Below are 55,646 nucleotides of genomic sequence, written 5' to 3' on the forward strand. Positions count from 1 at the left end.
AGCACCGTCGCGGCGTCACGAGCGTCCGGCGGCTCGTCCACACAGGAGGATCAGATGGACTTCCGGCTCACCGAGGAACAAGAGGCGCTGCGGTCCAGCGTGCGGGACTTCGCGCGTGAGGTGGTCGCCCCGGTCATCGCCGAGCACTACGAGAAGCACACCTTCCCGTACGAGGTGATCCGGCAGATGGGCAAGATGGGCCTGTTCGGCCTGCCCTTCGGCGAGGAGCACGGCGGGATGGGCGGCGACTACTTCGCCCTCTGCCTGGCCCTGGAGGAGCTGGCCCGGGTCGACTCCAGCGTGGCGATCACCCTGGAGGCCGCGGTCTCCCTCGGCGCGATGCCGATCTACCGGTTCGGCAGCGAGGAGCAGAAGGCGACCTGGCTGCCGAAGCTGCTCAGCGGCGAGGCGCTGGCCGGCTTCGGGCTGACCGAGCCGGGCACCGGCTCCGACGCCGGCGGTACCCAGACCCGCGCGGTGCTCGACGAGGCCACGAACGAGTGGGTGATCAACGGCTCGAAGGCGTTCATCACCAACTCCGGGACCGACATCACCGCGCTGGTCACCGTCACGGCGGTCACCGGCACGAAGCCGGACGGCTCGAAGGAGCTGTCGACCATCATCGTGCCGACCGGAACGCCGGGCTTCACCGTGGCGCCGGGCTACTCCAAGGTCGGCTGGACCGCCTCGGACACGCACGAGCTGACCTTCGACGACTGCCGGGTGCCGGCGGCGAACCTGCTCGGGGAGCGGGGTCGGGGCTTCGCCCAGTTCCTGCGCATCCTCGACGAGGGCCGGATCGCCATCGCCGCGCTCGCCGTCGGCCTCGCCCAGGGCTGCGTCGACGAGTCGATCAAGTACGCGAAGGAGCGGCACGCCTTCGGCCAGCCGATCGGCAACTACCAGGCGATCCAGTTCAAGATCGCCGACATGGAGCTGAAGGCGCACACGGCCCGGTTGGCGTACTACGACGCGGCCGCGCGGATGCTGGCCGGTGAGCCGTTCAAGCGGCAGGCGGCGATCGCCAAGCTGCACGCCAGCACGATCGCGGTGGACAACGCCCGGGAGGCGACCCAGATCCACGGCGGCTACGGCTTCATGAACGAGTACCCGGTGGCCCGGTTCTGGCGGGACTCCAAGATCCTGGAGATCGGCGAGGGCACCTCCGAGGTGCAGCGCATGATCATCGCCCGCGACCTGGGCGTCTGACCCGGCCTCCGGCCCCTGCCGCGCCGCCGCACGGCGGGGGCCTGTCGGATTTCGGCGCGTCGGCTGGACGACGCACCGGTGTCGGCCGTCGTAGCCCCTCCGTACCCTTCGTGCCCATGACACCGGCTCATGATCATACTTTGGTGCCGGGTGGTCGTACCCCGCTCGCGGAGCTGTTGCGGGGTCACCGGCTCGCCGTCGGCCTCACCCAGGCCGAGCTGGCCCAGCGGGCCGGGGTCGGCGTGCGGACCGTCCGTGACCTGGAGCGCGGCCGGGCCAGCCGGCCGCAGCGCACCACCGTGGAGCTGCTCGCCGACGCGCTCGGCCTCACCGGCGGACCCCGCGCCACCTTCCTCGCCACCGCCCGTGGGCGGGTCGCCGTCCCGGCCACCGTCCAGGGCCCGCACCGCGCGCTGGTCGCCGGCTCCGCGCCCCGCGACCCCGACCCCTCGGGTACGCCGATCGCGCTCCCGCCCCCGGTCGAGCTGATCGGCCGGGAGCGGGACCTGGCCGACCTCGCCGCGCTGCTCACCACGGACCGGTGGCCGCCGGTGGTGACCCTGGTCGGGCTGGCCGGCGTGGGCAAGACGGCCCTGGCCCTGGCGGTGGCGCACGAGGTCGTCGCGGGCTATCCCGGCGGAGTGGCCGGGGTGCTGGTCGGCGAGGGTTCCGACGCCGCCGACGTGCTGGCCGCGGTGAGCGCCGTGCTCGGCGCGGCCCGCCTGCCCGACCTGGCGGTACGGCTGCGCAACCGGCCGGCGCTGCTGCTGGTGGACGCGGCCGAACGTGCCCCGGACCCGCTGGCCGAGGCGTTGCGGCAGCTCACCGACGCGGTGCCGAGCCTGCGGGTGCTGGTGACCGGGCGGCACCCGGTGGGCGTACCCGGGGAACTGGTCCGCCCGGTGGCGCCCCTGGACGTCCCCCCGGCCGACGTGGTCGACGCCGCCGAGCTGGCCCGCTACCCGGCAGCGGCGCTCTTCGCCGCCCGCCTCGCCCGGGTACGCCCCGAGCCGCCCGACCCGCGGGAGCTGCCCGCGCTGGCCGCCCTGGTCCGCCGGCTCGGCGGCCTGCCGCTCGCGATCGAGCTGATGGCGGCCCGGGGGCGCATCCTCGACCTCGACGAACTGCTCGACCGGTACGGCGACCGCGTCCTCGACCTGGCCAGCCCCGACCTGGGGCGGCGCGGCTGGGAGGCCGCCGCGCCGGCCGGGTCGGACAGCGCGCGGGCAGCGGTGGCGGTGACCCTGCGGGAGGCGGTGGCCACCAGCTACCGCCTGCTCGCCGACTCCGAGCGTGCGGCCGTGCGCCGGCTCTCCGCGTTCGCCAACCGCTGGTCCGTGGAGCTGGCCGAGGAGCTGCTGGCCGACGAGGCCGACCGGGACGGCGCGGTCGTCGTCGACCCGGTGCCGCTGCTGGACCGCCTGGTGGAGCTGGGCCTGCTCAGCGTCCGGGGTGCCGGTCCGTTCCGGTTCCGGCTGCTCGACGCGGTCCGTGACTTCGCCGTCGAGCGGGCCGCCGGCCGGGGCGAGCTGACCGCGATCCGCCGTCGGCACGCCGTCGTGGTGGCCCGGCTGGTGACCCGGACCGCGCCGAACCTGGTCGGGGCGAAGCTGCCCGCCGCGGTACGCCAACTCGACGAGGTGACCAGCGACATCAGCGCCGCCCTGGCCCATGCCGCCACCGACGACCCGCTCACCGCGCTGCGGCTGGCGGCGGCGCTGACCCGCTGGTGGCGGTTGCGGGGGCGGGACGTCTCCGGGCGGCAGTGGCTCCGTCGGCTGCTGGCGGACCCGCGTACCGCCGACGCCGACCCGGTGCTGCGGGCCTGGGCACTGCTCGGGGTGGCCCGGCTCGCCGCCGAGCACGGCGCGGGCGCGCAGGAGCTGCCGGCCGCCCGCGCGGCGCTCGACGTCTTCGCCGCGCACGCGGAGGTGACCGGCGAGCTGGAGGCCCGCACGGTGCTCTGTGCGCTGCTCATCGCCACCGGCGGGTACGACGAGGCACGCGCGCAGGCGCAGGCGGTGCTGGCGCTGGCCACCCGGCACGGCCGGGTACGCGACATGGCGGTCGCCCAGAACAACCTCACCTGGCACGAGATCCGCCGCGGCGACCTGGCCGGTGCCCGGCGGCGGCTGGCCACCGTGGACCGACTGGCCGCCCAGTGCGACGAGCGGCGGCTGCGCCTGCTGGCCCGGGCCAACCTGGCCGAGGTGGCCCGACTCCAGGGCCGGTACGCCGAGGCAGTGGAGCAGGGTCGCCGGGTCGCCGCGGCGCTGGCCGACCTGGGCGACCCGGGACACCGGCGCCGGGTGCTCGGCACGGTCGGCCTGGCGCTGGCCCGGGACGGCCGGCTGGACGAGGCCGCCGACGTGCTGGCCGAGCTACGGGCGGAGGCGCCCCGTTCGCCCGCCGGCGCTGGGCCTCCGTTCGCTGCGGCGCCCGCTGCGCCGGGGTCCGGTCGGGACGCCCAGCCGGGCTCCGGTCGGGACGCCCAGCCGGGCTCCGGTCGGGACGCCCAGCCGAGGTCCGGTCGGGACGCCCAGCCGAGGTCCGGCCCGGCCGGGCAGCTCGGGTCCGGCCCGGCCGGTGGGCCGGAGTTCGGGCAGCCGGTAGGGCCGTGGCTCGGTTGGCCGGCGGGGTCGGGGTCCGGGCGGCCGGGGATGGCGGCGGCGCGGCCCGAGGAGGGGGTCATCGCCCTGATCGAGGGGACGGTGGCACTGCACCGGGGCGACCGGGAACTGGCCGCGGAGTGGTTCGGGGCGGCGGCGAAGGCCGGCGTCGACGGTCAGGACCGCCGGGACGTGGTCGAGGCGTTGGTGGGGTTGGCGGCGAGCACAGGCGACCCGGCGGTGGTGGACCGCCTGGACCGGGCCTGCCGGGAGAGCGGGATCCGCCTGCTGCCGTACGAGGAAGACCTGCTGCACCGGCTCCGTCCGGCCGGTTGAGAGCCGGGCCGCTGCTGCGGCGCGCCGCGCCCCGGGCGGCTCCGTCGGGCCGGCTCCTGCCGGCCCCGGTGCGGCCCGGATGCCCGGGGCGGGGGAGGCGCGAGCGAAGAAGCCCCCTGATGACACCCCTCGCTCAATCGCTCGCGCCGGCACCCCCCAGGTGTTCCCCCCGGCTCGACGAAGGCTAGCCACCGCTGACGTCCGCTTTGCGCGGCTTCCCGGTGTTGTCCCGCCGACGTGACCAGTTCTGCCGGTGGTTCTGCCGGTAGCGCGAGCCGGTGCCACCGGCGCGACGGCCGATCCGACGACGATCACCCGGCCCGGCGGACCGGGCGACACCCGTGGCCGCCGCCGACGCCAGCCGGCGGGTGAGCGCCGGGCTCGGTGCTGCGGCGTCAGGCCGCCGTCTCGTCGGCCGGGACGGTATCGGTGCTGCCCGCGGTCGCTCCCGGGTGGACGGCGTCCCGCACCCGGCGCAGGCCGTCGAGCATCGCCGCCAGCGCCTCGGGTTCGAGCTGGCCGGTGAACCACTGCTCGATGATCCGCAGGTGACCGGGGAGGGTCTCGTCGAGGCGCCTGAGTCCCGACGGGGTGACCACGGCGTACGAGCTGCGCCGGTCGGACGGGCAGGCTCGCCGGAAGAGCAGCCCGTCGCGTTCCATCCGGTCCACCACCCGGGTGACTCCGCTGGTGGACAGGGAGGTCTGTGCCGCCAGGTCGGTCATCCGTAGCTGGTTGCCGGGGGATCGGGCGAGCCGCATCAGCACTTCGAACTCGACCGCGGAGAGGCCGTGCTCCTCGTACTGGGCGGCGAACCGGGCCGACAGCCCGGCGTACGCCTCGACGAGGAGGCCGACGGCGGTGATCCGGGGGTCGTCGAACACGTTCTGATCCACCTGGCCATCCTAACAGTGCTTGACACGGGGAATGTTGCTATGCCTATAGTTGCTCAGTCAGTCGTTGGGCTAGTAAACAATCTCTCCCCCTGGAGGACGCACCATGACCAGCACCGAGTCGGTTACCCGCGCCTGGGAGGGCCTCACCATCCCCACCGCCGGCACCTACCTGCTGGACGCGGCTCACAAGCGGGTCGGGTTCGTCGCCCGGCACATGATGGTCAGCAAGGTACGCGGTGAGTTCGCCGACGCCTCGGCGACCATCACCATCGCCGAGGACCCGATGCAGTCCTCCGTCACCGCCACCATCCAGGCCGCCAGCATCAACACGGCCCAGGCCGACCGGGACGCCCACCTGCGCAGCCCGGAGTTCCTCGAGGCCGAGACCTTCCCGACGCTGGAGTACCGCAGCACCGGTGTGAAGTCCCGCGACGGCAACGAGTTCGTGCTCCTCGGTGAGCTCACCATCAAGGGCGTCACCCGCCAGGTCGAGCTGGACGTCGAGTTCGAGGGCGTCGGCCGCAGCCCGTTCGGCCAGGACATCTTCGGCTTCTCCGCGAGCACCGAGATCGACCGGGAGGACTTCGGTCTGACCTGGAACGTGGCGCTCGAGACCGGCGGCGTGCTGGTCGGCAAGAAGATCAAGATCGAGATCGAGGGCGAGGCCGTCCGCCAGGCCTGATCCTGCGGAATCCTTCCGGCGAGGTCCCTGCTTCCCCTGAGCAGGGACCTCGCCGCGTTTTCAGGTGCGAATTGTCACGGACTATTCGTCACCTGCGCCGGTGCCGGCGGTGGCCGCTGGGTAGAGATGGCCGCAGGGCGTACCGGTGGGGCCACTGGCCCTGGCGACGTGGGCGCTCTTACCGTGGTTGTTCACAACGCGCGGCGGGACGGACACGGTCCCGCGCGCCTCGCGCCGGGAGGGCACATGGGTAGGGACGTCGAGCAGGGCGCCTTCTCCCGGGAGGACCGGGTCCGCTACCGGCAGAAGGTTCGGCGCAGCCTCGACGTCTTCGCGTTGATGCTGGACGACTTCGGCTTCGACGCGGACCGGCCGATGACCGGCCTGGAGATCGAACTCAACCTGATGGACCCGGCGGGTGAGCCGGCGATGCGCAACGAGGAGATCCTGGCCGCCATCGCCGACCCGCTGTTCCAGACCGAACTCGGCCAGTTCAACCTCGAACTGAACGCCGCACCCCGGCTGATCGAGGGCAACGGCTTCACCGAGTACGAGCGTGAACTGCGCAGCAGCCTGACCCGCGCCGACGAGCGGGCGGCGAAGTCCGACGCCCGGATCGTCCTGGTCGGCATCCTGCCCACGCTCACCGAGCGGCACCTGGTCGTGGACAACCTCTCCACCAACGAGCGCTACCGGGTGCTCAACGACCAGATCGTCGGTGCCCGGGGCGAGGACATCGAGCTGGACATCCGGGGCGTCGAACGGCTCCAGACGCACACCGACTCGATCGCCCCCGAGGCGGCCTGCACCAGCCTCCAGTTCCACCTCCAGGTCGCGCCGGACAGCTTCGCCGACTACTGGAACGCCTCCCAGGCGATCGCCGGGGTCCAGGTCGCGATCGGCGCGAACTCCCCCTTCCTGTACGGGCGGCAGCTCTGGGCGGAAACCCGGATCGCCCTCTTCGAGCAGGCCACCGACACCCGCCCCGACGAACTGAAGGCCCAGGGCGTACGACCCCGGGTCTGGTTCGGCGAGCGCTGGATCACCTCGATCTTCGACCTGTTCGAGGAGAACGTCCGGTACTTCCCGCCGCTGCTGCCCATCTGCGAGGACGAGGACCCGGTGGAGGTGCTGCACGCCGGCGGGGTCCCCCGGCTGGCGGAGCTGCGGCTGCACAACGGCACCGTCTACCGCTGGAACCGGCCGGTCTACGACATCATGGACGGCCGCCCCCACCTGCGGGTGGAGAACCGGGTGCTGCCGGCCGGCCCGACCGTGGTGGACATGCTGGCCAACGCCGCCTTCTACTTCGGGCTGGCCCGGGGTCTGGCCGAGTCGGACCGGCCGATCTGGAGCCAGCTCACCTTCAGCTCCGCCGAGGAGAACTTCCACGCCGCCGCCCGGCGCGGCATGGACGCCGTCCTGCACTGGCCCCGCCTCGGGGACGTGCCGGTCGCCAAGCTGGTCCTCGACACGCTGCTGCCGACGGCGGCCACCGGGCTGGACCGGTTCGGCGTCGACCCGGCCGAACGGGACCGGCTGCTCGGCATCATCGAGCAGCGCTGCCGTACCGGCCGCAACGGCGCGGTCTGGCAGACCGAGACGGTCTGGGCGGCCGAGCGGCACCACGGCATGGACCGCGAGGCCGCCCTGCACCACATGGCCCGCCGCTACGCCGAACTCCAACGCACCAACGAACCCGTCCACACCTGGCCCGTCGACTAAGCGCGCGGATCTTTGGGGGCGGGGCGAGGCGGTGGCTGAGGCGGGGGTCAGCGGGGGCGGCGGGAGGAGCGGGTTCGGGGGCCCGCGGGGGGTGCGTCCGGGGTGCCGGTGCTCTCCGCGGTCGAGTCGAGCGGTGCGTTGTCGGACGGCGTGGATTCCGGCCCGGCCTCCCGGGCGGGAGCGGTGGCTCGGCTGCGGCGGGGCGGTCGGGCCCGTCCGGTGGTGCCGGTGGCCGACGAGCCGTCGTCCGGGCGGCTGGTCCCGTCCGGCCGCGTGTCGGTCGTCGCCGGGTACGCGCCGGACAGCGGATCGGCCGACCCTGCTTCGTCCGGGCGGGTGGCGGTCGTGGTCGCGGTGCCGGTCACCGGCCAGGCCGCCGCGCTGGACCCCGGGCCGCCCGTCGTGCTGGAGGCCGGCGGCGTGGTGCCGGACGCTCCCGAGGTGTCGATGGGCTCACCGGCCGACGTGAAGTCACCGTCGGCCGCGTGGCTGCCGCCGAGCGCGCGGTCGTCGAGGTCGCCGGTGCGCTGCCGGGGCACCACCGCGTGGCGGGCGGCGGCGCGCCGTTCGGCGCGCTGGGCGAGTGCCGCCACCAGCACCGAGCCGACCGCGCCGACGACGACCGCGTACGGCGCGACGAAGTGCGCCGAGACCTGGGCGGGGGTGACCTCGGCCAGCCGGGGCACGGCGACGAAGTAGGCGAGCGCGACGAGCAGCGGGCCGGCCGCACCGGACACCGCAGCGCCGAGCCGCGATTCGGCCACCCGGGCGGTACGCCGGGCGGACAGCGCGCCGATCAGCAGCGCCGAACCGGCGGCCAGCAGCAGTCCCGGCCAGTAGACGTAGTCCCGCAGCCAGAAGCGGGCGCTGTCGGTACTGAGCTGCCAGATGCCGAGCTGGGCGGTGGTCAACCCGCGCCCGGCGAGCACCCCGTCCGCGACCGAGACCATGGCGAGCAGCCAGATCCAGCCGACGGTGGCGATCACGTTGGTCGCGACGGCCCGGGTGTGCAGCGCCCAGATCGCGGTCAGCAGCCCGACCAGCACGCCGACGACCGCGTACCCGGCGGCCAGGCTCTGTGGCGAGAAGGTGTCGGGCACGGTCGCCGCCCGGGCCGGTACGGCCACCAGCAGCACCGTGGTCAGCGCGCCCACCGCGCCGGCCACGGCCAGCGTCACCCGGCGCAGCGTGCTGCCGGGTTCGGCGTCGGGTCCCCGCTCCTCCATCCGCTGGGCGCAGACGGCGCCGGCGATGGTGGAGACGGCCGCGATCCAGGTCGCCCAGGCGAGGCTGGCGTACCAGGAGGCGTTGGCGGCGGCGGGCTGGACCGGTGCCCAGTCGATGACCCCCAGCCCGTACGCGAATCCGAGTTGTGCCGCACCCACGCCGGCAGCGACGCCGACCGCGGTGGCGACCGATCCTCCCCAGCCCAGTCTGGCCATGCCGGGGAGCGTAGCGTCCCCTGGTCGGCGCGGCGAGCCGTGTGACGACCGGGACGACGTGCGGTGACGGCTTGGCGTCGCCCGGTACGGTCGCGGGTGACGAGGCGGAGAGTGCGATGAGCGACGGACACACCCTTATGGACACTCCCGAGCCGGGACGGCCGGGCCGTGCCCCGCTGCTGATCGGCGGCGGCCTGGCGTTCGTCCTGCTGGCCACCGTGGGGGCCACCGTCGGCTGGGTGCTGGCGGATCCCGACGAGTCGTCCCCGACGGACCAGCCGGCCGCGGCCGCGTCGAACGTCCCCACCTCCGCACCGGCCCCGACCTCGGCCGTCCCGTCGCCGGCGGAGCGGTCCGCCACGGCCTCGCCGAGCACGCCCCGGACGACCGCACCCGCCGCGTCGAGCAGCGCCCCCACCGGGTACGTGACGGTGCCCGACGTGGTCGGCGACGGCTTCGAGGGGGTGCGCAGCGACCTGCGGGACCGGAAGCTGGGCTGGCGGCTCATCTTCGGCACCGGCTCGGGGGAGAAGGTGGAGCGCCTCGATCCCGCCCCCGGCACCCGGGTGAGCCAGGGCACCACCGTCAAGGTGTACGTCGCCGGCCCCGCACCGGAGGCCGAGGTGCCCGACCTGGACGACTACGACTGCGCCGACGCCGCCGCCACGATCGTCGAACGCGGCTTCTACCCGCGCTACCGCACCGGCCGGGTCGGCAAGGTCCAGTCCCAGGCCCCCGAGCCCGACGCGACCCGCCACTGGAACGACGAGGTCGCCATCTCCTGCGGAGCTGCGGAGGACTAGGCACCGGCGGGACGCTCGCCCCGGTGGCCGGGGCGAGGCCTGGGGTGCGCGGCCGGGTTGCCGGGCCGTGGCCGTCGTGGGTGCCCGGCGGGCCGCCAGGCCAAGGCCGGTGGTGGGAGGCGCGGCCGGATCTTGGTGGGAAGCGCCGGCCGAGGTCGACGTGACCGGGCTGCGGTGGGACACGGGGCCGGGTCGCCGCGCCGATCCCGGCGGGTGGTGACCCCGACCGTTACCGTGGACCGTCGAGGGCCACGACGCCTTCCCGGTGGGAGAGGACGTGCGATGAGCGACCGCCAGGAGCCCGCCGACGACGCGACCCGCCCGCTGCCCGCCGACGACGACCGGACCCGCTCGCTGCCCCGCCCCCAGGACAAAGCCGCGCAGCCACCGGGCCACCCCGGACCGCAGCCCCCGCTCGACGCGACCGCCCGACACGAGCCGCTGGACGAGACGGCCCGCTACGAGCCCCTGGACGCCACTGCCCGGCACGAGCCGGTGGACGCGACCGCCCGGCACGAGCCGGTGGACAGGACCCGGCCGCTGCCGCCGACCGCCGTCCCGGAGCAGACCGCACCGGCCGCGCCGGCCGTCTGGTCGGGGCGGGCCGGGGTGCCGCCGCCGCGTCCGGTCGACTACCGGGAGCCGGCCGAGTGGTACGGCGAGGAGCAGCGTGGACGCCGCTGGTGGATGCCGATCCTGCTGGGCATCCTGGCGCTGCTGCTGCTCGCTGCCCTCGGCACGGGGATCTGGCTGGTGCTGCGGGCGGCCGAGGAGCGGGACCGGGAGCCGACTCTGCCGCCGGCGCCGACGAGCGCGCCGGTGACCACGGCCGCGCCGACGACCGCCGCCCCGACCACCGAGGCGCCCAGCACCCCGGCCACCACCGCGCCGGCCCGGATTCCGGTGCCGCCCCTGGTGGGGCTGCCGCGGGCGTCGGCCGAGCGGATCCTGGACCGGCTCGACCTGTCGTACCGGGTGCGGATTCGGGAGTCCGCGGAGCAGCCGCCCGGCACGGTGATCGAGACCGACCCGGAGGCGGGGGAGCTGGTGGACGCGGACGACGAGGTGACGTTGGTGGTGGCTGCCGCCCCGTCGCCGACCCCGACCGAGCCGGACGAGCCGACCCCCGGGGTCACTCCCACCCGCTGAGCGGTTTCACCACATCCGGCGTCGCGTGCCGACCAGGCCCAGCCCGGCCAGTGAGATGGTCAGTCCGAGCAGGCCGGAGTAAAAGAGCGACTGGCTGAGGGCCTGTCGGGCGTCGGCCGTGCCGGCCAGGGCCGCCTCGCCACCGCCGGCCCCCGGCTGGGACCCGGTGCCGTCGTGCGGATCCGCCGAGGCGTCCGCCCCGCTGTCCGGTGCGGTGCCGTCGTACGGGTGGTCGCCGGGCGCGGCCGGGTCCCCTGGGTAGTCGGACTCGTCCGCGTAGCCGTAGCCGTAGTCGCCGGCGTCGGGAGGCGGTGAGCCCTGCTCGACCACGGTGATCTCGGGAGCGGGAACCGGCTCGGCCAGCCGGGTCGTCGACTCGGCCGGATAGCGCACCACCACCACGAGTGTGGTGACGGCGACCAGCGCCAGCAGCCCGAAGGCATAACCGATACGGGACCTGTGGTGCCGCCGCGCGGCGGGCATATCGACCATGGCCATCCCAGGTTCAGGGTCCGGGACGCGCGGGGTGGTGACTTTGCCGGGGTGGGCGTACCGAGTCTATGGCGACGGCACGCCCCCCGACCGGGTAATGGCGGAGGTCAGCCGACCGCCACCGGGGCGCGGTTGATGGTCCGTCGGGTCCGTACGGTGTGCTGGCGCGGCACGGGCGCCGCCTGGAGCTGCCGGAGACCGGCCTCCTGTACGAAGATCGACCGTCGGTTGACCGCGTCCCCCGCCGCGTTCAACTCGTAACCGTCGAGCCAGAGCCAACCGTCGTAGGTGGGCCAGTCGAGTACCCGGATGACCCGGAACGTGATGGGCCGGATGAACTGGACACTCGCCGCGCGAGTCACGTGCAGTACGTCACCGGAGCGGGGAAGCACATGGGCTCCTGGGGAAGGTATGGCCGGCGGTGTGCCGACCGGAGGTGATCGGGGGAAGCTTTCTGGGCCCCGGTCGCGGGGTCGTGTCTCGTCGACCGGTGGATCGGTGGCGGTGGTCGGGCCGTACCCGCTGGTGGCGGACCGCCACCCGACCATCACCGTGCTGCTCCCGGGTACCGCTCCCGCCGCCGCAGCCGTCGGGCGTGCAGCGGCGGGGTCATCACCCCGGGGCAGGTCTCGTCGTCGCAGCTGGAACGGGGTGCCCGGCCGTCGTCCCGCCGCCGGTGTCGTCGCGGAACCGGGTGAGCGAAGGGAGACGGTGAGTAACCCGAGCCATACGGACAGAGTGCATCAGCGACGTGCGACATGCAAGTTGCACGTCGACTTTTGCCGATACGCGAGCACGACACGTGAACGAGGCGCTTGATGACGCCGACCCCGGACCGGCACACTGGACGCCGGTTTCGCCCGACGCGGCCGGTCGACGACCGGGACCACCCCTGCCGCGAACGATCGCCCGCCGTTCGTCGGTCGCGCCTCGGCGGGTGTCGACGCAGGCGCGAGCCACCGGGAGGTAACCGGGTGAGCGCGAGGAACGGGCAGCACCGCCCGGCGAGCCGCGGAGTGACGCGGTGAGTGAGCGGCGCAGCCCCACCATCCGGCGTCGACGGCTGGGCGCCGAACTGCGCCGCCAGCGCGAGGCGGCGGGGATCACCATCGAGACGGTCGCCGAGCAGCTCGAGTGCTCCGCCTCGAAGATCTCCCGGATCGAGACGGGCCACACCTCGGCCACCCCGCGCGACGTCCGCGACATGCTGCGGATCTACGGCGTGGTGGGCGTCGAGAGCGACGAGCTCGTGCAGATCGCCCGGGAGGCCCGGCAGAAGGGCTGGTGGCACCCGTACAGCACGGTGCTGGTCGGGGCGTACGTCGGCCTGGAGGCGGCGGCCAGCTCGATCCGCGCGTACGAACAGCAGGTGGTCCCGGGCCTGCTGGAGACCGAGGAGTACGCCGGGGCGATGATCCGGGCGGCCCGCCCGGACTTCACCGTCGACCAGGTGCAGCAGCGGGTGCGTGTCCGTCTGGGCCGTCAGTCGTTGTTGACCCAGGACGATCCGGTCGATTTGTGGGTGGTGCTCGATGAGGCGGTGCTGAGCCGGCCGGTGGGCGGCGACGCGGTGATGCGTGGCCAGCTCCAGCGGTTGGTGGAAGTGGCGGAGTTGCCGAACGTGACGCTCCAGGTCCTGCCCTTCGAGGTGGGGGCGCACGCCGGCATGGACGGCACCTTCACCATTCTCAGCTTCCCCGAACCGAGTGATCCCGATGTCGTGTACGCGGAGAACGCCACGGGTGGGCTCTTCCTGGAGAAGAGCGACGAACTGCAGAAGTACAGCTTCATCTTCGATCACATTCGAGCAGCGGCCATTCGCCCGGAGGAATCCATAGCTCACATCGCAAAACTGGCAGAGGAGCCGCTGTGGAAATGGCGACCAAGGAGTTCCCCGTGGACCTGACGTACGCGACATGGTTCAAGAGCTCGAAGAGCGGGCCGAACTGTGACAACTGCGTCGAGGTGGCGTACGTGACCGGGGCGGTCGGCGTTCGGGATTCGAAGGACAAGACAGGGCCCGCCCTGGTCTTCGCTCCGGGAGACTGGCACGCCTTCGTCGCCGGCGCACGGAGCGGCGGGCTCGTCCAGCACTGATCGACGCAACGTGGCGTTGAGACGGGTCGGCCGGGATCTGCCCGGTCGGCCCGTCGCCACTTGCGTCCCGTCTCGTTGAACCCGTCGACACGGCGCTGGTCGACAACCCGCCGCACGGATCGGAAACCGAGCGAGGCAGGCGAGACGGATGACGACGATCGGTTCAGACAACCTCACCAACGGGCCGGGCAAGGCGGAGCGCTTCGGCGGCAAGTACCGCGGCGCGCGCCGGGACACCGTGCTCACCGAGGTCGTGTCCACCGACACCGAGGTTGGCGGGCGGGACGCCGGGTCGGCCGCGCCGGAGCAGGCCGGGCCGCCGCTGACGCTGCCCTCGCTCGACCCGAACCCGTTGACCGAGCCCTCGTTCCCGCCCGCCGGGTGGCCGCTGGAGCAGACCGAGTCGCTGGCTGACCACCCGCTGCTGCGCGGCCTGCTGATGGAGTTGCCACCCAAGGGCAGCGTGCCGCCGCCCGGCTGGCTGGACCGCTGGTTCGAGGCGACCCGGGCGATCCTGGAGCTGCTATACGTGCAGGGGCCGAGCCGCACGCGCTGAGGGCGCCGTCGCCTCCGGTAACGCCCGCTCGGCGAGCCGGCTGTGCCGCAGCGCCAGACGTACCCCCATCCCGATCATCGCGAGACCGCCGAGGGTGACGGCCGGTCCGGCCAGGCGGGGATCGGCAGCGAGGTCCAGCCCCGCGGCCGACAGCACGGGCGGCATCGTGGCCAGGGCGGTGACCTGCACCGGCAGCCCGATCAGCGGATGCGCCCCGGCGGCCCGCAGGCCGTGCGGCGCCGGCGTCTCCGGCGCGGTGGCGAACGCACCGGCGCCGGCCCGGAGCCGGCGCAGCCGCCGCACCGTGCAGACCGCGACGGCGAGCGCCGGGCCGGCGGCCAGGCCGAGACCGGCGGCGGCCCGGTCGACCGGCGTCGCACCGGCACTGGTCAGGCCGACCGCCAGCACCGCTGCCGTCAGGCCGAGGCCGGTCAGGGTCAGGGCCAGCAACCATCCGGTACGCCGGCGGAGTGCGCGGGCGCGGTCCAGCCGGGGCAGTCGGTCCGCCACCACGCCGGCGACCAGCCAGACCGCGGCGATCGGCAGCAGAACGATGAGATGGCCATCCATGTGGTCAGCCTTGTCCAGATCGGCGGTCGGCGAATCCGGGGCCGGCCCCCGGTTCCTCCCCTACCTCACCCGTAGGGGCATCTCGCTGGAGTTATGGACGCTTCGACATGTTTAACTTCAGTGCCCTGTCGATCTACCCTCAACTGGATCGGCAACCATCGATCAACCTTGTTGGCGGGTGGACGGTCGGCTGCCGGTCGGAGGGAGGTAGGGAGATGGGTCTTTCACACCGGTCCGTACTCGTGGGGGTGGCCACGCTCGCGATGGTGGCGACCGCCGCACCCGCCATGGCCGCCGAGCCCGTCGGGGTGATCCGGGAAGCGGGCGGGGCGACCGCCGTACCGGACAGCTACATCGTGGTCCTCAAGGACAGCGCCGTCGGCCGCAGCCAGGTGGGTGACAACGCCCGGCGGCTGGTCGGAAGGCACGGCGGCCAGGTCGCCCGCACCTACACCGCCGCGCTGCGCGGCTTCGAGATCAAGGTCAGCGCGACGGCGGCGGCCCGGATCGCCGCCGACCCCGCAGTGGCGTACGTCGAACAGAACCACACGGTCACCATCTCCGGCACCCAGGCCAACCCGCCCTCCTGGGGCCTGGACCGGATCGACCAGCGCAACCTGCCGTTGAACAGTTCGTACACCTACCCGAACACGGCCTCGAACGTGCGCGCCTACATCATCGACACCGGGGTGCTGTTCGGGCACAACGACTTCGGTGGCCGGGCGGTCTCCGGCTTCGACGCGGTGGACGGCGGCTCCGCCGACGACTGCAACGGGCACGGCACGCACGTCGCGGGCACCGTCGGCGGCTCCTCGTACGGGGTGGCCAAGGGCGCCCAGATCGTCGGCGTCCGGGTGCTGAACTGCCAGGGCAGCGGCACCAACGCCCAGGTCGTGGCGGGCATCGACTGGGTGACCGCGAACGCGGTGAAGCCGGCGGTGGCGAACATGAGCCTCGGTGGCTCCGCCAACAGCTCGATCGACACGGCGGTCACCAACTCCATCAACTCCGGCATCACCTACGCGGTCGCCGCCGGCAACGGCGACATCTTCGGCAACCGGCAGAACGCCTGCAACTACTCCCCGGCCCGGGTCGGCTCGGCGATCACCGTCGGTGCCACCCAGAACAACGACGCCGCCGCGAGCTTCTCCAACTTCGGCACCTGCGTCGACATCCTCGCCCCGGGCGTCAACATCACCTCCGCCTGGTACACCGGCACCAGCGCGACGAACACCATCAGCGGCACCTCGATGGCGTCGCCGCACGTCGCCGGGGCCGCGGCACTCGTCCTCTCGGCCAACCCGGCCTGGAGCCCGCAGCAGGTACGGGACAACCTCGTCAACGAGGCCACCCCGAACGTGGTGACCAACGTGGGCACCGGCACCCCGAACCGGCTGCTCCACGTGGCCAACGGCACCACCCCGCCGCCCACCAACGACTTCTCGGTCTCGGTGTCGCCGACCTCCGGCTCCACCGCGCCCGGCGGTTCGGTGACCGCCACCGTGGCCACCGCCACCACCAACGGCTCCGCGCAGTCGGTCAGCCTCTCCGCCAGCGGCCTGCCGGCCGGTGCGACCGCGTCGTTCAACCCGTCCACGGTCACCTCGGGCGGCTCGTCGACGCTCACCATCGCCACCTCGGCGAGCACTCCGCCCGGCACGTACACCGTCACCGTCACGGGCACCGCCGCGTCGGGCACCCGTACGGCGACGTACTCGCTGACGGTCACCGGCTCGGGTGGCGGTGGCTGCTCCGGCAGCAACGGCACGGACGTCGCGATCCCGGACACCGGCGCCACGGTGTCCAGCTCGATCGTGATCTCCGGGTGTGCCCGCAACGCCTCGTCGGCATCGACCGTCGCGGTGAACATCGTGCACACCTACCGCGGTGACCTGGTCATCGACCTGGTCGCCCCGGACGGCTCCGCGTACCGGCTGAAGAACAGCAGCTACTTCGACGGCGCCGACAACGTCAACGCGACCTACACCGCGAACCTCTCGTCCGAGGCGGCGAACGGCACCTGGCGACTCCAGGTCCGGGACGTCTACTCCGGCGACACCGGCTACCTCAACACCTGGACCCTGACCCTCTGACGCACACCCACCGCGGGGCTCCTTCCCACCGGAAGGGGCCCCGCACCGTGTCCTGCCGGCCCACCGGCTGTGCGACCGCCGTCGGATGGCGGCCGTGCGGGGTCAGACCGCGAAGGTGGCGGGACGCTCGGTGGCCGGTGCCGGTGGCCGCGCCTTCCACAGGCCGGTCTTCTGACCGGCGAGGCGGGCCAGGTACGCGGGGTTGAGGATGACGTACCGGCGCCAGAGCCGCTTCGGCTCCAGGCCGAGCCGCCAGAACCACTCCAGCCCGGCCCGCTGCATCCACGCGGGCGGCTGCTTGAGCAGGCCGGCGTGGTAGTCGAAGGCCGCGCCGACCGCCATCAGCGGCATGTCCAGCAGCGGCCGCATGGCGTACGTGAAGACCTCCTGGCGCGGGCAGCCCAGGCCGACCAGGACCAGCCGGGCACCACTGGCCCGGATCCGGTCGGCGATCTGGACGTCCTCGCCCGGCTGGACCTCGCGGAACTTCGACGGCTCCACCCCGGCGATCTTCAGCGCGGGGAACATCCGCTCCAGCGCCGGGATCAGCCGGGCCAGGGTCTCCTCAGTGGAGCCGTACAGGTAGACCGGCAGCCCCTCCTCGGCGAAGCGGTGCAGCACGTGCAGCGTCAGCGTCGGGCCGTAGACCCGGTCCGACAGGTTCGCGTCGTGCAGCAGGTTGAGCGCCCAGCGCACCGGCTGGCCGTCCGGGGTGACCAGGTCGAAGGAGTTCAGCCGGGCGTTGTGCGCCCGGTCGAGCACGCCGGTCATCACCCCGTGCACGGCCAACGCGGTCAGCGCCATCGGCCGGCGATCACGCGCCGCGGCCACCACCTGCTCGGTCGCCGAGGCGTAGTCGGTCGCGTCGACCAGGACGCCGAGGACGTTGCGCTTGCTCTGTCCGGTCATGCCTGCGGCACCCACTTGTCGACGTTGGCCTCGTAGATCTCCCGCATGATCATCGGCACGTCGTAGACCTGCTTCCACTCCGGGTAGTCGGCCTGGAAGGCTTCGTTCGAGCCGATCCACCACTTGTGGTCGCCGATCCGGTTCGCCTCGACGTACTCGGTGACCATCTCCTGGCCGGTGATCTGCTCGGCCAGCGCGAACGCCTCCCGGTTGGAGGTGTTCGAGTGCCGGCCGCCGCCCAGGTTGTAGACGGCCGCCGAGCGCGGGTTGCGGAAGAACGCCTCGAACGCGGAGACCACGTCCGAGCTGTGGATGGCGTCCCGGACCTGCTTGCCCTGGTAGCCAAAGATCTTGTACGTGCGGCGCTCCATGTTCGCCCGCATCACGTACCCGAGGAAGCCGTGCAGCTCGGTCGCGGAGTGCGCCGGGCCGGTCAGCGTGCCGCCCCGGAAGCAGGCGGTCCGCATGCCGAAGTAGCGGCCGTACTCCTGCACCATCACGTCGGCGGCGACCTTGGAGGCGCCGAAGACCGAGTGCAGGCAGGCGTCGATCGACATGTCCTCGCGGATGCCCTGCTCGTACGGGTGGCCCGGCTCGATCTCCCACCGGGTCTCCTGCTCCACCAGTGGCAGGCTGTTCGGCCGGTCGCCGTAGACCTTGTTGGTCGAGCAGTGGATCACCGGCGCCTCGATGCAGTGCTCGCGCACGTTCTGCAGCACGTTGAGGGTGCCGCCGGCGTTGACGTCGAAGTCGGTGAACGGGTCGCGGACCGCCCAGTCGTGCGAGGGCTGCGCGGCGGTGTGGATCACCACGGCGACGTCGCGGCCGTAGCGGGCGAAGAGCTGCGCCAGCGCGTCCCGATCGCGGATGTCGATGTTGTGGTGCGAGTACGCCGAACCCAGCTCGTCGGCGAGCCGCCGGACGTTCCACGCGGTCGACGCCTCGGCGCCGAAGAACTCCTGCCGCATGTCGTTGTCGATGCCGACCACGTCCAGGCCGAGGCCGGCGAAGTGCCGGACCGCCTCGGACCCGATCAGACCGCCCGATCCGGTCACCAACGCGACACTCACACGCCACTCCTGATCAGTAGGAGGCTCGGAAACCACCGGAGCATAGCGTGACGTACGGCACGCCCCGATACGAGTCGAGGGCTCCGCAGACCTGCGGAGCCCTCGACCATCTGGTGGGGAAGGGGGGAGTTGAACCCCCACGTCCTTTCGGACACACGGACCTGAACCGTGCGCGTCTGCCATTCCGCCACTTCCCCGTGGCTTGACCTCGAACACTGTAGCCGGTGCCGATCCCCCTGTCGCCAGCGGGCCCGGACATCCTACGTGTCCTGCGTCATCGCGTCGACCGGCTACGCTCCGTGGAGCGGTCACCGTTCTCGGCGGACGAAACATTAGCACGCCCGGAGGGCCCCTTCCGAACGGCCCGCCACGAGGCCGCCGAGCGGCGCGCGAGCTGCATGCGCCCCGGCCGGATACCATCATGTCCTCGGGACCCGAGGAGGAGCCGGTGAGCGTGCTGCAACGCTTCGAGAAGCGTCTGGAAGGCCTGGTCGAGGGGGCCTTCGCCAAGGTCTTCAAAGGGGTGGTCCACCCCGTGGAGATCCTCAACGCCATGCAGCGGGAGGCCGAGGCGCACAAGGCCATCCTGGCTGGTGGGCGCACGTTGGTGCCCAACCGCTACGTGATCGATCTCTCGCCGTACGACCACAGTCGGCTGGCGCCGTACGCCGCCGCGCTGGCCCAGGAACTGGCCCAGTCGCAGGCGGAGTTCATCGGCGAGCAGGCGTGGACGGTCTACGGCGACGTGATCGTCGAGATCGAACGCGGCGAGGGGCTGGACACCGGCATGTTCCGGGTCACGGCCGAGGTCTACACCGGTGGCGAGGTCGCCCCGGTCTCCTCGCCCGGTGGCTACGACGCCGGCCCGCCGGCGTACCCGGCGTACGACCAGGGCGGCGGCTACGGCCCGCCGCCGGGACACGGCGGCGGTGGGGCGCGCAACGTCCGGCTGGTCTCCGGCGACGGCCGTACCTACCCGCTCCAGATGGGGTCGACGGTGATCGGTCGCGGCGACCAGGCCAACCTGCGTCTGCCCGACGTCGGCATCTCCCGGCGACACGCCCGGCTGGATTTCGACGGCGGCCAGGTCGTGCTGACCGATCTCGGGTCGACCAACGGCACGATGGTCAACGGCCAGCGCGTCTCCGCGGTCGCCCTCAACCCGGGCGACATGATCCAGCTGGGCACCACCACCCTGACCTTCCGCGTGGACGGCTGACGCGCCTTGCCGGAGCTCGTCATCACCGTCGCCCGGTTCGGGTTCCTCATCCTGCTGTGGATCTTCGTGTTCACGGTGGTCGGCGTGATCCGCCGTGACCTCTTCGCAGGAGCCCGGTCGGGCCGGCTGGTGGCCGCGCCGCGCGCGGTGGGCGCCTCCACCGGGCAGGCGGCGAAACCGGCGAAGGTGAAGCGGGGCAGGGCCGCGCACCAGCTGGTGGTCACCGCCGGCCAGCTCGCCGGCACCCGGATCACCCTCGGCGAAGCGCAGATCACCATCGGGCGGGCCGAGGACTCCACCCTCGTCATCACCGACGACTACGCCTCCGCGCGGCACGCCCGGCTCGTGCCACGCGAAGGGCAGTGGTTCGTGGAGGACCTGGGCTCGACTAACGGCACCTACCTGGATCGCGCTAAGGTCACCGGACCAACCCCCGTCCCCCTCGGCGTGCCGATCCGGATCGGCCGCACTTCTCTCGAATTACGGCCATGACTCTGACCCTGCGCTATGCGGCCCACAGCGACCGCGGTCTGATCCGAGACGGAAACCAGGATTCCGTCTACGCCGGGCCGCGGCTTCTCGCCGTCGCCGACGGCATGGGCGGCATGGCCGCCGGTGACGTCGCCAGCAACATCGTCATCGGTGCCATGGCACCGCTCGACGAGGACGTCCCAGGGGACGCTCTCGTCGATGCGCTGCGCTCGGCCGTCGGCACCGCCAACCAGCAGCTCCGCGACACCGTGGACGCCAATCCGCAGCTGGAGGGGATGGGCACCACGCTCACCGCGACCCTCTTCTCCGGCAGCAAGCTCGGCATGGTCCACATCGGTGACTCGCGGGCCTATCTCCTGCGCAACGGTGAGTTCGCGCAGATCACCAAGGACGACACCTACGTCCAGATGCTCGTGGACGAGGGCCGGATCAGCGCGGAGGAGGCGAGCAGCCACCCCCAGCGCTCGCTGCTCACCCGGGCCCTCGACGGCCGCGACATCGACCCGGAGTACAGCGTCCGTCAGGTGCTGCCCGGTGACCGCTACCTGATCTGCAGCGACGGGCTCTCCGGAGTGGTCAGCGCGGACACCATCGCCGACACCATGCGGGAGTACACCGATCCGCAGCAGTGCGTCGAGCGGCTGGTGCAGCTCGCGCTGCGCGGCGGCGGCCCGGACAACATCACCGTGATCATCGCGGACGCCACCGACCAGGACATCGTCGAGGCGAGCCCGATCGTCGGCGGCGCCGCGGCCCGGGACCGGGGCATGGCCACCTCCGCCGACGTCTCCACCCCGGCGGCCCGCGCCTCGGCGCTCTCCGCGCCGCGTCCCCCGGTGCCGGAGGATCCGGCCGCCAACCGGGACGACGAGCCCGAGCGGGCCCGCCGCCGGCCGCTGCGCACCATGGCGATGCTGACGGCGCTGCTGGTGATCCTGGGCGGCGGTCTCTTCGCCGGCTGGAGCTACACGCAGCGGCAGTACTACGTCGGCGCGACCGAGCAGGGGCAGCTCGCGGTCTTCCGCGGGGTCCCCGGCCAGGTCGCCGGGCTGAACCTGTCCAGCGTGCACTCGGAGAGCCAGGCCAAGCTGGACGATCTCACCCTCGCCGCCCAGGAGCAGGTCAAGCAGGGCATCCAGGCCAAGAGCAGGCCCGACGCGGTCCGCCGACTGGCCGAGCTCACCAGCGAGGACCCGGCCAACCCCAACCTGAAGCCGGTCTGCCCGCCGAGCCCGACCGTGACGCCGAGCGCCTCCAAGGTCGCGGCGACCCGCAGCCCGGCCGCGCCCACCCCGGCCGCCAGCGGCGGCCCGGCCGGCACCGTCACTCCCACGCCGACCACCACGCCCGACGCCCCGGCCTCCGACCCGGTTCCGCCGGTCGTGGACCCGGCGGGCTGCCGGTCGACCGAGTGAATGTCGGCTGAGAGCCCGAGGACCGATCCTTGACCGCAGCGGCAGCACCGGCAGCCTCGCCCGTCACGACGGGCGAGCAGCCCGGCGTACGCCTGGCCCGGTCCCGGCGCAACGCGGAGCTCTCTCTGCTGCTGCTGGCCATGGTGCTGGTGGCGGCGTACGCGGCGATCGTCGAGGCGAACATGCTCGACACCGTCACCGCGGACTTCTGGATGCCGGCGGCGGTGCTGGGCGCGGTCTTCCTCGGCATGCACCTGGTCATCCGCTGGCTGGCGCCGTTCGCCGACCCGGCCCTGCTGCCGGCGGTCGCCCTGCTCAACGGGATCGGGGTCGGCTTCCTGCGCCGGCTCGACCTGGGCAAGGCGGCCCCGGCGGAGCGGGAGACGCTGGCCGTCTTCGCCGGCACCGGCGGTCGCCAGCTCGCCTGGACGCTCGCCTCGGTGGTGCTCGCCGCGGGGCTGCTCGCCCTGATGCGCGACCACCGCTCGGTCTCCCGGTACGCGTACACCCTGGGCCTGGCCGGCATCGTGCTGGTGATGATCCCGGCGGTGCTGCCCAGCCGGTTCTCCGAGATCAACGGAGCCAAGCTCTGGATCATCGTGCCTGGGCTGGGGCAGATCCAGCCGGGTGAGTTCGCCAAACTCGCGCTGCTCGCCTTCTTCGCGTACTACCTGGTCCGCAAGCGCGAGGTGCTCTCGCTGGCCAGCCGCCGGATCCTCGGCATCGACTTCCCCCGCGGCCGGGACCTCGGCCCGGTGGTCGTGGTGTGGCTGATCAGCCTCCTGGTCCTGGTCTTCGAGAAGGACCTCGGCACCTCGCTGCTCTATTTCGGCATGTTCGTGGTGACGCTCTACATCGCCACCGAACGGGTCAGCTGGCTGCTGATCGGTCTGGTGCTCTTCTTCGGCGGCGCCTACCTCGCGTACGTCCTGGGTGGCACCGTCGGCGGGCCGTTCGCCAACTTCTACACCCGGGCCGAGATCTGGCTGGACCCGTTCGCCGAGCCGTACGACCGGGGCTACCAGCTGGTGCAGGGTCTGCTCGGCCTGGGCAGTGGCGGGCTCTTCGGCACCGGCCCGGGCGCGGGCGAGCCGCTGGAGATCCCCGAGGTGCAGAACGACTTCATCTTCGCCGGTATCGGTGAGGAGATCGGCCTGTTCGGGCTCACCGCGCTGCTGGTGACCTACCTGCTGATCGTCGAGCGGGGCCTGCGGGCCGGGCTCGCCGTGCGGGACTCGTTCGGCAAACTGGTCGCCGGCGGTCTGGCCTTCACCCTCGGGCTCCAGGTCTTCGTGATCGTCGGCGGGATCAGCAAGCTCATCCCGCTGACCGGTCAGACCACGCCGTTCCTCTCCGCCGGTGGCTCGTCGCTGATGGCCAACTGGCTGCTCATCGCGGTGCTGCTGCGAATCTCCGACGCGGCCCGCCGCCCGGTGAACCAGGGCTCCGGGTCGGCGGCCCGACCCGGCGGCGGCGCGCCGGAGCAGCTGCACGGTGCTCCCACGGAGGTGATCCGCCCGTGAACGCACCCCTGCGCCGCGTCGGCGTCGTTGTCATGATCCTGTTCGGTCTGCTCTTCGCGAACCTCAACTGGATCCAGGCCTACAAGGCCGACGAGTACCGCAACAGCGACTACAACGGCCGGGTCCAGGTGGCCGAGTACGAGCGCCGGCGCGGCAACATCGAGGCCGGCGGCACCGCCTTCGCCACCAGCAAGGAGACCAGTGGCAAGCTGAAGTACCTGCGCACCTACCCCGGCGGGGCGAAGTACGCGCACGTGCTCGGCTACAAGCCGGTCAACCTGGCGGACACCGGCATCGAGCGGGCGGAGAACGAGTTCCTGGCTGGCACGAGCGACGCGCTGATCGCCAACCGGATCAAGGACATGTTCACCGGCGACGAGACCGGTGGCGGCAACGTGCTGCTCACCATCTCCAAGCGGGCGCAGGACACCGCGTACGAGCAGTTGCGCAACAACAACAACGGGGTGAAGAAGGGCGCGGCGATCGCCATCGACCCGCGTACCGGGGCGGTGCAGGCGCTCGTCTCGATGCCCAGCTTCGACCCGAACCCGCTGGCCGACCACGACACGAACGAGGCCTCCGCCGCGTACAACCGGCTGGAGCAGGACCCGGACGGCCCGCTGAAGAACCGCGCGCTCGCCGAGGTGCTGCCGCCGGGCTCCACCTTCAAGATCGTGGTCGCCGCCGCGGCCCTGGAGAACGGGGTCGGCAAGAACACCCAGATCCCCGCCGGGGCCAGCTGGACCCCGCCCACCTCGGGCGCCCCGATCCGCAACGCCGCCCAGTTCATCTGCCCGGAGGCGCAGGTCAGCCTGATCGAGGCGGTCCGGGAGTCCTGCAACACGGGCTTCGCCCAGCTCGGCGTGAAGCTCGGCGCGGACACCGTCAAGGAGAAGGCCCGCCAGTTCGGCTTCGAGCAGGACGACCTCACCGTCGGCCAGCTCGGTGAGGACGGCCTCGGCGTCGCGCCGAGCCGCACCGGCGCGATGGAGGCCCCCGGCGGCGGCACCGACCCGGCCGCGCTGGCCCAGTCCTCGATCGGGCAGCGCGACGTCAAGATGACCCCGTTGCAGGGCGCGCTGATCGCCGGCGCGGTCGCCAACGGCGGCAGCCAGATGCGGCCGTACCTGGTCCGGCAGCTGCTCGCCCCGGACCGCACCACCAGCTACTACACCGCGAAGCCCCGCCCGCTGCGCCAGCCGGTCGACGGCACGGTCGCCGCCGACCTGCGGGAGATGATGGTCGCCGTCGTGCAGAACGGCAGCGGCACCAAGGCGCAGATCAGCGGCTACACCGTCGGCGGCAAGACCGGTACCGCCCAGTCCGGGCCGCAGACGCCCGACCACGGCTGGTTCATCGGTTTCGCCCTCGACAAGAACGGCACCCCGATCTCCGCGGTCTGCGTGGTGCTGGAGGAGGCGGGCAGCGGCGGCAGCGCCGAGGCGGCCCGGATCGCCGGCCGGATCATGCAGGCGGCGATCGCCGACTCCGGGGGCCGCTGACATGCTCCACCCCGGCGTGCAGCTCGGCAACCGCTACCGCCTCGACGAGCGGATCGCCAGCGGCGGCATGGGCGACGTGTGGCGCGGCACCGACCAGGTGCTGGGCCGTACGGTGGCGGTGAAGAGCCTGTTGCCCGCACTGCTGGACGATCCCGGTTTCGCCGAGCGGTTCCGGGGCGAGGCGCGGACCATGGCGACCATCAACCACCCCGGCGTGGTCGACGTCTACGACTTCGGCAACGACCAGCAGATCGCCTTCCTGATCATGGAGTACGTCGAGGGCGACGCGCTGTCGGCGACGCTCGGCCGGGTCGGCCGGCTCACCCCGGCCCGGACGATGGCGCTGGTCGCCCAGGCGGCCGACGCGCTGCACGCCGCCCACGAGAAGGGCATCGTGCACCGGGACGTGAAGCCGGGCAACCTGCTGGTGCGGCCGAACGGGACGCTGGTGCTGACCGACTTCGGCATCGCCCGCTCCGACCTGGTCGGCCAGCTCACGGCCGCCGGCTCGGTGCTCGGCACCGCCTCGTACATCTCCCCGGAGCAGGCCACCGGCGCGGTCGCCACCCCCGCCTCCGACGTGTACGCCCTCGGCGTGGTCGCGTACCAGTGCCTCGCCGGCCGGCGCCCGTTCGACGGGGACAACCCGCTCGAGATCGCGATGAAGCACGTCCGGGAGACGCCCCGACCGCTGCCTGGTGACATCCCGCCGCAGGTCAAGGCGATCGTGGAGCGGGCCCTGGCGAAGGACCCCGCCGCCCGCTGGCCCAGCGCCGCCGCGCTGGCCTCGGTGGCCCGCCAGGCGAAGCTCGCCCTGTCCCAGCAGGCGCGGGCCGGTGGGCACGCCGGCCCGGTCTCGGCGGCGCCGGCCTCCCCGGCCGCTCCGGTGGCCCGGGCCCAGGTGCCGGCCGCCCGCCAGCAGCACCGGCCGGTCGCGTCGGCCCAGCAGCACCGCCCGCCGGCCACCGGCCAGGCCCGCCCGCCGGTCGCCGCGCGGCAGCCGCAGCCTCCCGTCGCGGCGCAGCGCCCGCCGACCCCGGCCGTGCCGCAGTCCCGGCCGCCGGTCGCGCAGCCGGTGCCGCCTCGCGGGGTCGTGTCGTCGGCTCCGACCCGGTCCGACCGCCCCGTCGGGTACGCCCGGCAGCCGGTCCCGGCTTCTGTTCCACCGCGTCGTTCCAGGTCAGGGATGGTGACCGTGGCCATCCTGCTGGCCGTACTGGTCCTGGTCTGCTCCGGCGTGATTTCCTACAGGGCGCGGCAGGGCGCGCTGACCGGTGATCCCGGCGCATCCGGCCCACGGAGCGTGACGTCCGGCGCGGTGAGCGCGTACGGACGCGACGATCTGGCCCATACGTCGTACCGTCGGGTGGAACGGCTCCGACCGGGTGGCGGCGAGACGACGACGAGCGAAGGACGACGAACGCGATGACAGCGCAGGCCCGCCTGCTCGGTGGCAGGTACCAGGTCGGCGAGCTGCTCGGCTACGGCGGCATGGCGGAGGTCCACCGTGGTCGTGACCTCCGGCTGGGCCGGGACGTCGCGATCAAGATGCTCCGTACCGACCTCGCCCGGGACGCCACCTTCCAGATGCGGTTCCGCCGCGAGGCGCAGAACGCCGCCTCGCTGAACCACCCGGCGATCGTCGCCGTCTACGACACCGGCGAGGAGACCGCGCCGACCGGCGAGACGCTCCCGTTCATCGTCATGGAGTTCGTCAACGGCCGGACGCTGAAGGAGGTCCTCGGGGTCGAGGGGCGCCTCCAGCCGCGCCGGGCGCTGGAGATCTGCGCCGACATGTGCGCCGCGTTGGAGTTCAGCCACCGGCACGGGATCATCCACCGGGACATCAAGCCCGGCAACGTGATGCTCACCCAGACCGGCCAGGTCAAGGTGATGGACTTCGGTATCGCCCGGGCCCTGGCCAGCGGCGCCACCACCATGACCCAGACCAGCGCGGTCATCGGCACCGCGCAGTACCTCTCCCCGGAGCAGGCGCGCGGCGAGGCCGTGGACGCCCGCTCCGACGTCTACGCCGGCGGATGCGTGCTCTTCGAGCTGCTCTGCGGGCATCCGCCGTTCGTCGGGGACAGCCCGGTGAGCGTGGCCTACCAGCACGTACGGGAGGCCCCGCCGACGCCGAGCGACATCAACCCGGACGTCAACCCGGCGGTCGACGCGATCGTGCTCAAGGCGCTGTCGAAGAACCCGCTCAACCGCTACCAGAGCGCCGGCGAGATGCGGGCGGACCTGCTCCGGGCCGCCGCCGGCCGCCCGGTGCTGGCCACCCCGGTCATGCCGCAGGACGAGACGGCGCACCTGGCTCCGGCGGCCGGCGGGTATCCGACGCAGGTCGCCGGCGCGCAGACCCGGCAGCAGGTCCCGGCGCGGGTCGGCGACCCGGGCCGGCGCAAGAGTTCGGCCTGGGTGATCGCCGCGTTCGCCGCGGTCGGGGTGCTGGCGGTGATCGCCCTGGTGGCCGCGCTGCTGCTCAACAACGGCGGCCCGGAGAAGGTCCAGGTGCCGAACCTCGCGGGCAAGGACGAGGCCACCGCCTTCGCCGAGATCCGCAACGCCGGCCTGGTGCCCGTGCTAGGTGAGCAACAATTCGACAGCACCTGCAAGGTGGGTACGGTGGCCGGCCAAAACCCGCCTCCCGGCGGCAGCCTGGAGGAGAACCGCCAGGTGACTGTCAACATCTGTGGCGGGAAGCCGGAGGTGAAGGTTCCCACCGGCCTCGAGGGAAGCAAGCGCGCGAGCGCGGAGTCCAGGCTGAAGGACGAGAAGTTCAGGGTCAAGATTGTCGAGAAGGACAGCGACGAGAGTGAGGACATCGTCCTCTCGGTCTCGCCACCTGAAGGGCAGCAGGTGCCGGAGGGCACTGAGGTGACGTTGACGGTCTCCAGGGGCAACGTCCGGCAGGTGCCGAACGTGGTGGGTCTCAGTCAGGCGGAGGCGACCCGAACCTTGCAAAACGCCGGCTTCAAGGTCGACGTTGATCTTGGCCGCGAGGTGCCGGCGGACGAAGCGGGCAAGGTCCTCAGCCAGGATCCCAAGGGCGAGGCCAAGAAGACTCGGGGCAGCACGGTGACCATCGTGGTCAGCGTCCCCGAGCCCACGCAGGAGCCGACCCCGACCACCCCGACCCCGGGCACCGGGACGCCGACCCCGGGCACCGGCGGCGGTCTGTTCCCCAACGCACCCTCGGCCCGCGACTCCGACCAGTGAGCCGCTTCCGGTAACGACGCAGCAGGCCCGGTCCGCGTGCGGACCGGGCCTTCCTGCTGTCTTGGGTGGCGCTCAGGTGTTGGCGAACGCGGCCCGCCGCCGCGCGTCCACCTCGGCCGCCAGCTCCGGGGCGCGCTCCAGCGCCTCCGGGTGGCCGCAGGCCGCCAGCCAGTTCGCCAGCATCAGGTGACCGCCCTCGGTCAGCACCGACTCCGGGTGGAACTGGACGCCCTCGATCGGCAGCGTCCGGTGGCGCATGGCCATCACGACGCCGGAGCCGGTCCAGCCGGTGACCTCCAGCTCGTCGGGGAGCGTCTCGGGAAGCACGGCGAGCGAGTGGTACCGGGTGGCGGTGAACGGGTCCGGCAGCCCGGCCAGCACGCCCACCGAGTGGTGGCGTACCTCCGAGGTCTTGCCGTGCAGCAGTTCGGGAGCCCGGGTCACGGTGGCGCCGAACGCCTCGCCGATGGCCTGGTGACCGAGGCAGACGCCGAAGATGGGCAGCTTGCCGGCGTACTCCTTGATCACGTCGAGGCAGATGCCGGCGCGGTCCGGGCTGCCCGGTCCGGGCGAGAGCAGCACGCCCGCCGGGTCGAGCCGGCCCACCTCGGCGACGTCGACCTCGTCGTTGCGGCGGACCTCGCAGTCGACGCCGAGCTGACCGAGGTACTGCACCAGGTTGAAGACGAACGAGTCGTAGTTGTCGATGACCAGGACACGCATGGGCTCACTCGTCCGGGGAGGGGGGCGGGGTGTTGTTCTGCTCGGTGTCGTACGGCAGCTCGTGCTCGTCGCCGGCCGGGGCGTCCTGCTCGACGCCGGGCGCACCGGGGTTGCCCGGCACGTCCGTGTCCTGGGTGACCTGCACGTCGTCGAAGGGGGTCACCAGGGGTTCGGCCCAGGGGAAGACCACGTACCAGAGCAGGGCGACGGTCGCGGCGGCGAGCAGCAGCGAACCGGTGATCTTGCCGGCCACGCCGAAGGGCAGCTTGCGCCAGATCCAGGCGTACATCGTCGTCAGCCTCCCAGCGCCGCCGGGCGGCCCTCGGACTTGGGCATGCTGGCCCGGGCGTCCAGCTCGGCGTGGATGATCAGGCGCTCATAGTTGTCGAACTTCGGGTTGCAGGTGGTCAGGGTGAGCAGCTTCTTCGGCTTCTCTCCCGGCGCCAGCTTGATCGGGGCCGGCGCGACCACCTCGACCTGGTCGGGCCGGACGATCCGGCTCTTGATGACCTTGTAGACGTACCAGTTGGTCTTGGTCTCAACGACGATCGTGTCGCCGTCGTCGAGTTCGTCCAGGCTCCAGAAGGTGGCCCGGTTGCGGTGGCCGGCGACGGAAAAGTTCCCCACCTCGCCGGGCATGGCGCTCTTCGGGTAGTGGCCCGGCGCGTACCGGATGTCCTTCTGGGTGACGCCCTCGACCACGACCCAGTTCTTGTCGAGCTTCGGGATGTAGAGGCCCGCGATCGGCTTGCCCTGCACCGGGGGCTTGGGCTTCGCGGTCGGCCCGGCGGACGGCGCGACGGTGGGATCGCCGCTCGGGCCCCACTCCTGCGCCAACTGGCTGCTGAGGTCGCCCTGGTGGGCGTCGACGATGGCCGACTTGCCCCAGATCTCGTACCCGGCGAAGAGAAGCACGACCAGGCCGAAGGTGATCAGCACCTCGCCGGCGGCGCGGATGCCGGTGCGCATCCGGGACGCCAGGGACGGCCGGGTCAGCTCGGAGTAGACGCTCTTGTAGCCCTCGTCGGTCTGGTGCGGGCGGAGCTGGACCACCCGCTCGCCGCGCCGGGGCTGCGGCGGCTCGGCGGGGGCGTCCGCCGGCGTGGCGTCCCGCTCGGGCACGGGGGGCACCGCGCCCATCAGCGCCGTGGAGTCGAGTGCCGGCGGCCGGGTGGGCGCGGGCCGTCCGGCCACCGCCGGGATGAAGGCCGTGGCCGCCGGGTCCGCCGGCCGGTCCAGCCCGTCGCCGGCCGGGCGGGCGCCGGGCAGGTGCGCGGTCGGGCCGCCGGGGCCGCCGCTGGTCGGGCGGGCGTCGGGAGCGGCCGCACGGGCCGGTCCACCATCGAAAGCGGCCGCGCGGGGCAGTCCGGGCCCGCCCGAACCGGCCTCCGGCACGGGTACGCCGGGACGGGCCCCGCCACCCGAGGACGGGTACGGGTGTCCGGCGGCGCGATCGTCGGCGGCGGGCCGGCCGGTGGGTCGGGCCTCCGGCGCAGTGGCCGGACGGTCCGTGGCTCGGGCGGCGATGATCGGCAGGAAGGCGGTCGGCGCCTCGGTGGCGGGCTGCGGCCGTACCCCGGATCGGGGCTGGTGGTCGGCGGCGGCTGCCGGGGCGGGGCCGAACGCGGCCGGGCGCTCCGGTCCGGCGGGCGCGCGGTGACCGGTCGAAGCCGGCTGGGCGGCGGCCTGGCGCTCCGGTCCGGCGGGCGACCGGTGGGCGGTCGGCGCCGGTTGGGCGGCAGCCGGGGCCGACTGTGGCTGCGGAGCGGGGGCGGCCGGGCGGACCTGGGCGTTGCCGGGCCAGGCGGGCGGCGCGGGGCGGCTCGGGCCGTCGGCGGGGCGGGCCGGTGGGCCACCGGAGTACGGGTCGGCCGGGGTGCGGTCGGGTGCCGGGTCGACGGGCGGGCGGCCCTGCCCTCGGTCGGCGTTCGTGCGGTCCCGGGTCGGGTCGGCGGGGGCCGGTCGGAGGGCTGCGCCCGGCGGCGGCCCGGGGTGGGCCGGGGGCCGGTTCGCGGAGGAGCGCGGCGGCAGCACCGGGTCGGGCCAGGCGTTGCGACGGGCCGGCGGGGCCGAGCCGTCGACCTTGGGGATGACCGCGGTCGGGTCGTCGCTCCGGTCGCGGTGACGCGGATCCCTGCCGTCGGAACTCATCGGGGCACCGTCGCCGATCGCAGGGCGGTGGAGTCCTCGAAGGCAGGCACGGTCACGGCGGAGACCGTCTCCTTGTAGCCCAGCTGATAGTGCTCGGCCGCCTGCTTGAACAACCCGACTCCCTGAGAGCCGGCGAGGGCCTGCTGGAGGGCAGCGGGATCGCCGATTGCTACGATCTTGAACGGTGGGGAGTACACCCGGCCGTGCAGCAGCAGGGTGTTACCCACGCAGCGTACCGCGCTGGTGGACAGTACGCGCACGTTCATGATTGACATGGCCTCCGCGCCCCCGGCCCAGAGCGCGTTCACCACCGCCTGCACGTCGCCCTGGTGGACGACGAGGTCGTCGTTGGTCGCGCCCTTGGGCAGGGTCTGGTCGTTGCGCCGGGGCGCGTCGTCGAGCTCGACGGTCACGCCCGGCCCGGAGAGCGCGGTGAACCCGGCCGCCTCCAGGCTGCGCTCGGCCCGGTCGCGCTGCTCCTTCACGGGACCGTCCGTGTCGGCCAGGGTGGCGGTCCGGCTCTCGACCTCGGCGCGCAGCCGGGCCGCCCGCAGCTCGCTGGCCGCCACCTGCTCGCGCCGGTCGGAGATCAGCTGGGTCAGCTCGGGCCGCCGGTCCTCCCGCAGGGCGGTGCCGCCTGCGGTGGTGGCGGTCGTGGTGAAGAGCAGCCCGGCCGCGGCGGCGATCAGCGGCACCCCGATCGACCAGCCTGGTCGCCGCTGCCGTGGACGCCGTGGCAAGAGAGCGGCGACCGCGCGCCGCATCGCCTTCTGCCAGGACGCCGCGCCGGATGTGTACTCCACCGAGCGTTCCTTCCGCCTCGTCTGGTTGATGCCCGCCACGACGGCGACGTGCGCGGATGCCCCGGGGCGGTTTCCCTCTTTCCGGTCACTCCGCGCACCGGCCTGACCCCATTCGTGGCTTGGACGGGCCGTCGGGACTACGCTAGCTGTCGAACATTATTGGCCATGGACCGTCGCCCCCGCGCCCGGTTGTCAGGCCGGACGAGGTCGTCACCCCCTCTGGAGAGCGTCGTGCCCAAGTCTCAGGTCCGCAAGAAGAAGGTGTACACCCCGCCGACGGACGTACGTCCGACGACGACGGCGGCGACGCGCAAGCCTAGCCCGGTGTGGCTGCCGGCCACGGCGGTCGCGCTGATCGTGGGTGGCATCGGCTGGCTGGTCGTCTACTACCTCTCCGAGCAGGAGTTCCCGGTCGCCTCCTGGGGCTACTGGAACCTCGCGGTCGGCTTCGGCGCGATGGTCGGCTCGCTGATCCTGCTCTCCCGCTGGCGCTGAGCCCGCCCGGCGCCTCCGGCGTCGGCCCGGGACGACCACGTCACCTTCGCGGAACCCTGCCCGGCGCTTCGGCGCCGGGCACCCTATGGTGTGCGCAGGGCGGCGTGGCCGGGTGCGACAAGACTCACGTTACTGCTGGGTAACCTTGCGCGTAGGCTGCACTGCATGACCGAGCGGAGCGAGGTCATCGACCGGTCCGGTCGAGGGTGCGGCAGCGGCGAGACGCCGGCTACGCCCTGACACCGGCCCCCGGTCGCCGAGCCGCTCGACAGGCAGCAGACCGGGAGGCCAACTCGATGGGCAGCGTCCAGATCGTCACCACGATCCTCGCGGCCGCCATCACCGCCGTGGCGGTGTGGCTTGCGGTGCGCGCGGTCATGAAGATGTTGGCAGTCATCCGGCTCGGACAACCGGCGCCGGAGCGGTTCACCGACAAGGTCGCCCGCACCAGGACCATGCTGGTGGAGACCGCCGGCCACACCCGCATGCTCAAGTGGGGCGTGGTGGGCGCCGCGCACTGGTTCGTGATGGTCGGCTTCATCGTGCTGTCGCTGCTGGTGCTCGAGGCGTACTTCGAGGTGGTCACCCCGACCGGCGGGCTGCCGATCATCGGGCGCTGGACGGTCTTCGGCCTGGCCACCGAGGTCATCGGCGTGCTGGGCCTGGTCGGCATCCTGGTGCTGATGGCGATCCGGCTGCGCAACCGGCCCACCCGGCCGGGCGGTCGGTCCCGGTTCACCGGCTCGACGATGTGGCAGGGCTACTTCGTCGAGTGGATCGTGCTGCTGGTCCTGATCTTCGGGTTCGTGATCCGGGGCTTCAAGGTCGCCACCGACCACTTCGAGTACCCGCTCTGGGCCACCCCGGTCAGCCACGCCGTCGGGGCGGTGCTGCCCGACTGGCAGGACGGGGCCAGCGTCGCCGCGCTCATCAAGATCGCTATCTCGATGACCTGGCTGATCGTCATCTCGCTCAACGTGACCATGGGTGTCGCCTGGCACCGCTTCCTGGCGTTCCCCAACATCTTCTTCAAGCGCGAGCCGGCCAAGCCCGCCGGCTCCGGCCTCGGCGCGCTGCGCCCGATGACGAGCAACGGCAAGCCGCTCGACTTCGAGGAGGCCGACCCGGAGAAGGACCAGTTCGGTGTCGCCCAGGTCGAGCAGTTCAGCTGGAAGGGCCTGCTGGACTTCAGCACCTGCACCGAGTGCGGCCGCTGCCAGTCGCAGTGCCCGGCCTGGAACACCGGCAAGCCGCTGTCGCCGAAGCTGCTGATCCTGAGCCTGCGCGACCACGCGTACGCGAAGGCGCCGTACCTGCTGGCCGGCGGCGGCAAGGACCTCACCGGCGAGGAGAAGGCCACCGCCGCGCAGCTCGCCCACATGGACGTGCTGGCGCTGGCCGAGGCGGACAAGCCGCTGATCGGCACCGCCGAGGAGGGCGGGGTCATCGACCCCGACGTGCTCTGGTCCTGCACCACCTGCGGCGCCTGCGTCGAGCAGTGCCCGGTCGACATCGAGCACGTCGACCACATCGTCGACATGCGCCGCTACCAGGTGCTGATCGAGTCGAGCTTCCCGTCCGAGGCCGGCGTCATGCTCCGCAACCTGGAGAACAAGGGCAACCCGTGGGGCGCCCCGCAGAACACCCGCGAGGACTGGACCAAGGGCCTCGACTTCGAGGTGCCGCGGGTCGGCGAGGTCGAGGACTTCGAGTACCTGTTCTGGGTCGGCTGCGCCGGCGCGTTCGAGGACCGGGCCAAGAAGACCACCCGGGCGGTCGCCACGCTGCTCAACGAGGCCGGCGTCTCCTTCGCCATCCTCGGCGAGGGCGAGACCTGCTCCGGCGACCCGGCCCGCCGGATCGGCAACGAGTTCGTCTTCCAGATGCTCGCCCAGCAGAACGTCGAGACCCTGAACGAGGCGTTCGAGGGCCGGGAGAAGGCCAAGCGCAAGATCGTGGCCACCTGCCCGCACTGCTTCAACACCCTGGGCAACGAGTACGGCCAGCTCGGTGGCGAGTTCGAGGTCGTGCACCACACGCAGCTGCTGGCGCACCTGGTCTCCACCGGCAAGCTGACCCCGGTGCAGCCGGTGGACGGCGGGGTCACCTACCACGACCCCTGCTACCTGGGCCGGCACAACCGGGTCTTCGCCGCCCCGCGCGAGGTGCTCGGCGACGCCATCCAGGGCGAGCTCACCGAGATGCCGCGCAACAGCGAGCGCTCCTTCTGCTGCGGCGCCGGCGGCGCCCGGATGTGGATGGAGGAGAAGATCGGCAAGCGGATCAACGTGGACCGGGTCGAGGAGGCCATGTCCACCGGGGCGAAGACCGTCGCCGTCGGCTGCCCGTTCTGCTCGACGATGCTCAACGACGGGGTGAACGGCAAGGGCGCCGGCGAGCAGGTCGAGGTCATCGACGTGGCCAGCGTGCTGCTCCGCTCGGTCAAGCCCGAGCAGACCCAGGGCGAGAAGGAGACCGAGCCGGTCGCCGGCTGAGGCGTACCCCCGGATCACCGGGCGCACGACGGCGGCGGCACCCACGAGGTGCCGCCGCCGTCGTCGTCAGGAGGGCGGTGGCCGCCGTGGCGGTGGCCACCGACCGCCCGGCGCGAAGTCGTGCCCCGCGGGCGGCCGTGGAACAATCTCGCTCATCGACGGCCTGTTGCTCGGCGCGCTGTTGCCCCTGGTCGGCTTCGTCCTGCTGACCGCCGGCAACGCGTTCTTCGTCGCGGCCGAGTTCGCCCTGGTCACGGTCGACCGGGCGGAGATCGACCGGCGCGCCGACGCCGGGGACGGCGCGGCGACCACGGTACGCACGGCGCTGCGCGAACTCTCCTTCCAGCTCTCCGGGGCGCAGCTGGGCATCACGCTCACCGCGCTGCTCACCGGCTACCTCGCCGAGCCGGCGCTGGCCCGGCTCGTCGCCCCGCTGCTGCGGCCGGTGGGCGGGGCGGACCGGTTCAGCCCGCTGCTCGCCCTGGCCCTGGCCACGCTGATCTCGATGCTCTTCGGCGAGCTGGTGCCGAAGAACCTCGCCCTGGCCCGGCCGATGCCGGCCGCCCTCGCCACCGCCGGCCCGATGCACCGCTTCTCGCGAACCTTCGGCTGGCTGATCCGGGCGCTGAACGGCTCGGCGAACCGGGTGGTCCGGGCGCTGGGCGTCGAGCCGCAGGAGGAACTGGCCAGCGCCCGCTCCCCGGAGGAGCTGGGGCTGCTGGCGGCCATCTCGGCCCGGGCCGGCGCGCTGCCGCCGGACACCGCCATGCTGCTGCGCCGCACGATCCGGTTCGGCGACAAGCGGGCCGCCGAGGCGATGACCCCGCGGGTCGACGTGGTCGCGCTGCGCGCCACCGCCACCGTGGCCGAGCTGCTCGAGGCGTCCCGGCGGACCGGCCGGACCCGCTTTCCCGTGTACGAGGAGACCCTCGACCTGGTCACCGGCGTCGCCGGCGTGCCGGACGCGCTCGGGGTGCCCCTTGCGCGGCGCGACTCGACCACCGTGGCGGCGGTGGCCCGGGAACCGGTGTACGTGCCGGAGAGCCTGGACCTCGACGGGGTGCTGGCCGCGCTGAAGGACGCGGGCGCCGACCTGGCCATCGTGGTCGACGAGTACGGCGGCACCGACGGCGTGGTGACCACCGAGGACCTGGTGGAGGAGCTGGTCGGGGAGATCGCCGACGAGTTCGACCCGGACGCGGTGGACGACGCCGGTGCGGCCGAGCTGACCGTGCCGGGCGGCGAACGGACCGTCCTGCTCGACGGGGTGCTCCGCGAGGACGAGCTGGCCGAGCAGACCGGCTTCCGGCTGCCCGAGGGCCCGTACGAGACGCTGGCCGGGTTCCTGATGGCCCGGCTGGGTCACATCCCGTTGCCCGGCGAGACGGTCGAGGAGTCCGGGTACGAGTTCACCGTGGTCGAGGTGGAGCGGCATCGGATCGAGCAGGTCCGGGTGCTGCGCCCGGAGGAACCGGACGGCGATGACTGAGCTGCTGGTCGCCGTGGCGTTGCTGCTCGGCAACGCGTTCTTCGTGGGCAGCGAGTTCGCGCTGATCGCGTCCCGCCGTACCGTGGTCGAACCGCTCGCGGCGACCTCCCGGCGGGCCCGCTGGGCGCTGTCGGCGATGAACCAGATCCCGCTGATGATCGCCGGGGCGCAGCTCGGCATCACGGTCTGCTCGCTGGGGCTCGGCGCGATCGCCGAGCCGGCCCTGGCCCACCTGCTGGAACCGGCCTTCCACGCTCTCGGGCTGCCCGGGTCGGCGGTGCACCCGCTGTCGTTCCTGATCGCCCTCGCGGTGGTGGTCTTCCTGCACACCGTGGTCGGCGAGATGGTGCCGAAGAACATCACCCTGGCCGGGCCGGAACCGTCCGCGCTCTGGCTCGGACCGGCCATGCTGGCGTTCTGCCTGGCGACCAAACCGCTGCTGGTCGCGATGAAGTGGGCGGCCCGCAAGGTGCTGTGGCTGTGGCGGGTCGAGGCGACCGAAGCGGTGAAGACCGTGTTCACCGCCGAGGAACTGGCCGGGCTGGTGTCGCAGGCGCGTACCGAGGGACTGCTGGACGCGGAGGAGCACGCCCGCATCACCGGCGCGCTGGCCCTGCACCGGCGGACCGCCGCCGACGCCCTGCAGTCCTGGTCGACGGTGACCACCGTGGCCGAGGACGTCTCCCCGGCGTCGCTGGAGGTGCTGGCCACCCGGACCGGCCGGTCCCGCTTCCCGGTGGTGCAGCGGTCGACCCGCCGGGTGCTCGGCTTCGTGCACGTCAAGGACGTGCTCGGGTACGCCGGGGCGTCCCGCCGGGCCCCGGTGCCGGCCCACGTCTACCGACCGCTGGCGGTGGTGCCGCCGGACCGTACGCTGGCCGACCTGCTGCTGGCGATGCGACGCGAGCGGCGGCACATGGTGCTGGTGAGCGACGGCCGCCGCCCCCTCGGGGTGGTGACATTGGACGACGTATTGACCGCCGTCGTTGGAAAATGAACGAACACCCTTTGTGTGCAACTGGTTGCTCAGCTGTGATTGTCTAATGAGCCGTCTTGAATTCGACCCGCCGCTTCCCTAATGTGGGGCACCGACCGCTGTGGGTCGTCTGCCTCGGTCTTCCCCTCAGCGAGGCGCCCGGCGGTCGGTCGCTAAGGAGTCGGCGCCGGTGGCAACCATGCCCCCTCATCGTCACGCCCAAGGTCGCCCGTCCGGTCTGCGACGGGTCGCCCGCCGCCTGCTCACACTCGTCGCCGCCGTCGTCGTCGGCGCCGGGATGTTCGCCGTGCCGGCGCACGCCGCGCCCACGCCGGAGGAGATCGAGGCGGCGATCGACAAGCAGTGGGAACAGCTCGAGCCGACCATCGAGCAGTACAACAAGGTCCGCGCGCAGCTGAAGGTCAACCGCAAGAAGTCGGCGGAGCTGGAGAAGAAGATCCAGCCGCTGGCCCTGCAGACCGAGCTGGCCATGAACCGGGTCGGTGACCTCGCCTCCCGCTACTACATGACGGGCCCCTCGCAGGACGTCAGTGCGCTGCTGGTCAGCGTGAAGCCGGGCACCCTGACCGAGCAGCTGACCATCCTGGACCGTCTCGCCTCGCAGGAGCGCAAGGAGCTCCAGGTCGTCATCGACGCCCGGAAGAAGTACGACGGCGAGAAGCAGAAGCTCGACGCGCTGATCGCGGCGGAGGTCAAGCAGGAGAAGGAGCTGGCCGCCAAGAAGTCGCAGATCAACGCCGAGATCAAGCGACTGCAGGCGTCGATGCCGAAGACGGTCGTCAAGGTGGCCGGCTGCCCGACCGTCAAGGGCGTGGTGAGCACCGCCGCGCAGACCGCCATCCGGGTGGCCTGCCAGCAGGTCGGTGACCCGTACGTCTGGGGTGCCGACGGTCCGGACTCCTTCGACTGCTCCGGCCTCACCCAGTACGCCTACAAGGCCGCCGGCATCTACCTGACCCACCACACCGGCGCCCAGTGGAACGAGGGCAAGTCCATCCCGCGCTCCGAGGCCCGCCCCGGTGACCTGGTCTTCTTCTTCAGCGACCTGCACCACGTCGGCCTCTATCTCGGCAGCGGGCTGATGGTCCACGCGCCCCGGACCGGCAAGCCGGTCCAGGTGACCAGCATCGACTACATGCCGGTCGCCGGTTTCCGACGACCGAACTGACCCGAGCCGCCGCGAACCCCCGGTCACCCGACCGGGGGTTCCGCGTATCCGGAGGCCACGCGGCATGGCGGGTTGCGGATCGATAACGGTCGTCTACTCTGGTCCTTCGTCGGCCGTCGACAGGTCCGCCCAACCCGGGCGGCAGCGACCGGCACCGCCGAGTCGCCTCCGGGCGAGCCGGGGACCCAGGTACGCCGGGGTGAATCCGCAGCCACTGCGGTAGGGCGCTCCCTTCCCGCCCGAACCCGTCAGCTAACCCGGTAGGCGGTAACGGAAGAAGGAGCCCGGAGCCCGGTGGCACACCATGCCCCGCGGCCACCGTCGTACCGGTCGACCCAGGTCGCCCGGCGGACGGCTGCGCCGCGCCCACGCTGGTCCCGCTTCACCACCATCCTGGCCGCCCTGGCCGGCGCCGCCGTCGTCCTGACCGGTGGCCCCACGGCGGCCCACGCCGACCCCTCGGTCGCCGAGATCGAGCGGCAGATCGACCAGGACTGGAACAGGCTCGAACCGATCATCGAGCAGCACAACGCCGCCCGTCAGGACCTGGCCGCCAAGCGTCGGCAGGCCGACGCGCTGGCCAGGCGGATCGAGCCGCTGCAACTCCAGGTCGACCTCGCGATGAACCAGGTCAGCGGCCTGGCCGCCGAGGCGTACAAGGGAGAGAACGTCTCCGCCGTCAACGCCCTGCTGGGCAGCGCTTCCCCCGCCGAGCTGGTGGACCAGCTCGAACTGCTGGACCGGTTCGCCGAGCGGCAGCAGCGCGACGTTCGGATCGTCAAAGACCTGCGTGACAGGCTGGCCGCGGAGAAGGCACCGCTGGACGAGATGGTCGCCCAGCTGACCCGCACCGAGGCCCAGCTGGCCGCGAAGAAGAAGCAGATCAACGCCGAGATCGACCGGCTGCAGAAGCTGCGGCTCAAGGTCTACGGCAACGGTGGCGGCGGCAAGCTGCGCCCGGCCCCGTGCCCGGCCGGCTACCCCGGCGGCCCGGCCGGGACGGCGGTCAAGTTCGCCTGCGCCCAGATCGGCAAGCCGTACGTCTGGGGCGCCGAGGGCCCCAACTCGTACGACTGCTCCGGGCTGATGCTCGCGGCCTGGGCGAAGGCGGGTGTCTCGCTGCCGCACAACGCACGCCAGCAACGCGGGGTCACCGCCCGGATCGGCCGGGCCGACCTGCGCCCCGGCGACCTGGTCTTCTACTACGCCGACCTGCACCACGTCGGCATGTACGTCGGTGGCGGCTGGGTGGTGCACGCCTCCCAGGCGGGCCAGCCGGTCAAGATGAAGCGGGTCGACAACGGGCCGGTCCACAGCTACGGCCGGCCACGCTGAGCGTTCGCCGGGCTCCCGGGGTGCCGGGGGCCCGGCGCGGCGTCAGCGGGTGGGCCAGGTACGCCAGTGCTGCCAGGAGCGGCTCGGGGTCGGCCCGCGCTGGCCCTGGTAGCGGGACCCGTAGACGGCGGAGCCGTACGGGTGCTCGGCTGGGGACGAGAGCCGGAAGATGCAGAGCTGGCCGATCTTCATCCCGGGCCAGAGCGTGATCGGCAGGTTCGCCACGTTCGACAGCTCCAGCGTCACGTGACCGGAGAAGCCCGGGTCGATGAAGCCGGCGGTGGAGTGGGTGAGCAGGCCGAGCCGGCCCAGGCTGGACTTGCCCTCCAGGCGGCCGGCGAGCTGGTCGCCGAGCGAGATCACCTCCAGCGTGGAGGCGAGCACGAACTCACCCGGGTGCAGCACGAACGGCTCGCCCTCGGGGACCTCCACCATCGAGGTGAGATCGTCCTGCTGGATCGCCGGGTCGATGTGGGTGTACAGGTGGTTGTTGAAGACCCGGAAGAGCTTGTCGAGCCGCACGTCGATGCTGGACGGCTGCACCAGCGTGGGCTCGAAGGGCTCCAGCGCGAGGGTGCCCGCCTTGATCTCGGAGACCAGGTCGCGGTCGGAGAGCAGCATCGGCACACCATATCGAGCGGACCGGGTGACCTGCGTGTCGGACTACGCGTTCGTACACGTGTTCGATAGGATGTCCGTATGGCTTCCTGGTCCGAATTCGCCGCTGACGAGCCCCGACTCGCCGACGGGATCCGCCTTCTCATGCAGCAGTACGGGCCGGGCTTCGGCTACCTGGCCACCGTCCGCGCCGACGGTGGGCCCCGGGTGCACCCTGTCTGCCCGGTGATCACGGACGAGGGTCTGTTCTGCTTCGTCGTCGACTCGCCCAAGCGGCGCGACCTCGAACGCGACGGGCGGTACGCGTTGCACTCGTTCCCGCCGGAGGAGACCGACGACGAGGCGTACGTCGCCGGGCGCGCGCAACCGGTCACCGACCCGGCCCAGGTCGCGCGGGTGGCCCGCCTCGGCCGGGCGGCGCCCCAGGTCGACTGGCGACTCTTCGAGTTCAGCGTCGACGTGGCGATGCTGACCCGCCGCGACCAGGGCGGGCTCGATCAATTCGGCGAGGGCCAGGGCTCCTCCGCCGTCCAGGTCTGGCTCGATCCGGTCGCCGCCCACCGCGGCGGCGACGCCGCCGGCGTACCCGATCGGCGGCCGGCCCGCCGCGGCCGCCACGGGTTCGACACCCGCCGCCCCGCCGCCTGACGTACGAAGACGCCGGTGCCGGCCCCGTCCTGCGACGGAGCCGGCACCGGCGTCTGCTGGGAAGTTACGCCGCGCGGTACGCGTTCCACGCGGTCAGCATGCGGCTCGCCTGACCAGCGGTGAACTGGTACATGCACGAGTCGTAGGTGTAGTCCATGAAGTTGGTGATCGGGTCCACGCCGGCCGTGGTGCAGGTGTCCCGCCCGGTCGGGCACTGGAACGCCGGCGAGGCCTCGGCCGGGGTGTCGCTGACGCTGTCACCCGAGCCGGAGCAACCACCCTGGAAGGTGTGGTAGAGGTTCAGCCAGTGGCCGACCTCGTGGGTGCCGGTGTCGCCCTGGTTGTAGTTGGCGGCGGTGCCGCCGGGCAGCGACTCGCTGAGCACGACCACGCCGTCCATGCTGTTCAGCTTCCGCTGCGGGAAGGTCGCCCAGCCGAGCAGGTCGTCGCTCAGCTCGCCCAGGTAGACGTTGAGCGTGTTCTTGCCGCCCTCGCGCAGCGAGGTCTTCATCGACCGCTCCGCCGTGGAACCCTGCACGATCGGGTACCAGGACGGGTTGGTCACCCGGTTGATCTTCTGAAGCTGGAAGCCGAAGGCCGTGGCCGCGCCACCGGTGGCGCCGCTGTAGGCCTGGTTCAGCACGTTGATCTGCGAGGTGATCATCGAGTCCGGGATGTTGCCGCCGGCGCGGGTGGCGTCGCGCTGGATGACGTGCACCACGACCGGAATGGTGACGGTGGCCAGCGGGGCGGCGGCCTGGGCGCCGGCCCGGAAGCTCGCCCGCTCGCGCAGCGCGGTGGCGAGGTCCGCCTCGCGCTCACGCACCTGCTTGGCGGTCAGTTCGTTGGGCTCGTGCTTGGCGATTCCGCCCTTCTTGATCCGGGCGTCCGAGTGCACGTCGGCCGGCTCGACGCAGGCTTCCGGCGGGGCGGCGGAGAAGGCGGAAGCAGCGGGTACGACGCCCACCGCAGCGGTGCTGAGCAGCAGCGCGAGGGTCGTCGACGCGACGCCGGCGGTACGCCGGGTCAGCAGGTTGGGACGGAGTCCCATGGGCCCACCTCTTTCTGGCGGCGCGACAGGGGGTATGTCGCACCGTGGTCGAGAACGTGGGGGTGACGTTACAACCGATCGACAGATTTGAGAACGAGCATATGTTGCCACTGTGAAACTTTTTGCTTCTCGTCAATACGTAGCGCTCAAGATCGATTACGGGGCAGCGGGGCTTCGGGCGCGCCAGGGGTACCTGGGTGCACGGCGGCGGTCAACTCGGGTACAGTGGTGCCGCCTGCGGGTGTAGTTCAATGGCAGAACATCAGCTTCCCAAGCTGACAGTGCGGGTTCGATTCCCGTCACCCGCTCCACGCGAAAGGCCCTGGTCAGGACGCAAGTCCAAGCCAGGGCCTTCGACGTTGCTGCGGCCGGCAGCGCCCGGCGGGCCATCCACGGGCCACTAGCCACGCTTTTTGCCCGCCTTCTTGCCCTTGGCCTTCGGCTTGGCCGACGTGCCAGTCGCCGCTCTCTTGGCCTTCTTGCGCTCCGCCTTGACCGCGTCGCTCACCGCCTGGGCGATGGCCCGGTCCGCCTCTGATGTGGCGTGTTGGTAGATCATGGCCGCCTGGGACGAGTCGTGGCCCATCCGCGCCATCAGTTCCCGAGTGCTCGCCCCGGTCCTCGCCGCGATCGTGTTGCCGGTATGCCGCAGATCGTGGAAGTGCAGACCCGCCACCCCGAGCTTGCCGATCGCCGCCGGCACCGACACGGCGCGCAGACCAGCACGCGACTTCGGCGGACCGAGGATCAGCCCGAAGCCGCGCACTTCGGTGAACGTCTGCCGAACGCGGATCACCCCAGCGTCAGCGTCGATGTCCTGCCGTTGCAGCGCGGACACCTCACCCCAGCGCAGACACGCGAACGTGGTCACCAAGATCAGGGCGCGGTAGCGCTCGTCCACCAGCTCCGCGAGCTTGAGTACTTGGGCCAGCGTCAGCACGGGCCGCTCCGCCGCCTTCTCCTAATCTGCACCCGGAATCCGGCATGGCGGTCGTGGGGACGGCTCGACTTGAAAGAATGGAGACGCTTGAGCTTGAAAAGGCTTGGGAGAGCTACGGCCATACGATGGGGATCACTCGTAGCGAGCTCGACAGCTACTTATCGGGAAGCGCGGTCGCATGCTGGCTCTTCTTGGTGGACCCGTCTCCCCTGGGGTCTCCGCTTCCGCTGAGCGACTTGAGGAGTAGTCGGAAGTTCCATCCGCCACAGAGCTACCGATATGTAGCGGAGTCTGACCCGACGGCTATTCGCGAGCTGGCGATGCAGGGAGCGTGGCCAAAGGCAGCATCGACGAGGCCACTGCAAATGTCTGGTCCACCACATGCTTGACGGATCCGTCCCAGGACGTGCTTGACGGTTGGCCTAGAGGATCGATCACAAGCTCGGCGGTGTGCTTGACGCAGCGAACGTTTTCACGGCCTGGAGCAGGCGGTCGAGGAAGGTAGACAGGTCCGGGGCGGCTACGTCGAAGCGCGGGTCTTCTGAGGTGTAGATGCCGTCGAGGACGAGGTCGGGTGGGAGTCGGTAGACGGGCGATCCGGCAGGCGTCGCTAGCGCGTACTGCGTGCCGCCGCCATCGCTGGCGAATACGACAACGTCGGCGTCGTGGCGGCCACGTACGTGCCAGAGGTCCCGTGCCTCGTGGGCTTGGGTTACGTGGGAGGCCGTGTGCAGGAAGAATCCGTTGCCGATGTCCGGTAGGTCGACGGCACCGACTGCCGCGTACAGGCTTACGAGGGCAGTGGGGATGGCGGGACGGACAGCAGCGATCAGCGCAGTAGCGGTCGTGTCCGGCTCACTGACGGCATTTCCGCCAGGTGGGTACCCGTAGCGGTCTTCGAAGTCGAGCACCGCAGAGGCGACTGCCTTCCGCAGATCCTCGCGCCAGATCACCAGCCGGTCAGAATCCACGCATCACCTCCGGTCGCAACCGACGAGCCGCGGGCCGACTTCACACGCTCACAGCCAGCGGTGTCAAGCATGTGGTGGGACGCGACTGTCAAGCGTGTCCCGCAATAGGACATCCGGCCGACGGTCACAGACTGCCGAATTGCGCTCTATCAGATCAAGGCGGCCCGCAAGCGGGCCGCGCCCGGCGAGGAGATCCGCTTCAGTGCTTGGCCTTGGTCTGTTACGCGTCAGCCCACCGTGCCTATGCGTGAACACTTGCTCAGAGCATCGCGCTCCCAGTCGCTTCCTACGAGAGCGACGGGGTAGCTGACCTCTCTGCCTTGTTTGTCATCGGTCTCGACTGATAACCCTAGCGGCAGCGGCTCTCGCTGGAGGCGTGCGACCGAGCACTCGAACCACAGCTCGACCGCGAGCTGACCGGTGCTGCCAGGGGGTAACAGCCGGGGCGATCCGATGCTGCGTATCACGACGCCCGGCCTCTCTGCTTGAACCCCACGAACGGTGACCGGCTCGGGGCCGGCGTTGGCCAACGCCAAATACCCGGACAGTTTGACGGATCCCTCGGAGGCCGCGCTTCCAGAGTCGGCCGATTGAGGGAAGGCCACGAGTGCGACCACGGCGTTCCGCTCCCGCTGATCACGCGAGTCTCGCAGTTGACTGACACCGAAACCGCCAAGCACAACGCCGACCACGAAGGCGGCGACGAGCCGCAGGGTCATTTTCTGTCTGACCACGAGGCGGTCATGGGCGGTGGTACCCGACTTCGCCGACTGGTGATTGTGCTCGTCCAGGTCGATCACTGCATGCTCCGCAACATGGGCGTCAGCCTAGGGTCTCTTCAATCAGCAGGTCGCCCGGCCGTAGAGCCGCCCGTACAGCCAAGGCCATCCGCAGACGCAGACCAAGCCCGACAACGACGGACAGGCTGACCAGGCGTGCAAAGCCGGACCAACCACCCCTGATGTTCTTCTAACCGAAAGGCCAGCATGGGCCATCCGTGGGCCAGTAACCGTGGCGCGCAGTGGGCACGAGCGGGCATGAGACGCAACCGGACCGGCCGCCGCCCGCAGGCGTTTCGGGCGTGATAGTCAGCCTTGGGCTGATGAGTTTTGCCATTGCGAGCGCAGCTCAGCCAGCCAGGGGCCGGTGGCGTGCTGCGCGGTGACGGTGATCGTGACGTTGTCACCGTCCTTCACGGACTGCAGCTCGGGTATGCAGAACCCTTGATCGTTCCGCTTGACTTGGCAGCTGGCGTTGGGGCCGTTACCGGAGTAGTCGTAGACCTCTCCGGCGAGCACGCTCACGCCATTGACGGAGACGCGGTAGATGCCGGGCGTCTGCGGGATTACCGTGAAGTCGTAACCCCGATGCCACGGCATGGTGATGCTGAGTGCTTTGTTGGGATCTGCCGGATCGCTGTGGAGGACCTTGGTGCCGGGCTCGCTTGCCATGCCGTCCGGCTGTGGCGGCTTCAGCTTGGTAGGCCGGGGTGGCAGGGGGTACTGGGTGAACGGCACCTTCTCGGCCACGGCGAAGTGCAGGGTGCCCTGCGTCGGGATCGTCGGCAGCCGACGCCCATCGCCCTGGGCGCCGGTGACCGTGTATGTCACCGTTACCGTGTCGCCGACGCTCGCTCCCACCCCACGGGGCTCTGATCCCGCCGGGTCCTGGTGCAGCTCCGAATTGCATCCCATCGAGCTGGAGGCGGGTTCGTCATCGATCGAAATCTCGGCGTCGAGTGTGCGCTTGCCCGATAGGCCGGGGCAGTAGCTGAAGAATTGGACGTCCGTCGAGTTGACCGTCCAGCTGAGCTGCACCTTCTTTGAGCTCACTGGCGCCGTGCCGACGGCAACTACCCGGTAACCGCGGGCGTATTCGGCGAACGGCCCGATCTTGCGGCCCGCCACTGGTTTCGGAAAAGCTGATGCGCTGGCCGGCCCCGCTGACGGGGTCGTCGAACCAGCGGTAGAAGCCGAGGGCTGAGTCGGCTCCCCGCCGAGAATGACGGTGGAGGACCCCACCGCTGCCACCGCTGCCACCGCTGCCACCGCCCCCGCCGCCGCGCGCCTGCGCCGCCGTACGCTGATCTTGCGCTGGACCTCGGCCAGTCGTCCATTCGAGGGCATGCCGTGAGCCGAGCGCTCATCCATCAGGTCCTTGAGGTCGATCACTGGTGCAATGCCTCCAACGTCAGCGACTCGTCCAGTCGCAGCTTCTCCAGTCCCCTTTTGGCCTGGCTCTTGACGGTGCCCACCGAGATGCTCATCGCGTCCGCGATCTGCGCCTCGGTCATGTCTTCGAAGTAGCGCAGCACCAGCACCGCCCGCTGTCGGCGGGGCAGCCTCCCGAGCGCCTGCCACACCTCGTCCCGCTTGTCCACCCGCGAGACATGGTCGACCGCCGCTCGCTCCGGCAGCTGCGACGTCGGCTGCTCAACGCGGCGCCATCTGCGCCGCCACCACGAGGCGTAAACGTTCACGAGGATCCGGCGCACATACGGCTCTGGGTCGCCGTCGATTCGCCCCCACGCGCTCCATGCGCGGACCAGGGCCGTTTGCAGCAGATCCTCTGCCTGCGCCCAGTCATGGGTGAGTAGATAGGCGGTGCGCTGAAGACGGGGTGACCGTGTCGTCACGAACTCAGCGAACGTGTCGCTTGATGCCACCGGCTCTCCTTCGAATGGGGGTCACCGGCTACTACCCGACCGACGCTCCTGAAGGTTGCTCCACCCGCAAACTGCTCGACGGACGCATCGTCCAGGACACGAGTCGCTGACCCGAGCGATCCTGCCTGTACAGCCATCCGTACAGCCAAGCCGGTCGACTGACCCCGACGAGGAGATCCTCCAGGACGGCAGCGTCCGTGTTCTGCCCACCGGTCAGCCGCGGATCAGGGCGACGACCCGGGCGAGTTCGTCCGGGGTCACGCGGGCATCGAGGAGGGTCGCGATGCCGCCGAGGTTCCACTCCCGGATCTGGTGGACGTCTTGACCGGTCGCCCGCAGGTGCTCCTCAACGGCCCAGTACCGGTCGACCCGTTCGGCCAACGCGGCCCGCTCGGCGGCGAGGTCGATGCCGGGCACGGTGAGCGTTCCACCGCATGCGGCGACGTGCCGGGCGAGGTCATCGCCCCACAGCTCCAGCTCCCAGCCCGGCCACAGCTCGGACCATTCCTCGGCCAGCCCGGCCAACGGCCGGATACTCCACAGCCCGGCCCGGCGCCGCGCAACGTCGAGGTGCAACCCCGCCGTCGCAAGCGTCGAGCACGCAGTGACGAGGTCGCGCACGTCAAGCCGGTCCAGCAGGCGCGGGCCGAGGCGCCACGGCGGGCAAGACTCGAACGGCAGGGCGTACGGACGGCACCCGACAGCGTCGGCCACGCTGACGAGGAACTCCACCGGCCCGTCCGGCCGCTCACCGCGGTCCGGGTACAGGCCATCCCACCACGTGCTCTCGTTGCGCACCTGGTCCCGGCTCTCCCCCAGGTACGCCATCAGGTCACCGATCCCGTCGTACGCCCAGCGCACCGTCCACCCGTCCCAGGTGCGCCGGTACCCGTCGAGCAACCCCGCACGGTAGGCGTACCTCCGGTCGAGTGGGAACTGCCCCAGCTCGGTGAAGAGCAGCAGGTGCCGCGCGTCGACGTCGATGAGCACGGCGCCTTCGCACCCCAGGTCGTCGAACCAGAAATCGTGCCGGTAGTCGTCGAGTTGCGCGAGCCAGCGCAGCGTGATGTCAGGCCCGGCAGCGAAGTGGTAGTCGAGCCCGTAGCCGGCGCCACCGCCCTGCGCGAACCGTTCGAATCGGCCGTCCTGAACAAGCACGTAGTTCACCCGACTGCCCATGGCGGCTGATACTAGGGATCCGGGGTGGCTCGGGTCATCCACGGGCCCAAGGCGGTGTCACGAGGGTGAGATCAGGCCACCGGGGATCATGGCGATGACGGGAAACGCCTTTTCCTGATCCGAATTCAACCTCGGTCTTAAAGACAACCGACCGAGTTGACATCCCCTCTGAGACGATGCAGAGGCGGGGCGGCCATATCCTGCCCTGCTGCGACATCTCGATGTTGATAGACAGTTTGCGGTTAGATTGCCAGCCAGGACCGTAGAGGGGCCTGGTGTCCCTCCCTCCCGGATCGCGTCGGCTGTCGGTCCACCAGGGTGTTCCCGGATCTGTGACGGCGGCCATGCGGTCATTACTTGCTTGTGCAAGCAAGTGCTGGCAGGATTCCTCAGGTCGACGGTCGGACGACGCGACCCCAGGGCCGCGCCTCACTCAATCGGCGGCGTGCGCCAACTTGCGCGATACCTCTGGCGTGGGCTGAATCCGCTCGATGAGCCCTTGCTGGAGCAGGCCGTCGTCTGCCCGGCTAATTGCCAGAGCTGGACGGATGGAGGCTCAGCAACTTCATCAAAGCAATCTGTTGATTGCATGACAGGTCCCATCGATCGCGGTTCGCGACGCCGTCCAGCAAGTCGTGTACACGATCCCAAAATCGCCCCGCGCGGAGACACGCATGAAGCGTTCCGGTTCTTTCTCGGTCATAGTTGCCGTACTTTCCGTCGCCAGCCTGCTGTCGGCACTGGTGCAGACGCTGGTCATCCCGCTCATCCCGAGCTTTCCCGCACTTCTGCACGCCTCGCCCACCGATGCGTCGTGGGTCGTCGCCATCACGCTCCTGACCGGTGCGATCATCACTCCGGTCAGCGGGCGCCTCGGTGACCTTTTCGGCAAACGGCGGGCCCTGCTGCTGACGCTCGCCGTGATGACCATCGGCTCGGTCATCTCCGCTCTCACGAGTTCGCTGTGGCTGATGGTGATCGGCCGTGGCCTGCAGGGCTGTGCGATCGGGGTGGTCCCGCTCGCCCTGGGCCTCTTCCGGGACCAACTTCCACCTCATCGAATGGGCGGGGCGATCGCGATCCTGACCGCGACGCTCGGCCTCGGCGGCGCGGCCGGGATCCCCCTGGCCGGCCTGGTCGCCGAGCACTTCGACTGGCACGTGCTGTTCTGGGGAGCGGCTGCGCTGGGCCTGCTCTGTGCCCTCCTGACCGCGCTGTTGGTGCCGGAGTCGCCGCAGCGCACCGAGGGACGCTTCGACGTCCTCGGCACCATCGGGCTGACCGTGGGGCTGATCGGCCTGCTGCTGCCGATCGTCAATGGCGGGCAGTGGGGATGGAGTGACACCCGCACGCTCGGCCTTGGCGCGGCGGCCGTCGCCATCCTGATCGCCTGGGGCTGGCACCAGTTGCGCACTCCCTCTCCCCTTGTCGACCTGCGGCTCTCCGCGCGGCGGCCGGTGCTGATGACCAACCTGGCAACCGTCGCGGTCGGCTTCGCGATCTACACCATGCTCGTCGTGTTTCCGCAGATCTTGCAGGCACCCTCCGCTACGGGCCATGGATTCGGTCAGAGCCTGGTGCAAGCGGGGCTCGTCATCCTGCCGAACGGGGTGGTGGCGCTGCTGCTGACTCCGCTCTCGGCCCGCCTGGTCGCCCGCTACGGGGCCCGGCTGACCATGATGGTGGGAGCGATCGTCATCGCCGCCGGCTATGTTCTCGTCACGCTGCGGATGAACAGCGTCATCGACTTCATCATCGCCTCGGGCATCATCGGAGCCGGTGTCGGCATGTCAGCCACTGCCACGTCGAAGCTGATCACCGATGCGGTCCCGGTGACCGAGACGTCCTCGGCCAACGGAGTGAACATCCTGACGCGCTCGCTCGGAGGCACCGCCGCGAGCGCGGTCACGAGCGTGATCCTGGCACAGAGCACGGTCATGGTCGGCGCGGCGGCGCTGCCCTCGGCAGAGGCGTTTCGGACCACGTTCGTCGCCGCGGCCGCCGCGGCAGTCGTCGGCCTTCTCCTCACGGCGCTGGTCCCGACCCGTACGCCGAGGCACAGCGGCCTGACAGGCCGGTACTCAAGGCCCATGACCGGCCCTGAGACGGGCCTGCTCGCACAGCGATAGCCGACGACTCGATTTTCGCCACCCGCTCCACCGTGAAGGCCCCGGCGAGGACGACAGTCCGAGCCGGGGCCGTCTTCCCAGGTCGCAGGGTTGTGGGAGGAGTGACGGCGGGAGCTTCCCACCACCGACGCCGACCCTCCGGCGCTAGAGACTGATCCAGTAACGCCGCGCGGCACCGAGTTCGGTCTCCCTGATGTCCTCGAGGACCCCGCCGTGGTGCTCGATCGTCTTCGCCGAGGCGACGTTGCCCGCCTCGCAGATGACCAGCACCCGGTCCAGGCCGAGCATCCGGGCCTCGTCGAGCATCCGGCCCAGCGCCCAGGTGGCCAGGCCGCGCCGGCGCGCGGAGGGCCGGATGCCGTAGCCGACATGGCCGGCGACCCGGAGCAGGAAGTCGTTCAGCTCGTGCCGCAGCGCGATCCCGCCGAGCACCCGGCCGTCCTCGACGATCCATCGGTACGTGCAGCGCACCCGCCCGGCATCCAGCGGCTTCGCCGGATCCGCCTCGTCGGTCAAGCGGGCCACCCAGGCCGCGAAGCCGGTGGGCGAGTCGACCTCATCGGAGGGCAACAGTCCGAAGCCGTCCTCGTGGACGCCGGGACCCCACTCGTCGCGCGCCTCCAGCCAGGCGGCGTGCAGGCGGACGGTGGGCGCGACCAGTTCCGGCATGCGGCGACGATAGCGGCCCGGATGCGGGCCTGCCCTGGAGCGGCCGAGCCGACGTGACGGACGCCGGCGGCAAGTGCCGCGGCCACCCTCACGCCGGGCGCCACACGTGCCCACCCGCTGCTACCGTCGGCCGGTGTCGATGTTCCGGGCCCCGCAGGTCGTCCTCTTCAGCGCGGACGTCCCGCGTGCCGCCGCGTTCTACACGCGACTGGGTTTCGCGGAGACGTTCCGGGTGCCGACCGAGGGCGAGCCGATCCATGTCGACCTGGTGCTCGACGGCTACCGGATCGGTATCGCCTCGGTCGCGTCCACCCGGGACGACCACGGGCTCGATCCGGTGCCCGAGGGGCAGCGAGCCGCCGTGGTCCTCTGGACCGACGACAGCGCCGCCGCCTGGTCCCGGTTGACCGCCGATGGCGCTCCCGCCCTCGCCGCGCCCCACACCTGGCTCGACCGCCTTTTGATCGCCTGGACCGCCGACCCGGACGGCAACCCGATCCAGATCGTCCAGCACCTCTGAGCGCTGCCCCGCCGCCAGGCAGCGCCCGCTGGCCGACGTCGGTCAATCCTGCGGGTACCAGCGCAGCTCGACCACGTTGCCGTCCGGGTCGCGGACGTACACCGACGTGGCCGAGCCCCGCGCGCCGAACCGGCCCACCGGTCCCTCCACCACGTCGAGGTCGCCGGAGGCGATCACCTCCGCCCAGTCGAGCGGCGCGACCACCAGGCAGAAGTGGTCGACGTTCGACTCGCCCCGCTGACCGTGCACCAGGTCGATGATCGTCCCGGCGTCGACGCGTACCGAGGGGAAGGGCACCTGGCCGGCCCGCCACTCGTCGACGCGTACCGGGGCCAGGCCGAGTGGTCCGCAGTAGAACGCCAGCGCCCGCTCGACGTCGGCGACGGTGAGCACCAGATGGTCGAAGCCGGTCACCCGCACGCTGGTCACGCCGCCACCTCCCGGGCGTACGCCTGGCGCAGCCAGTCGCCGAACAGGGCCGGGTCGACCTCGTCGGCGGCGCGCAGCTTCACCGACGCCATCGACCGGGCACCCGGCAGCAGCCGGCCGGACGGGTCGTCGACCTCCTGTCCGTGCCACAGCCCGAAGGTCAGGTACGACCCGTACGCCTTGACCAGGCAGATCGGGTCCCGCCCCGGCCGGTCCCCGCGGCCCCAGACCGGGTGGCCGTGCCACATTGCGCCGGTGGCGCCGGGGAGCGCCGCCTCGATGACCGGCCGCAGCTTCGCGCCGATCTCCCGCAGCGGCTCGTCGAGCCCGGTGAGGTAGTCGGTGACGGTGGTCGTGCTCATCGTGCGCTCCTTGGTCAGGGAACCGTTGTGCCTCTCAGCCTGGTCGGAGCGGGGAACGCGACCAAGCCGCGATCGGACTACGATCGTTGAGCCGGATTCAACGATGGGAGCCCGGGTTGCTGGAGCGGCACGAGGTCGAGACCTTCCTGACCCTCGCCGAGGAGCTGCACTTCGGGCGGACCGCCGAGCGGCTGCGGGTCACCACCGGGCGGATCAGCCACGTGGTGAAGAAGCTGGAGCGGCGGATCGGCGCCCCGCTGTTCGAGCGCACCAGCCGGGTCGTCCGCCTCACCCCGATCGGTCGCCGGCTCGCCGACGACCTGCGACCGCACGTCGCCGGGCTGGAGGACGCCGTACGGCGGGCCGTCGAGGCCGGGCGTGGCGTCACCGGTGAGCTGCGGGTGGCCTTCCTCGGCGAGTGGACCGCGCCGGTGCTGCTCCGCGTGGTGAACCTGTTCTGGGAGCGGCACCCCGACTGCGAGGTGCACGTCCACGAGGCTCAGCTCTCCAGTTCCCGGTCCAGCCTGGTGGACGGCTCCATCGACGTGCTCATCGCCTCGTACCCCTTCGACGGCATGGCGAACGGCCCGGCGCTGCTGTCGGAGGCCCGAATGCTGGCGGTGGCGGCCGGGCATCCGCTGGCGGGCGCAAGGTCGGTCTCCCTGGAGGCCCTCGCCGACCACCCGGTGGTGCAGTACCCGGCGGTGACCTCGGCGGAGTTCAAGCGCGACCGCACCCCGGACCGCACGCCGTCCGGCCGTCCGGTGCCGAAGGGCCCGGCGGGTAACACCTTCTCGGAGATGCTGTCGCTGGTGGCGATGGGCCGCGGCGTGCTGCCGGTCGGCGAGCAGACCCGGCGGTACCACCCGCGCCCCGACATCACCTACGTGCCGATTCGCGACGCGCCGCCCATCCAGCGCGGCCCGGTCTGGCTGGAGACCAACACCACCGAGCGGGTACGCGAATTCGTCCGCGCGGCGGCGGACACCGCGCAGCGGCGGTGACTGGCAGGATGCCCGGCATGCGGGTGCTGGCGGAGATCCGGGCGCTGGTCGAGTCGATCGCGCCGCTCGACGAGCTGGAGTCGGCGCACCGCGCGCAGTGCCTGGACTGGCTCGCGGCGACCGACGACGTCTTCCGCCGGGCGAAGCCCCGTACCCCGTCGCCGCACCTGGTCGCGTACTTCCTGTTGCGCGACCCCGCCGACGGCGGCGTCCTCCTGGTCGACCACCGCAAGGCCGGGCGGTGGCTGCCCACCGGCGGTCACGTCGAGCCCGGGGAACACCCGGCGCAGACGGTACGCCGGGAGGTGGTCGAGGAACTGGGCGTGCCGGCGGTCTTCGCGCCGGAGCCCGGTGAGCGCCCGCTCTTCGTCACCGTCACGCCGACGGTCGGCCCGCCCGAGGACCGGCACGTCGACGTCAGCCTCTGGTACGTGCTGGCGGGCCGCCGGGACCAGCCGCTCACCCCCGACCCGGGGGAGTTCCGCGCCGTGCGGTGGTGGACGCCGGCCGAGGTGGCCGCGGCGGACCGGGCCACCCTCGACCCGCACCTGCCCCGGATGATGACCAAGCTGGCGGCGGGCTGACCGGAGGGCTCAGCCGCTGGCGAGCGTCGACACCCGGTCGGCGTCCCGCCGGGGCAGCAGGGCCAGGGCGATCCCGAGCAGCGCGCTCACCGCGCCGACCAGGAAGAACAGCGAGAAGGTCGGCTGGCCCAGCCACTCCCAGAGCGGATGCCACTGGGGGTGCGGCTCGGCCCGGTGGTGGCTCACCACCGACGGCACGGCGAACAGGGTCGGCAGCCACCACAGCAGCAGCGTCGTCCCGAAGAGGACCTTCACCACCGCCCGGGCCGGGTGGGAGGCTTCGGTGCGTCGGCTGGCCCAGCCGAGGACCAGCCAACCGGCCAGCGCGCCGAGCAGCCCGCCGCCGACGGCGGCCGGGAGGACCAGCGGCGGCGTGGTGCGCCGCAGGGCGATCGACAGGTACGGGTACTCGGGCTCCGACCGCGAGTTGACCGTGACCGTGAGAAGGGTGTCCCCCCGGCTGGCGTCGAGGGTGGTGTAGGTGACCGGCACGATGGAGGCGCAGAGCTTGTCGGCGCAGTCGTCGAAGGTCTCCGCCGCCGTCTGGTCGAGGTGCCAGCCGGCTTCCCGGAGCCGACGCTGCGCCACCGCGACCGTCTGCTCGGCCGGGACCGGTGGCGGACCGGCGGCCCACGCGTTGCTGGCGGTCTGCTGGTACTCCCCGCCGTCGCCGAGGAGCAGGTTGTCCAGCGCCTGCAGGGTCAGCGGCTGGGTGTAGTACCCGAAGAACGTCGATGGTGTGGTCACCTCGTCCGGTTCGCGGTCGGGCAGCACGGTCCGGAAGATCGCACCGGTCTCGGCGCGGCCCGGCAGCGGTCGGGCGGTCTCCCAGGCGACCCGGGCGGCCAGCGCCGCGCTGAAGAGTCCGCAGACGACGGCGGCCAGCGCCGCCCAGGCGACGACCGTGCGGCTGGCCGGTCGGCCGAGCCGGCAGCGCATCCCGTTGCGGAGCAGGTCGGCGGCCTCCCGCAGCCGTGGCCTGGTCCGGCCGGGCGGTGCGGTGTCGAGCAGCAGGGCGACCAGCTCCTCGCCGCGCTCCCGGCGGTAGGCGCGCGGGTAGCAGCACAGCAGGCGGCGGTAGCGGCGGGCGAGCGGGTCGCCGGTCGGTGCCATGGCCTTCCCTCCTGGGGCTCGGTCTCGCCTCGGGTGGTGCGGAACGCGCTCCCGCCGGCTGGCGGGAGGCGGAGATGTGGCGGTTCAGGCGGGGCGGAACGCGCGCAGCCGGGCCTCGGCGGCGGTGGCGAGCTGGCGCAGCCGGGTGGCCTCGGCCTTGAGGGCGGCGTGCCCCTCGGAGGTGAGGCGGAAGTAGCGGCGTCGCCGACCGTCCACGGTCTCCTCCCGGTCGGGCTCCACCAGGCCCTCGGCGGTGAGCCGGTCCAGCGCGGTGTAGAGGGTGCCGGGGAGCAGGGTCACCCGTTGCTCGGACAGGGCGGCGACGTCCTGGACGATGCCGTAGCCGTGCCGGGGACCGCCGGCGAGCGCGGTGAGGATCAGGAAGGTCGGTTCACGCATCGCGGCCACGCGGCGGATCATATACAGATGATCGATATATGAACAGACCGTGTCGGGGTGGCCGGGGCCGCGTCGGGCCGTACCCTGGCGATCATGCGGATTGGCATCGTGATCCTTCCCGATCAGCGCTGGTCGGAGTCGCAGCGCCGCTGGCGCCAGGCGGACGAGTGGGGCTTCGACCACGCCTGGACCTACGACCACCTGGGCTGGCGCGACCTGGTCGACGGCCCCTGGTTCGACTCCATGGCCACCCTGACCGCCGCCGCGACGGTGACCTCCCGGATCCGGCTCGGCACGCTGGTCGCCTCGCCGAACTTCCGGCACCCGGCCGCCTTCGCCCGGCAGGTCACCGCCCTCGACGACGTCTCCGCCGGCCGGGTGCTGCTCGGCCTCGGGGCGGGCGGCATCGGCTTCGACTCGGCGGTGCTGGGCGGCGAGACCCTGCCGCCCCGGCAGCGGGTGGACCGCTTCGCCGAGTTCACCGAGCTGCTCGACCTGGTGCTGCGGGAGGACGGCACCACCTGGCGGGGCGACTGGTTCGCCGCGGTGGACGCCCGCAACAACCCGGGCTGCGTGCAGCAGCCCCGGGTGCCGTTCGTGGTGGCCGCGAACGGTCCCCGGTCGATGCGGCTGGTGGCCCGCTTCGGTCAGGGCTGGGTCACCACCGGCACCGGCGGCGACGACCTGACGAGCTG

The 55,646-nt window shown here is 71.8% G+C and carries 53 protein-coding genes, 2 tRNA genes and 1 riboswitch (1 of these 56 cut by a window edge); of the genes, 30 read left to right on the plus strand and 25 right to left on the minus strand.

Annotated features, from left to right (window positions below):
• Positions 1–54 precede the first annotated feature (54 nt).
• Together V6U88_RS16265 and V6U88_RS16270 are read left to right on the plus strand one after the other, a co-directional pair.
• The gene (locus V6U88_RS16265; RefSeq protein WP_334453875.1) at positions 55–1,209 is read left to right on the plus strand and encodes an acyl-CoA dehydrogenase family protein; all 1,155 of its coding nucleotides are present in this window, start codon (positions 55–57) and stop codon (positions 1,207–1,209) included.
• Positions 1,210–1,325: 116 nt separating this feature from the next.
• The gene (locus tag V6U88_RS16270; RefSeq protein ID WP_334453876.1) at positions 1,326–4,154 is read left to right on the plus strand and encodes an ATP-binding protein; all 2,829 of its coding nucleotides are present in this window, start codon (positions 1,326–1,328) and stop codon (positions 4,152–4,154) included.
• Between the two features lie 395 nt (positions 4,155–4,549).
• Here the strand turns inward: V6U88_RS16270 and V6U88_RS16275 are convergent, their stop codons facing one another.
• Positions 4,550–5,050, minus strand: coding sequence for a MarR family winged helix-turn-helix transcriptional regulator (locus V6U88_RS16275; protein ID WP_334453878.1), 501 nt, complete (start codon positions 5,048–5,050; stop codon positions 4,550–4,552).
• Between the two features lie 103 nt (positions 5,051–5,153).
• Between V6U88_RS16275 and V6U88_RS16280 the strand changes: the two genes are divergently transcribed.
• Both V6U88_RS16280 and V6U88_RS16285 read left to right on the plus strand, forming a co-directional pair.
• On the plus strand, positions 5,154–5,732 hold the full coding sequence (locus V6U88_RS16280) for a YceI family protein (protein ID WP_334453880.1): 579 nt from the start codon (positions 5,154–5,156) through the stop codon (positions 5,730–5,732).
• 246 nt (positions 5,733–5,978) lie between these two features.
• A complete protein-coding gene (locus tag V6U88_RS16285) occupies positions 5,979–7,457 on the plus strand; it encodes a glutamate--cysteine ligase (RefSeq protein ID WP_334453882.1) in 1,479 nt (492 codons plus the stop codon).
• A gap of 47 nt (positions 7,458–7,504) precedes the next feature.
• Here the strand turns inward: V6U88_RS16285 and V6U88_RS16290 are convergent, their stop codons facing one another.
• Positions 7,505–8,899 carry a hypothetical protein gene (locus tag V6U88_RS16290; protein WP_334453885.1) on the minus strand — a complete coding sequence of 465 codons (1,395 nt, stop codon included), beginning with the start codon at positions 8,897–8,899 and terminating at the stop codon, positions 7,505–7,507.
• 116 nt (positions 8,900–9,015) lie between these two features.
• Here V6U88_RS16290 and V6U88_RS16295 point away from each other — a divergent pair, with 116 nt between their 5' ends.
• Positions 9,016–9,702, plus strand: coding sequence for a PASTA domain-containing protein (locus tag V6U88_RS16295; RefSeq protein ID WP_334453887.1), 687 nt, complete (start codon positions 9,016–9,018; stop codon positions 9,700–9,702).
• 282 nt (positions 9,703–9,984) lie between these two features.
• Positions 9,985–10,851, plus strand: a complete 867-nt coding sequence (locus V6U88_RS16300) for a PASTA domain-containing protein (protein ID WP_334453889.1) — start codon at positions 9,985–9,987, stop codon at positions 10,849–10,851.
• 6 nt (positions 10,852–10,857) lie between these two features.
• Here the strand turns inward: V6U88_RS16300 and V6U88_RS16305 are convergent, their stop codons facing one another.
• Positions 10,858–11,349 (minus strand): hypothetical protein, encoded by a 492-nt coding sequence (locus tag V6U88_RS16305; RefSeq protein WP_334453891.1) that lies wholly within the window; start codon positions 11,347–11,349, stop codon positions 10,858–10,860.
• A 101-nt stretch (positions 11,350–11,450) separates the two neighbouring features.
• Entirely contained in the window at positions 11,451–11,735 is a 285-nt protein-coding gene (locus tag V6U88_RS16310) for a hypothetical protein (RefSeq protein WP_334453893.1), read from the minus strand.
• A gap of 632 nt (positions 11,736–12,367) precedes the next feature.
• Here V6U88_RS16310 and V6U88_RS16315 point away from each other — a divergent pair.
• The 3 genes from V6U88_RS16315 (at position 12,368) to V6U88_RS16325 (ending at position 13,996) form a co-directional block, all read left to right on the plus strand.
• The gene (locus V6U88_RS16315; protein WP_334453895.1) at positions 12,368–13,249 is read left to right on the plus strand and encodes a helix-turn-helix domain-containing protein; all 882 of its coding nucleotides are present in this window, start codon (positions 12,368–12,370) and stop codon (positions 13,247–13,249) included.
• Positions 13,219–13,440, plus strand: coding sequence for a DUF397 domain-containing protein (locus V6U88_RS16320; protein WP_334453896.1), 222 nt, complete (start codon positions 13,219–13,221; stop codon positions 13,438–13,440). Before V6U88_RS16315 ends, V6U88_RS16320 begins: the two co-directional genes overlap by 31 nt.
• Positions 13,441–13,588: 148 nt before the next feature.
• Entirely contained in the window at positions 13,589–13,996 is a 408-nt protein-coding gene (locus V6U88_RS16325) for a hypothetical protein (protein ID WP_334453897.1), read from the plus strand.
• Here V6U88_RS16325 and V6U88_RS16330 read toward each other — a convergent pair.
• Positions 13,964–14,566 (minus strand): hypothetical protein, encoded by a 603-nt coding sequence (locus V6U88_RS16330; protein WP_334453898.1) that lies wholly within the window; start codon positions 14,564–14,566, stop codon positions 13,964–13,966. The two genes, V6U88_RS16325 and V6U88_RS16330, sit on opposite strands and share 33 nt — an antisense overlap.
• A gap of 215 nt (positions 14,567–14,781) precedes the next feature.
• Between V6U88_RS16330 and V6U88_RS16335 the strand changes: the two genes are divergently transcribed.
• The gene (locus V6U88_RS16335; RefSeq protein ID WP_334453900.1) at positions 14,782–16,659 is read left to right on the plus strand and encodes a S8 family peptidase; all 1,878 of its coding nucleotides are present in this window, start codon (positions 14,782–14,784) and stop codon (positions 16,657–16,659) included.
• A 102-nt stretch (positions 16,660–16,761) separates the two neighbouring features.
• Here V6U88_RS16335 and V6U88_RS16340 read toward each other — a convergent pair whose 3' ends face one another.
• The 3 genes from V6U88_RS16340 to V6U88_RS16350 form a co-directional block, all read right to left on the minus strand.
• Positions 16,762–17,568, minus strand: coding sequence for a WecB/TagA/CpsF family glycosyltransferase (locus V6U88_RS16340; protein WP_334453902.1), 807 nt, complete (start codon positions 17,566–17,568; stop codon positions 16,762–16,764).
• Positions 17,565–18,638: an NAD-dependent epimerase/dehydratase family protein gene (locus V6U88_RS16345; protein ID WP_334453904.1), complete on the minus strand. Its 1,074-nt coding sequence runs from the start codon at positions 18,636–18,638 to the stop codon at positions 17,565–17,567. Before V6U88_RS16345 ends, V6U88_RS16340 begins: the two co-directional genes overlap by 4 nt.
• 111 nt (positions 18,639–18,749) lie before the next feature.
• Positions 18,750–18,835: transfer RNA gene (locus V6U88_RS16350), tRNA-Leu, on the minus strand.
• Positions 18,836–19,059: 224 nt separating this feature from the next.
• Here V6U88_RS16350 and V6U88_RS16355 point away from each other — a divergent pair.
• Genes V6U88_RS16355 through pknB form a run of 7 tightly spaced genes read left to right on the plus strand, consistent with a single transcriptional unit; the run spans position 19,060 to position 28,014 of the window.
• A complete protein-coding gene (locus V6U88_RS16355) occupies positions 19,060–19,857 on the plus strand; it encodes a DUF3662 and FHA domain-containing protein (RefSeq protein WP_334453905.1) in 798 nt (265 codons plus the stop codon).
• Between the two features lie 6 nt (positions 19,858–19,863).
• Complete coding sequence (locus tag V6U88_RS16360) at positions 19,864–20,349, plus strand: FHA domain-containing protein FhaB/FipA (RefSeq protein ID WP_088959602.1); 486 nt, start codon at positions 19,864–19,866, stop codon at positions 20,347–20,349.
• The gene (locus V6U88_RS16365; protein ID WP_334453909.1) at positions 20,346–21,764 is read left to right on the plus strand and encodes a PP2C family serine/threonine-protein phosphatase; all 1,419 of its coding nucleotides are present in this window, start codon (positions 20,346–20,348) and stop codon (positions 21,762–21,764) included. The genes V6U88_RS16360 and V6U88_RS16365 overlap by 4 nt, the downstream gene beginning before the upstream one ends.
• Positions 21,765–21,793: 29 nt before the next feature.
• Entirely contained in the window at positions 21,794–23,287 is a 1,494-nt protein-coding gene (locus V6U88_RS16370; protein ID WP_442934637.1) for an FtsW/RodA/SpoVE family cell cycle protein, read from the plus strand.
• The gene (locus tag V6U88_RS16375; RefSeq protein WP_334453910.1) at positions 23,284–24,789 is read left to right on the plus strand and encodes a peptidoglycan D,D-transpeptidase FtsI family protein; all 1,506 of its coding nucleotides are present in this window, start codon (positions 23,284–23,286) and stop codon (positions 24,787–24,789) included. The genes V6U88_RS16370 and V6U88_RS16375 overlap by 4 nt, the downstream gene beginning before the upstream one ends.
• 1 nt (position 24,790) lies before the next feature.
• Positions 24,791–26,218 carry a protein kinase domain-containing protein gene (locus V6U88_RS16380; protein WP_334453912.1) on the plus strand — a complete coding sequence of 476 codons (1,428 nt, stop codon included), beginning with the start codon at positions 24,791–24,793 and terminating at the stop codon, positions 26,216–26,218.
• Positions 26,215–28,014, plus strand: a complete 1,800-nt coding sequence (gene pknB / locus V6U88_RS16385) for a Stk1 family PASTA domain-containing Ser/Thr kinase (RefSeq protein ID WP_334453913.1) — start codon at positions 26,215–26,217, stop codon at positions 28,012–28,014. Before V6U88_RS16380 ends, pknB begins: the two co-directional genes overlap by 4 nt.
• A gap of 72 nt (positions 28,015–28,086) precedes the next feature.
• Here the strand turns inward: pknB and V6U88_RS16390 are convergent, their stop codons facing one another.
• Genes V6U88_RS16390 through V6U88_RS16405 form a run of 4 tightly spaced genes read right to left on the minus strand, consistent with a single transcriptional unit; the run spans position 28,087 to position 31,691 of the window.
• Positions 28,087–28,737, minus strand: coding sequence for an aminodeoxychorismate/anthranilate synthase component II (locus V6U88_RS16390; protein WP_334453915.1), 651 nt, complete (start codon positions 28,735–28,737; stop codon positions 28,087–28,089).
• A gap of 4 nt (positions 28,738–28,741) precedes the next feature.
• Positions 28,742–29,026, minus strand: coding sequence for a hypothetical protein (locus tag V6U88_RS16395; protein ID WP_334453916.1), 285 nt, complete (start codon positions 29,024–29,026; stop codon positions 28,742–28,744).
• A gap of 5 nt (positions 29,027–29,031) precedes the next feature.
• Positions 29,032–30,888: a class E sortase gene (locus tag V6U88_RS16400; RefSeq protein ID WP_334453917.1), complete on the minus strand. Its 1,857-nt coding sequence runs from the start codon at positions 30,886–30,888 to the stop codon at positions 29,032–29,034.
• Complete coding sequence (locus tag V6U88_RS16405; protein ID WP_334453919.1) at positions 30,885–31,691, minus strand: DUF881 domain-containing protein; 807 nt, start codon at positions 31,689–31,691, stop codon at positions 30,885–30,887. Before V6U88_RS16405 ends, V6U88_RS16400 begins: the two co-directional genes overlap by 4 nt.
• Before the next feature lie 231 nt (positions 31,692–31,922).
• On the opposite strand from V6U88_RS16405, the gene V6U88_RS16410 reads away from it, so the two are divergent.
• From V6U88_RS16410 to V6U88_RS16435, 6 genes are all read left to right on the plus strand, one after another.
• Complete coding sequence (locus V6U88_RS16410; protein ID WP_334453921.1) at positions 31,923–32,186, plus strand: cell division protein CrgA; 264 nt, start codon at positions 31,923–31,925, stop codon at positions 32,184–32,186.
• A gap of 296 nt (positions 32,187–32,482) precedes the next feature.
• Positions 32,483–34,681, plus strand: coding sequence for a (Fe-S)-binding protein (locus V6U88_RS16415; RefSeq protein WP_334453922.1), 2,199 nt, complete (start codon positions 32,483–32,485; stop codon positions 34,679–34,681).
• A 181-nt stretch (positions 34,682–34,862) separates the two neighbouring features.
• A complete protein-coding gene (locus V6U88_RS16420; protein WP_334453988.1) occupies positions 34,863–36,170 on the plus strand; it encodes a hemolysin family protein in 1,308 nt (435 codons plus the stop codon).
• Positions 36,163–37,167: a hemolysin family protein gene (locus tag V6U88_RS16425; protein WP_334453923.1), complete on the plus strand. Its 1,005-nt coding sequence runs from the start codon at positions 36,163–36,165 to the stop codon at positions 37,165–37,167. Before V6U88_RS16420 ends, V6U88_RS16425 begins: the two co-directional genes overlap by 8 nt.
• 178 nt (positions 37,168–37,345) lie before the next feature.
• Entirely contained in the window at positions 37,346–38,335 is a 990-nt protein-coding gene (locus V6U88_RS16430; protein ID WP_334453925.1) for a C40 family peptidase, read from the plus strand.
• 145 nt (positions 38,336–38,480) lie between these two features.
• Positions 38,481–38,617: riboswitch (cyclic di-AMP (ydaO/yuaA leader) on the plus strand.
• Between the two features lie 12 nt (positions 38,618–38,629).
• Positions 38,630–39,670: a C40 family peptidase gene (locus V6U88_RS16435; RefSeq protein ID WP_334453926.1), complete on the plus strand. Its 1,041-nt coding sequence runs from the start codon at positions 38,630–38,632 to the stop codon at positions 39,668–39,670.
• A gap of 42 nt (positions 39,671–39,712) precedes the next feature.
• Here V6U88_RS16435 and dcd read toward each other — a convergent pair whose 3' ends face one another.
• The gene (gene dcd / locus V6U88_RS16440; RefSeq protein ID WP_091100187.1) at positions 39,713–40,291 is read right to left on the minus strand and encodes a dCTP deaminase; all 579 of its coding nucleotides are present in this window, start codon (positions 40,289–40,291) and stop codon (positions 39,713–39,715) included.
• 78 nt (positions 40,292–40,369) lie between these two features.
• Here dcd and V6U88_RS16445 point away from each other — a divergent pair, with 78 nt between their 5' ends.
• Positions 40,370–40,936, plus strand: a complete 567-nt coding sequence (locus V6U88_RS16445; protein ID WP_334453931.1) for a pyridoxamine 5'-phosphate oxidase family protein — start codon at positions 40,370–40,372, stop codon at positions 40,934–40,936.
• A 64-nt stretch (positions 40,937–41,000) separates the two neighbouring features.
• On the opposite strand, the gene V6U88_RS16450 is transcribed toward V6U88_RS16445, so the two are convergent.
• Positions 41,001–41,987 (minus strand): zinc metalloprotease, encoded by a 987-nt coding sequence (locus V6U88_RS16450; protein ID WP_334453932.1) that lies wholly within the window; start codon positions 41,985–41,987, stop codon positions 41,001–41,003.
• A 237-nt stretch (positions 41,988–42,224) separates the two neighbouring features.
• On the opposite strand from V6U88_RS16450, the gene V6U88_RS16455 reads away from it, so the two are divergent.
• Positions 42,225–42,298, plus strand: a tRNA-Gly gene (locus V6U88_RS16455).
• Positions 42,299–42,387: 89 nt separating this feature from the next.
• On the opposite strand, the gene V6U88_RS16460 is transcribed toward V6U88_RS16455, so the two are convergent.
• The 6 genes from V6U88_RS16460 to V6U88_RS16485 form a co-directional block, all read right to left on the minus strand.
• Positions 42,388–42,927: a site-specific integrase gene (locus tag V6U88_RS16460; protein ID WP_334453934.1), complete on the minus strand. Its 540-nt coding sequence runs from the start codon at positions 42,925–42,927 to the stop codon at positions 42,388–42,390.
• 434 nt (positions 42,928–43,361) lie between these two features.
• Positions 43,362–43,898 (minus strand): hypothetical protein, encoded by a 537-nt coding sequence (locus V6U88_RS16465; protein ID WP_334453936.1) that lies wholly within the window; start codon positions 43,896–43,898, stop codon positions 43,362–43,364.
• Between the two features lie 227 nt (positions 43,899–44,125).
• Positions 44,126–44,698 (minus strand): hypothetical protein, encoded by a 573-nt coding sequence (locus tag V6U88_RS16470; protein ID WP_334453938.1) that lies wholly within the window; start codon positions 44,696–44,698, stop codon positions 44,126–44,128.
• Between the two features lie 288 nt (positions 44,699–44,986).
• Positions 44,987–46,069, minus strand: coding sequence for a hypothetical protein (locus tag V6U88_RS16475; RefSeq protein ID WP_334453940.1), 1,083 nt, complete (start codon positions 46,067–46,069; stop codon positions 44,987–44,989).
• Positions 46,066–46,563, minus strand: a complete 498-nt coding sequence (locus V6U88_RS16480) for a SigE family RNA polymerase sigma factor (RefSeq protein WP_334453942.1) — start codon at positions 46,561–46,563, stop codon at positions 46,066–46,068. Before V6U88_RS16480 ends, V6U88_RS16475 begins: the two co-directional genes overlap by 4 nt.
• A 213-nt stretch (positions 46,564–46,776) precedes the next feature.
• On the minus strand, positions 46,777–47,742 hold the full coding sequence (locus V6U88_RS16485; RefSeq protein ID WP_334453944.1) for a hypothetical protein: 966 nt from the start codon (positions 47,740–47,742) through the stop codon (positions 46,777–46,779).
• A 674-nt stretch (positions 47,743–48,416) separates the two neighbouring features.
• On the opposite strand from V6U88_RS16485, the gene V6U88_RS16490 reads away from it, so the two are divergent.
• Entirely contained in the window at positions 48,417–49,871 is a 1,455-nt protein-coding gene (locus V6U88_RS16490; RefSeq protein WP_334453945.1) for an MFS transporter, read from the plus strand.
• Positions 49,872–50,015: 144 nt separating this feature from the next.
• Here V6U88_RS16490 and V6U88_RS16495 read toward each other — a convergent pair whose 3' ends face one another.
• The gene (locus tag V6U88_RS16495; protein WP_334453947.1) at positions 50,016–50,540 is read right to left on the minus strand and encodes a GNAT family N-acetyltransferase; all 525 of its coding nucleotides are present in this window, start codon (positions 50,538–50,540) and stop codon (positions 50,016–50,018) included.
• 139 nt (positions 50,541–50,679) lie between these two features.
• Between V6U88_RS16495 and V6U88_RS16500 the strand changes: the two genes are divergently transcribed.
• Positions 50,680–51,060: a VOC family protein gene (locus V6U88_RS16500; RefSeq protein WP_334453989.1), complete on the plus strand. Its 381-nt coding sequence runs from the start codon at positions 50,680–50,682 to the stop codon at positions 51,058–51,060.
• Between the two features lie 42 nt (positions 51,061–51,102).
• Here V6U88_RS16500 and V6U88_RS16505 read toward each other — a convergent pair whose 3' ends face one another.
• Complete coding sequence (locus tag V6U88_RS16505) at positions 51,103–51,489, minus strand: VOC family protein (protein ID WP_334453949.1); 387 nt, start codon at positions 51,487–51,489, stop codon at positions 51,103–51,105.
• On the minus strand, positions 51,486–51,851 hold the full coding sequence (locus tag V6U88_RS16510; RefSeq protein WP_334453950.1) for a DUF1801 domain-containing protein: 366 nt from the start codon (positions 51,849–51,851) through the stop codon (positions 51,486–51,488). The genes V6U88_RS16505 and V6U88_RS16510 overlap by 4 nt, the downstream gene beginning before the upstream one ends.
• A gap of 116 nt (positions 51,852–51,967) precedes the next feature.
• On the opposite strand from V6U88_RS16510, the gene V6U88_RS16515 reads away from it, so the two are divergent.
• Both V6U88_RS16515 and V6U88_RS16520 read left to right on the plus strand, forming a co-directional pair.
• A complete protein-coding gene (locus tag V6U88_RS16515; protein ID WP_334453952.1) occupies positions 51,968–52,855 on the plus strand; it encodes a LysR family transcriptional regulator in 888 nt (295 codons plus the stop codon).
• A gap of 17 nt (positions 52,856–52,872) precedes the next feature.
• The gene (locus tag V6U88_RS16520; RefSeq protein ID WP_334453954.1) at positions 52,873–53,439 is read left to right on the plus strand and encodes an NUDIX hydrolase; all 567 of its coding nucleotides are present in this window, start codon (positions 52,873–52,875) and stop codon (positions 53,437–53,439) included.
• 9 nt (positions 53,440–53,448) lie between these two features.
• Here V6U88_RS16520 and V6U88_RS16525 read toward each other — a convergent pair whose 3' ends face one another.
• Positions 53,449–54,552, minus strand: coding sequence for a hypothetical protein (locus tag V6U88_RS16525; RefSeq protein WP_334453955.1), 1,104 nt, complete (start codon positions 54,550–54,552; stop codon positions 53,449–53,451).
• 84 nt (positions 54,553–54,636) lie between these two features.
• A complete protein-coding gene (locus V6U88_RS16530) occupies positions 54,637–54,951 on the minus strand; it encodes a PadR family transcriptional regulator (protein WP_334453991.1) in 315 nt (104 codons plus the stop codon).
• A 93-nt stretch (positions 54,952–55,044) separates the two neighbouring features.
• On the opposite strand from V6U88_RS16530, the gene V6U88_RS16535 reads away from it, so the two are divergent.
• On the plus strand, positions 55,045–55,646 hold the 5' portion of the coding sequence (locus tag V6U88_RS16535; protein ID WP_334453957.1) for an LLM class flavin-dependent oxidoreductase. Its footprint extends 280 nt past the window's final position; only the first 602 of its 882 coding nucleotides appear in the window; the start codon lies at positions 55,045–55,047; its stop codon lies beyond the right edge, outside the window.

Source organism: Micromonospora sp. CPCC 205739, assembly GCF_036906795.1.
Lineage (GTDB): Bacteria > Actinomycetota > Actinomycetes > Mycobacteriales > Micromonosporaceae > Micromonospora.

Bases quoted from the DNA above. Each gene is read 5' to 3' on its own strand.
- V6U88_RS16265 (WP_334453875.1), top strand. From the start codon at position 55: ATGGACTTCCGGCTCACCGAGGAACAAGAGGCGCTGCGGTCCAGCGTG.
- V6U88_RS16495 (WP_334453947.1), bottom strand. From the start codon at position 50,540: ATGCCGGAACTGGTCGCGCCCACCGTCCGCCTGCACGCCGCCTGGCTG.
- V6U88_RS16355 (WP_334453905.1), top strand. From the start codon at position 19,060: ATGTCCTCGGGACCCGAGGAGGAGCCGGTGAGCGTGCTGCAACGCTTC.
- V6U88_RS16270 (WP_334453876.1), top strand. From the start codon at position 1,326: ATGACACCGGCTCATGATCATACTTTGGTGCCGGGTGGTCGTACCCCG.
- V6U88_RS16430 (WP_334453925.1), top strand. From the start codon at position 37,346: ATGCCCCCTCATCGTCACGCCCAAGGTCGCCCGTCCGGTCTGCGACGG.
- V6U88_RS16380 (WP_334453912.1), top strand. From the start codon at position 24,791: ATGCTCCACCCCGGCGTGCAGCTCGGCAACCGCTACCGCCTCGACGAG.
- V6U88_RS16295 (WP_334453887.1), top strand. From the start codon at position 9,016: ATGAGCGACGGACACACCCTTATGGACACTCCCGAGCCGGGACGGCCG.
- V6U88_RS16415 (WP_334453922.1), top strand. From the start codon at position 32,483: ATGGGCAGCGTCCAGATCGTCACCACGATCCTCGCGGCCGCCATCACC.
- dcd (WP_091100187.1), bottom strand. From the start codon at position 40,291: ATGCTGCTCTCCGACCGCGACCTGGTCTCCGAGATCAAGGCGGGCACC.
- V6U88_RS16305 (WP_334453891.1), bottom strand. From the start codon at position 11,349: ATGGCCATGGTCGATATGCCCGCCGCGCGGCGGCACCACAGGTCCCGT.
- V6U88_RS16500 (WP_334453989.1), top strand. From the start codon at position 50,680: ATGTTCCGGGCCCCGCAGGTCGTCCTCTTCAGCGCGGACGTCCCGCGT.
- V6U88_RS16490 (WP_334453945.1), top strand. From the start codon at position 48,417: ATGAAGCGTTCCGGTTCTTTCTCGGTCATAGTTGCCGTACTTTCCGTC.
- V6U88_RS16340 (WP_334453902.1), bottom strand. From the start codon at position 17,568: ATGACCGGACAGAGCAAGCGCAACGTCCTCGGCGTCCTGGTCGACGCG.
- V6U88_RS16530 (WP_334453991.1), bottom strand. From the start codon at position 54,951: ATGCGTGAACCGACCTTCCTGATCCTCACCGCGCTCGCCGGCGGTCCC.
- V6U88_RS16400 (WP_334453917.1), bottom strand. From the start codon at position 30,888: ATGAGTTCCGACGGCAGGGATCCGCGTCACCGCGACCGGAGCGACGAC.
- V6U88_RS16485 (WP_334453944.1), bottom strand. From the start codon at position 47,742: ATGGGCAGTCGGGTGAACTACGTGCTTGTTCAGGACGGCCGATTCGAA.
- V6U88_RS16520 (WP_334453954.1), top strand. From the start codon at position 52,873: ATGCGGGTGCTGGCGGAGATCCGGGCGCTGGTCGAGTCGATCGCGCCG.
- V6U88_RS16395 (WP_334453916.1), bottom strand. From the start codon at position 29,026: ATGTACGCCTGGATCTGGCGCAAGCTGCCCTTCGGCGTGGCCGGCAAG.
- V6U88_RS16365 (WP_334453909.1), top strand. From the start codon at position 20,346: ATGACTCTGACCCTGCGCTATGCGGCCCACAGCGACCGCGGTCTGATC.
- V6U88_RS16330 (WP_334453898.1), bottom strand. From the start codon at position 14,566: ATGGATGGCCATCTCATCGTTCTGCTGCCGATCGCCGCGGTCTGGCTG.
- V6U88_RS16320 (WP_334453896.1), top strand. From the start codon at position 13,219: ATGGCGACCAAGGAGTTCCCCGTGGACCTGACGTACGCGACATGGTTC.
- V6U88_RS16525 (WP_334453955.1), bottom strand. From the start codon at position 54,552: ATGGCACCGACCGGCGACCCGCTCGCCCGCCGCTACCGCCGCCTGCTG.
- V6U88_RS16425 (WP_334453923.1), top strand. From the start codon at position 36,163: ATGACTGAGCTGCTGGTCGCCGTGGCGTTGCTGCTCGGCAACGCGTTC.
- V6U88_RS16450 (WP_334453932.1), bottom strand. From the start codon at position 41,987: ATGGGACTCCGTCCCAACCTGCTGACCCGGCGTACCGCCGGCGTCGCG.
- V6U88_RS16445 (WP_334453931.1), top strand. From the start codon at position 40,370: ATGGCTTCCTGGTCCGAATTCGCCGCTGACGAGCCCCGACTCGCCGAC.
- V6U88_RS16325 (WP_334453897.1), top strand. From the start codon at position 13,589: ATGACGACGATCGGTTCAGACAACCTCACCAACGGGCCGGGCAAGGCG.
- V6U88_RS16280 (WP_334453880.1), top strand. From the start codon at position 5,154: ATGACCAGCACCGAGTCGGTTACCCGCGCCTGGGAGGGCCTCACCATC.
- pknB (WP_334453913.1), top strand. From the start codon at position 26,215: ATGACAGCGCAGGCCCGCCTGCTCGGTGGCAGGTACCAGGTCGGCGAG.
- V6U88_RS16285 (WP_334453882.1), top strand. From the start codon at position 5,979: ATGGGTAGGGACGTCGAGCAGGGCGCCTTCTCCCGGGAGGACCGGGTC.
- V6U88_RS16300 (WP_334453889.1), top strand. From the start codon at position 9,985: ATGAGCGACCGCCAGGAGCCCGCCGACGACGCGACCCGCCCGCTGCCC.
- V6U88_RS16510 (WP_334453950.1), bottom strand. From the start codon at position 51,851: ATGAGCACGACCACCGTCACCGACTACCTCACCGGGCTCGACGAGCCG.
- V6U88_RS16335 (WP_334453900.1), top strand. From the start codon at position 14,782: ATGGGTCTTTCACACCGGTCCGTACTCGTGGGGGTGGCCACGCTCGCG.
- V6U88_RS16290 (WP_334453885.1), bottom strand. From the start codon at position 8,899: ATGGCCAGACTGGGCTGGGGAGGATCGGTCGCCACCGCGGTCGGCGTC.
- V6U88_RS16390 (WP_334453915.1), bottom strand. From the start codon at position 28,737: ATGCGTGTCCTGGTCATCGACAACTACGACTCGTTCGTCTTCAACCTG.